Source organism: Croceitalea sp. MTPC6 (assembly GCF_036985525.1).
In the GTDB taxonomy this organism is placed as follows: Bacteria; Bacteroidota; Bacteroidia; order Flavobacteriales; family Flavobacteriaceae; genus Croceitalea.
Window position 1 is genome coordinate 1 of sequence record NZ_BTGR01000014.1, and the last position, 57,262, is coordinate 57,262.

Annotated in this window: 62 protein-coding genes (1 of these 62 cut by a window edge); 10 read left to right on the forward strand and 52 right to left on the reverse strand. The window is 39.9% G+C overall.

The genetic code is table 11. The annotated features are described in order from the left end of the window. The first annotated feature begins 303 nt into the window (after positions 1-303). The gene (locus tag AACP56_RS17165; protein WP_286940979.1) at positions 304-882 is read left to right on the forward strand and encodes a recombinase family protein; all 579 of its coding nucleotides are present in this window, start codon (positions 304-306) and stop codon (positions 880-882) included. On the opposite strand, the gene AACP56_RS17170 is transcribed toward AACP56_RS17165, so the two are convergent. From AACP56_RS17170 to AACP56_RS17180, 3 genes are read right to left on the reverse strand one after another with little or no spacing between them, the layout of a single operon-like run. Further along, complete coding sequence (locus tag AACP56_RS17170) at positions 866-1,513, reverse strand: SEC-C metal-binding domain-containing protein (RefSeq protein ID WP_286940981.1); 648 nt, start codon at positions 1,511-1,513, stop codon at positions 866-868. The genes AACP56_RS17165 and AACP56_RS17170 overlap by 17 nt on opposite strands. A 53-nt stretch (positions 1,514-1,566) precedes the next feature. Further along, positions 1,567-2,580: an adenylate/guanylate cyclase domain-containing protein gene (locus AACP56_RS17175; RefSeq protein ID WP_339338899.1), complete on the reverse strand. Its 1,014-nt coding sequence runs from the start codon at positions 2,578-2,580 to the stop codon at positions 1,567-1,569. Between the two features lie 3 nt (positions 2,581-2,583). After that, a complete protein-coding gene (locus AACP56_RS17180; protein WP_286940984.1) occupies positions 2,584-3,096 on the reverse strand; it encodes a Pycsar system effector family protein in 513 nt (170 codons plus the stop codon). A 198-nt stretch (positions 3,097-3,294) separates the two neighbouring features. On the opposite strand from AACP56_RS17180, the gene AACP56_RS17185 reads away from it, so the two are divergent. From AACP56_RS17185 to AACP56_RS17200, 4 genes are read left to right on the forward strand one after another with little or no spacing between them, the layout of a single operon-like run. Continuing rightward, positions 3,295-3,633, forward strand: coding sequence for a helix-turn-helix domain-containing protein (locus AACP56_RS17185; protein WP_286940985.1), 339 nt, complete (start codon positions 3,295-3,297; stop codon positions 3,631-3,633). Further along, the gene (locus AACP56_RS17190) at positions 3,633-4,163 is read left to right on the forward strand and encodes an ImmA/IrrE family metallo-endopeptidase (protein WP_286940986.1); all 531 of its coding nucleotides are present in this window, start codon (positions 3,633-3,635) and stop codon (positions 4,161-4,163) included. Before AACP56_RS17185 ends, AACP56_RS17190 begins: the two co-directional genes overlap by 1 nt. Before the next feature lie 54 nt (positions 4,164-4,217). Next, entirely contained in the window at positions 4,218-5,009 is a 792-nt protein-coding gene (locus AACP56_RS17195; protein WP_286940988.1) for an AAA family ATPase, read from the forward strand. Between the two features lie 7 nt (positions 5,010-5,016). Then, positions 5,017-5,346 carry a phosphotyrosine protein phosphatase gene (locus AACP56_RS17200; protein ID WP_286940989.1) on the forward strand — a complete coding sequence of 110 codons (330 nt, stop codon included), beginning with the start codon at positions 5,017-5,019 and terminating at the stop codon, positions 5,344-5,346. A gap of 192 nt (positions 5,347-5,538) precedes the next feature. On the opposite strand, the gene AACP56_RS17205 is transcribed toward AACP56_RS17200, so the two are convergent. The 21 genes from AACP56_RS17205 to AACP56_RS17305 all read right to left on the reverse strand — a co-directional run bounded on the left by AACP56_RS17205 (position 5,539) and on the right by AACP56_RS17305 (position 14,090). Further along, entirely contained in the window at positions 5,539-5,736 is a 198-nt protein-coding gene (locus AACP56_RS17205) for a hypothetical protein (RefSeq protein WP_286940991.1), read from the reverse strand. A gap of 359 nt (positions 5,737-6,095) precedes the next feature. Then, positions 6,096-6,410 (reverse strand): hypothetical protein, encoded by a 315-nt coding sequence (locus AACP56_RS17210; protein ID WP_339338897.1) that lies wholly within the window; start codon positions 6,408-6,410, stop codon positions 6,096-6,098. Between the two features lie 30 nt (positions 6,411-6,440). Next, positions 6,441-6,680 (reverse strand): hypothetical protein, encoded by a 240-nt coding sequence (locus AACP56_RS17215; protein ID WP_339338895.1) that lies wholly within the window; start codon positions 6,678-6,680, stop codon positions 6,441-6,443. A 271-nt stretch (positions 6,681-6,951) separates the two neighbouring features. Further along, positions 6,952-7,473 (reverse strand): hypothetical protein, encoded by a 522-nt coding sequence (locus tag AACP56_RS17220; protein ID WP_339338893.1) that lies wholly within the window; start codon positions 7,471-7,473, stop codon positions 6,952-6,954. Next, entirely contained in the window at positions 7,470-7,850 is a 381-nt protein-coding gene (locus AACP56_RS17225) for a hypothetical protein (protein ID WP_339338891.1), read from the reverse strand. Before AACP56_RS17225 ends, AACP56_RS17220 begins: the two co-directional genes overlap by 4 nt. A 3-nt stretch (positions 7,851-7,853) precedes the next feature. Continuing rightward, positions 7,854-8,138 carry a hypothetical protein gene (locus AACP56_RS17230; protein WP_339338888.1) on the reverse strand — a complete coding sequence of 95 codons (285 nt, stop codon included), beginning with the start codon at positions 8,136-8,138 and terminating at the stop codon, positions 7,854-7,856. Beyond that, positions 8,138-8,335: a hypothetical protein gene (locus AACP56_RS17235; protein ID WP_339338886.1), complete on the reverse strand. Its 198-nt coding sequence runs from the start codon at positions 8,333-8,335 to the stop codon at positions 8,138-8,140. The genes AACP56_RS17230 and AACP56_RS17235 overlap by 1 nt, the downstream gene beginning before the upstream one ends. A 72-nt stretch (positions 8,336-8,407) precedes the next feature. Beyond that, positions 8,408-8,617 carry a hypothetical protein gene (locus AACP56_RS17240; protein ID WP_339338884.1) on the reverse strand — a complete coding sequence of 70 codons (210 nt, stop codon included), beginning with the start codon at positions 8,615-8,617 and terminating at the stop codon, positions 8,408-8,410. Next, positions 8,601-9,086 (reverse strand): hypothetical protein, encoded by a 486-nt coding sequence (locus AACP56_RS17245; RefSeq protein ID WP_339338882.1) that lies wholly within the window; start codon positions 9,084-9,086, stop codon positions 8,601-8,603. Before AACP56_RS17245 ends, AACP56_RS17240 begins: the two co-directional genes overlap by 17 nt. Further along, entirely contained in the window at positions 9,083-9,331 is a 249-nt protein-coding gene (locus AACP56_RS17250) for a hypothetical protein (protein WP_339338880.1), read from the reverse strand. Before AACP56_RS17250 ends, AACP56_RS17245 begins: the two co-directional genes overlap by 4 nt. 9 nt (positions 9,332-9,340) lie before the next feature. Beyond that, complete coding sequence (locus AACP56_RS17255; protein WP_339338878.1) at positions 9,341-9,643, reverse strand: hypothetical protein; 303 nt, start codon at positions 9,641-9,643, stop codon at positions 9,341-9,343. Next, a complete protein-coding gene (locus AACP56_RS17260; protein ID WP_339338876.1) occupies positions 9,640-9,852 on the reverse strand; it encodes an addiction module protein in 213 nt (70 codons plus the stop codon). Before AACP56_RS17260 ends, AACP56_RS17255 begins: the two co-directional genes overlap by 4 nt. A 10-nt stretch (positions 9,853-9,862) precedes the next feature. Continuing rightward, positions 9,863-10,108: a hypothetical protein gene (locus AACP56_RS17265; RefSeq protein ID WP_339338874.1), complete on the reverse strand. Its 246-nt coding sequence runs from the start codon at positions 10,106-10,108 to the stop codon at positions 9,863-9,865. Next, positions 10,105-10,863, reverse strand: a complete 759-nt coding sequence (locus AACP56_RS17270) for a ParA family protein (protein ID WP_339338872.1) — start codon at positions 10,861-10,863, stop codon at positions 10,105-10,107. Before AACP56_RS17270 ends, AACP56_RS17265 begins: the two co-directional genes overlap by 4 nt. 65 nt (positions 10,864-10,928) lie before the next feature. Continuing rightward, positions 10,929-11,621, reverse strand: a complete 693-nt coding sequence (locus AACP56_RS17275; RefSeq protein WP_339338870.1) for a SprT-like domain-containing protein — start codon at positions 11,619-11,621, stop codon at positions 10,929-10,931. A gap of 46 nt (positions 11,622-11,667) precedes the next feature. Beyond that, on the reverse strand, positions 11,668-11,901 hold the full coding sequence (locus AACP56_RS17280; protein ID WP_339338868.1) for a hypothetical protein: 234 nt from the start codon (positions 11,899-11,901) through the stop codon (positions 11,668-11,670). Between the two features lie 644 nt (positions 11,902-12,545). Further along, complete coding sequence (locus AACP56_RS17285) at positions 12,546-12,782, reverse strand: hypothetical protein (protein ID WP_339340011.1); 237 nt, start codon at positions 12,780-12,782, stop codon at positions 12,546-12,548. After that, positions 12,779-13,198 (reverse strand): hypothetical protein, encoded by a 420-nt coding sequence (locus AACP56_RS17290; protein ID WP_339338864.1) that lies wholly within the window; start codon positions 13,196-13,198, stop codon positions 12,779-12,781. Before AACP56_RS17290 ends, AACP56_RS17285 begins: the two co-directional genes overlap by 4 nt. After that, complete coding sequence (locus AACP56_RS17295) at positions 13,189-13,470, reverse strand: hypothetical protein (protein ID WP_339338862.1); 282 nt, start codon at positions 13,468-13,470, stop codon at positions 13,189-13,191. Before AACP56_RS17295 ends, AACP56_RS17290 begins: the two co-directional genes overlap by 10 nt. A 69-nt stretch (positions 13,471-13,539) precedes the next feature. After that, positions 13,540-13,875 (reverse strand): single-stranded DNA-binding protein, encoded by a 336-nt coding sequence (locus tag AACP56_RS17300; protein ID WP_339338860.1) that lies wholly within the window; start codon positions 13,873-13,875, stop codon positions 13,540-13,542. 29 nt (positions 13,876-13,904) lie between these two features. Continuing rightward, positions 13,905-14,090 carry a hypothetical protein gene (locus AACP56_RS17305; protein WP_339338858.1) on the reverse strand — a complete coding sequence of 62 codons (186 nt, stop codon included), beginning with the start codon at positions 14,088-14,090 and terminating at the stop codon, positions 13,905-13,907. Positions 14,091-14,950: 860 nt separating this feature from the next. Between AACP56_RS17305 and AACP56_RS17310 the strand changes: the two genes are divergently transcribed. Continuing rightward, entirely contained in the window at positions 14,951-15,190 is a 240-nt protein-coding gene (locus tag AACP56_RS17310; protein WP_339338856.1) for a hypothetical protein, read from the forward strand. Here the strand turns inward: AACP56_RS17310 and AACP56_RS17315 are convergent. Both AACP56_RS17315 and AACP56_RS17320 read right to left on the reverse strand, forming a co-directional pair. Continuing rightward, positions 15,187-15,453 (reverse strand): hypothetical protein, encoded by a 267-nt coding sequence (locus tag AACP56_RS17315; RefSeq protein ID WP_339338854.1) that lies wholly within the window; start codon positions 15,451-15,453, stop codon positions 15,187-15,189. The two genes, AACP56_RS17310 and AACP56_RS17315, sit on opposite strands and share 4 nt — an antisense overlap. Beyond that, entirely contained in the window at positions 15,454-16,224 is a 771-nt protein-coding gene (locus AACP56_RS17320) for an SOS response-associated peptidase (protein WP_339338852.1), read from the reverse strand. It lies immediately after the preceding gene. A 224-nt stretch (positions 16,225-16,448) separates the two neighbouring features. Between AACP56_RS17320 and AACP56_RS17325 the strand changes: the two genes are divergently transcribed. Beyond that, positions 16,449-18,383 carry a zinc-dependent metalloprotease family protein gene (locus AACP56_RS17325; RefSeq protein WP_339338850.1) on the forward strand — a complete coding sequence of 645 codons (1,935 nt, stop codon included), beginning with the start codon at positions 16,449-16,451 and terminating at the stop codon, positions 18,381-18,383. Positions 18,384-18,470: 87 nt separating this feature from the next. After that, positions 18,471-19,016, forward strand: coding sequence for a hypothetical protein (locus tag AACP56_RS17330; RefSeq protein WP_339338848.1), 546 nt, complete (start codon positions 18,471-18,473; stop codon positions 19,014-19,016). Between the two features lie 21 nt (positions 19,017-19,037). Here the strand turns inward: AACP56_RS17330 and AACP56_RS17335 are convergent, their stop codons facing one another. The 17 genes from AACP56_RS17335 to AACP56_RS17415 form a co-directional block, all read right to left on the reverse strand. Continuing rightward, entirely contained in the window at positions 19,038-19,487 is a 450-nt protein-coding gene (locus AACP56_RS17335; protein ID WP_339338846.1) for a LexA family protein, read from the reverse strand. Next, positions 19,478-20,743 carry a Y-family DNA polymerase gene (locus tag AACP56_RS17340; RefSeq protein WP_339338844.1) on the reverse strand — a complete coding sequence of 422 codons (1,266 nt, stop codon included), beginning with the start codon at positions 20,741-20,743 and terminating at the stop codon, positions 19,478-19,480. The genes AACP56_RS17335 and AACP56_RS17340 overlap by 10 nt, the downstream gene beginning before the upstream one ends. A gap of 209 nt (positions 20,744-20,952) precedes the next feature. Beyond that, positions 20,953-21,615 carry a M23 family metallopeptidase gene (locus AACP56_RS17345; protein WP_339338842.1) on the reverse strand — a complete coding sequence of 221 codons (663 nt, stop codon included), beginning with the start codon at positions 21,613-21,615 and terminating at the stop codon, positions 20,953-20,955. Between the two features lie 15 nt (positions 21,616-21,630). Next, positions 21,631-22,266: a hypothetical protein gene (locus AACP56_RS17350; protein WP_339338840.1), complete on the reverse strand. Its 636-nt coding sequence runs from the start codon at positions 22,264-22,266 to the stop codon at positions 21,631-21,633. A 74-nt stretch (positions 22,267-22,340) separates the two neighbouring features. Beyond that, the gene (locus AACP56_RS17355; RefSeq protein ID WP_339338838.1) at positions 22,341-26,024 is read right to left on the reverse strand and encodes a TraQ conjugal transfer family protein; all 3,684 of its coding nucleotides are present in this window, start codon (positions 26,022-26,024) and stop codon (positions 22,341-22,343) included. Between the two features lie 21 nt (positions 26,025-26,045). Beyond that, on the reverse strand, positions 26,046-26,585 hold the full coding sequence (locus AACP56_RS17360) for a conjugal transfer protein TraO (RefSeq protein WP_339338836.1): 540 nt from the start codon (positions 26,583-26,585) through the stop codon (positions 26,046-26,048). Between the two features lies 1 nt (position 26,586). Next, positions 26,587-27,531, reverse strand: a complete 945-nt coding sequence (locus AACP56_RS17365; protein ID WP_339338834.1) for a DUF4138 domain-containing protein — start codon at positions 27,529-27,531, stop codon at positions 26,587-26,589. A gap of 3 nt (positions 27,532-27,534) precedes the next feature. Next, on the reverse strand, positions 27,535-28,569 hold the full coding sequence (gene traM, locus AACP56_RS17370; RefSeq protein ID WP_339338831.1) for a conjugative transposon protein TraM: 1,035 nt from the start codon (positions 28,567-28,569) through the stop codon (positions 27,535-27,537). A 5-nt stretch (positions 28,570-28,574) separates the two neighbouring features. After that, complete coding sequence (locus AACP56_RS17375; RefSeq protein WP_339338829.1) at positions 28,575-29,177, reverse strand: hypothetical protein; 603 nt, start codon at positions 29,175-29,177, stop codon at positions 28,575-28,577. Continuing rightward, complete coding sequence (locus AACP56_RS17380) at positions 29,178-29,993, reverse strand: type IV secretion system protein (RefSeq protein ID WP_339338827.1); 816 nt, start codon at positions 29,991-29,993, stop codon at positions 29,178-29,180. Further along, positions 29,993-30,541 (reverse strand): type IV secretion system protein, encoded by a 549-nt coding sequence (locus tag AACP56_RS17385; protein ID WP_339338825.1) that lies wholly within the window; start codon positions 30,539-30,541, stop codon positions 29,993-29,995. Before AACP56_RS17385 ends, AACP56_RS17380 begins: the two co-directional genes overlap by 1 nt. 1 nt (position 30,542) lies before the next feature. Then, positions 30,543-32,960, reverse strand: coding sequence for a TraG/VirB4 family ATPase (locus AACP56_RS17390; protein WP_339338823.1), 2,418 nt, complete (start codon positions 32,958-32,960; stop codon positions 30,543-30,545). Continuing rightward, entirely contained in the window at positions 32,914-33,234 is a 321-nt protein-coding gene (locus tag AACP56_RS17395; protein WP_339338821.1) for a hypothetical protein, read from the reverse strand. Before AACP56_RS17395 ends, AACP56_RS17390 begins: the two co-directional genes overlap by 47 nt. A gap of 10 nt (positions 33,235-33,244) precedes the next feature. Then, positions 33,245-33,535, reverse strand: coding sequence for a hypothetical protein (locus AACP56_RS17400; protein WP_339338819.1), 291 nt, complete (start codon positions 33,533-33,535; stop codon positions 33,245-33,247). Positions 33,536-33,600: 65 nt separating this feature from the next. Continuing rightward, positions 33,601-35,217 carry a type IV secretory system conjugative DNA transfer family protein gene (locus AACP56_RS17405; RefSeq protein ID WP_339338817.1) on the reverse strand — a complete coding sequence of 539 codons (1,617 nt, stop codon included), beginning with the start codon at positions 35,215-35,217 and terminating at the stop codon, positions 33,601-33,603. Then, positions 35,217-36,311, reverse strand: a complete 1,095-nt coding sequence (gene mobB / locus AACP56_RS17410; RefSeq protein ID WP_339338815.1) for a MobB family relaxase — start codon at positions 36,309-36,311, stop codon at positions 35,217-35,219. The genes AACP56_RS17405 and mobB overlap by 1 nt, the downstream gene beginning before the upstream one ends. Beyond that, positions 36,301-36,918 carry a BfmA/BtgA family mobilization protein gene (locus AACP56_RS17415; RefSeq protein WP_339338813.1) on the reverse strand — a complete coding sequence of 206 codons (618 nt, stop codon included), beginning with the start codon at positions 36,916-36,918 and terminating at the stop codon, positions 36,301-36,303. Before AACP56_RS17415 ends, mobB begins: the two co-directional genes overlap by 11 nt. A 319-nt stretch (positions 36,919-37,237) precedes the next feature. Between AACP56_RS17415 and AACP56_RS17420 the strand changes: the two genes are divergently transcribed. Together AACP56_RS17420 and AACP56_RS17425 are read left to right on the forward strand one after the other, a co-directional pair. After that, positions 37,238-37,462 (forward strand): helix-turn-helix domain-containing protein, encoded by a 225-nt coding sequence (locus tag AACP56_RS17420; RefSeq protein ID WP_339338811.1) that lies wholly within the window; start codon positions 37,238-37,240, stop codon positions 37,460-37,462. 627 nt (positions 37,463-38,089) lie between these two features. Next, a complete protein-coding gene (locus AACP56_RS17425; protein ID WP_339338809.1) occupies positions 38,090-39,127 on the forward strand; it encodes a replication initiation protein in 1,038 nt (345 codons plus the stop codon). A gap of 1,156 nt (positions 39,128-40,283) precedes the next feature. Here the strand turns inward: AACP56_RS17425 and AACP56_RS17430 are convergent. The 9 genes from AACP56_RS17430 to AACP56_RS17470 all read right to left on the reverse strand — a co-directional run. Further along, positions 40,284-40,553, reverse strand: a complete 270-nt coding sequence (locus AACP56_RS17430; protein ID WP_339338807.1) for a hypothetical protein — start codon at positions 40,551-40,553, stop codon at positions 40,284-40,286. Between the two features lie 288 nt (positions 40,554-40,841). After that, on the reverse strand, positions 40,842-41,189 hold the full coding sequence (locus AACP56_RS17435; RefSeq protein ID WP_339338805.1) for a hypothetical protein: 348 nt from the start codon (positions 41,187-41,189) through the stop codon (positions 40,842-40,844). Positions 41,190-41,219: 30 nt separating this feature from the next. Next, on the reverse strand, positions 41,220-41,555 hold the full coding sequence (locus tag AACP56_RS17440; protein ID WP_339338803.1) for a hypothetical protein: 336 nt from the start codon (positions 41,553-41,555) through the stop codon (positions 41,220-41,222). A gap of 312 nt (positions 41,556-41,867) precedes the next feature. Further along, positions 41,868-42,146 carry a hypothetical protein gene (locus AACP56_RS17445; RefSeq protein ID WP_339338801.1) on the reverse strand — a complete coding sequence of 93 codons (279 nt, stop codon included), beginning with the start codon at positions 42,144-42,146 and terminating at the stop codon, positions 41,868-41,870. A gap of 2 nt (positions 42,147-42,148) precedes the next feature. Continuing rightward, positions 42,149-42,358: a hypothetical protein gene (locus AACP56_RS17450; RefSeq protein WP_339338799.1), complete on the reverse strand. Its 210-nt coding sequence runs from the start codon at positions 42,356-42,358 to the stop codon at positions 42,149-42,151. Between the two features lie 94 nt (positions 42,359-42,452). Then, positions 42,453-45,566 (reverse strand): Tn3 family transposase, encoded by a 3,114-nt coding sequence (locus AACP56_RS17455; RefSeq protein WP_286941903.1) that lies wholly within the window; start codon positions 45,564-45,566, stop codon positions 42,453-42,455. A 496-nt stretch (positions 45,567-46,062) separates the two neighbouring features. Next, positions 46,063-48,003 (reverse strand): OmpA family protein, encoded by a 1,941-nt coding sequence (locus AACP56_RS17460; RefSeq protein ID WP_292969408.1) that lies wholly within the window; start codon positions 48,001-48,003, stop codon positions 46,063-46,065. Between the two features lie 10 nt (positions 48,004-48,013). Further along, positions 48,014-48,949: a PorP/SprF family type IX secretion system membrane protein gene (locus AACP56_RS17465; RefSeq protein ID WP_245911890.1), complete on the reverse strand. Its 936-nt coding sequence runs from the start codon at positions 48,947-48,949 to the stop codon at positions 48,014-48,016. Between the two features lie 16 nt (positions 48,950-48,965). Then, on the reverse strand, positions 48,966-57,262 hold the 3' portion of the coding sequence (locus AACP56_RS17470) for a PKD domain-containing protein (RefSeq protein WP_339338797.1). It continues 2,560 nt past the right edge of the window; only the last 8,297 of its 10,857 coding nucleotides appear in the window; the start codon falls outside the window, past its right edge; it ends in the stop codon at positions 48,966-48,968.

Here is a 57,262-nt window from a genome sequence, read left to right on the forward strand (position 1 = left end):
AATTAGAAAATCCTCTAACAACTGTTGAGAAGCATATTTTTCTTTTAATAAATCAACAAGTTAAAAAATGATATGTGGGTCGGTTTAGAACAGAGAGTAGATTCTTTAATAACATTCTTTTTGTAATAAATTCCCAAACTATAAACAAAAAAAATTGTTTAAGTATAAGTATTTCAATTTGCCGGTCCTTTAAAACGTAGGTTTTATGGGACTGTTTGAAAAGAGTGAGAAACTACTTTCACAATGTCCCATATTTGGTCTTTTTTAGTAGTTTCGTAAATTAACCTTTTAAGGGACGGAAATATGACTGTTGGGTACGCTAGGGTATCGACCAAAGACCAAAAATTGAAATCACAAATAGATTTGCTCAAAAAAGCGGGCTGTGAAAAAATATATTCCGATGTCGGTAGTGGGGTTCGCCAGGATAGGGATGGCCTAAAGGAAATGATAGGATACCTCAGAAAAGGGGATACTGTCATTACCTACAAGAACGATCGGATTTTTAGATCCTTAAAAAATATGATCGAGCTTATAGATTCCTTTAATGAAGAAGGAATACATTTCAAGAGTTTGAGCGAACCGGAGTTTGATACCACAACACCAAATGGAAAATTCCTGCTTCAGATTTTTGCCTCTGTTGCCGAATTTGAAAGAAACCTCATTCGAGAACGAACCAAAGTAGGCTTGGAGAATGCACGGAAGAGAAATAAACTATTGGGGAGGCCCAAAGGAGCTTCGATAGATACCCTCAAAAAGTATCAATATGCAAAGCACCTTTACGAAAATATGGATATTCCAATAAGAAGAGCCTGTGAACAAGCTAGCATTAGTAAAAGTAGCTTTTATAGAGTGGAAAAAAGCATGGTCAATCGTGACACTTAGTAGCTGTTTTTATGTTAGGGCTTAAAATTTCTTCAAAACCCGACAAATCCTTTTCAAGCCTTTCAGTAGACAGGCTCTTTAGAAACTCTACTTCCTTTAAGTGACATTTTTTGTATTTCGTCTCTCTTGCGCAGATACATTGTTCATTTCTTCCCGGTGTCTTATTTTCTAAGATTGCCCTTAGGATTTTCACAATCAAAAAATTATCATTTAAAAGAAGTTTTTCCCTGTAAAACTGAACGACTCCTTTGAAGAAATGACCATATTCACCATTTGCATATTTTCCAAAGCTCATCTTATATAATGTATTTGCAAAAAATGGATAGATGCAATCTTGATAAAAAGGAATCAATTGAATACCTTTTTTTGCTTTATACTCTAGTTCATGTTCAATGTCGAGGCATACATAACCGTCTTTATCAATATGCCAATTCTCATGGCGTTGAATTTTGGTCGAACGTTCTTTCACCAATGGTGTGGAATAGGGGTATCTTTCCTTATCTAACCAGATTTCAATATTAAAGGAATCCAGATAACTACCAGTTGTATCGCATATATCTATGTCACCGGTTAGCTTAGAGTATTTTTTACCGTCTCTATTGCGGTAAAAAAAGGTAGGATAGGTTTCCATAAAAGACTTTATGTCTTTTTCTAGAGATCGATTTGTTACAGACGAGATTGTTTTCACAGCTTTCCACCAAAATAGGGCGTGCTTTTAACTGCAATTGGCCTGAGATTAGAATCTGATACCGGACGAGCAAGATCTTTAATTTTAAACACTGGTTTACCATATTGATTTAAAGCAATAAAATCGAGTGTTTTTAAAAATTTTGCCCAAAGGAAGTCGTATTGAGTGTAATAGAATTTTTTATCACTATCAATGTAAATATAGCGGTCTTTTTCTCCCTTTCTAGCTGCAACCGGAGTGAAATAATCTTCTCCATCTTCGATTTCGTTCTTTATATGAGCTCCAACAACAATACCGTTTTTATCAGCTGATGATTGCATTTTACTTGCTAGGCTTGTGTGAAGGCTGCATGTTGTAACCTCGCTTATTTCCCCTATTCCGGAATTCCCCCAAATCACATGCTCCTGATAACCCAAATCAATACCTGTTCTAATTCCAATATATTCAATACCAACAGATTCAAGATATTCTTTCAAATCAGTTTTTACGAAATGTGTAAAGACACTGACTGCCGAAAGAGCCATTTTAACTGCTTCTTTCTCACGCATATTTTTGTCACCAAAATAGACGAATATGCCATCTCCTTGTAAACGGTGAACATACCCGCCAAAAACCAACATGGTATGAATACCAGCTTTCAAAATAGTGTTGGTGATTAGAAATACAGTTTGTTTATCAAATCTTTTGAAAAGATTGGTGCTGCCTTTTATGTCAATAAATGCAGATACTATATAATGTTCTTCAATCCCTTCGGTTCCTTTTAGATGCTTAAAATCTGGATGCAATCCAAGTTGTTGTTCGTAATCAATCTTTCTTCTAACACTTTCAGATAAGTTCACCATGCTGGGGGCAACTTCATTCTTCTTGATTCGAGAGTACAAAGCCTTAAACTGCTCATCAGTTCTCACTATAGCACTGGCTGGAGCGCCCAGACCTTTTGTAACATAACTTGATGCATCGGAATCCACAGCATCTTTTATGAGTCTCATGTAATCCTGATATATATTCATTTTCTAAAATTTATTAATTACCAAAATTGATATTATTAGGGCAAGAATTACGAATTGGGAAAAAATCAACCATCCAGAAGTTTTCAGCCGAGTAAATTTGGTATTTAGCCCCTGGGATAGTAGATGTACTTGATTTCGCAGGTCATCTATCTCTTCTTTTTTACTTAAATTCTTTGAGCGATCAAAGAATTCTTGCTTGGTCATTGACCCAATACCGCCGAAATAATAAAGAGAGTCCGAATCCTTGGAAAAATATGGAATGCTTGCTATAGTTAAAACAAGTAATCCGGTAATGCCCAATATCATTTCAATGGTCAACAGGATATTGAAAAAAGCACGGAACTGGGAGACATGTTCTTGTACCGAGATATAGCCCGTAATTATACCTCCCAATAAAAAAGTGTTCATTGCCAAATAAACAGCAGTTTTATTGTTTACGCTTTCAAAATAATGGTCAAAACGGCTGATAGAGTATAGCAGCCTCTCCCTCTCATTTATTTGCTTTTTATCCCCCATACCTTTTATTCATGCTTTTTTTCCATTTCTTCTATTTTTTGTAAGGTCAATAGCACACCATGTTTATCACTTAAAACCACATAAAATTAAATGTTATTTAAATAAACATAATGTTTGTAATTCCTTAAATTTGATTATTTTATCAACATAAGTTGTTAAAAACCTTTGAATAGCTTTGAGGAGTAAACAAAATGTGTTTTGGAAGAACTATATCTAATAATAGGTGAGCATTTAAGAAACAGAAGAATTGAACTTCGTCTTAACCAAAAAGATTTATCAGATTCTGTTGGCATAAATAGGACTTCTATTTCCAATATTGAAAATGGAAGGCACCAAGCGCCCTTACATTTACTTTATAAAATCTGTAATAGTCTAGAGTTAGATTTATTATCAATCTTACCTTCCTATGATGAGCTGGAAGGACATAAAAGTAATGCAGACGGTGATATGTCCTATTTTAATGTACTTTCCAAAAAACTTGAGCTATCGGATACTACCAAATTAAAGATTGAAGAAATCTTGAATAAACTTGATTGATGGAACTTAAAGAAATTGAGCGGAAAGCAGAGCAAATTTTAAAGGATAACGATATATCTTCACTCCCAATTGATGTCTTGGATCTTTCTATAAAAATGGGAGTTAGAGTTGAAGCTATTGACTTTGAGAATGATGATGTTTCAGGTATTTTTATCTTAAAAAATGATAAACCATATATTGGATACAATAAAGATCAAGGAAAAAATCGAGTAAGATTTACAATAGCCCACGAACTTGGACACTATATTTTGCATTCTGAAAATCAGCAATTATTTATTGATAAATCAAAGAAAGTCATGTATAGAGATGCCAATTCGAGCACAGGGGAGCTACTTTTAGAGAGAGAAGCAAATAGTTTCGCAGCTAGCCTTTTAATGCCTGAATTTATGATTGAAAAAGAGCTTATAAATACACCACAAAATAATTCTGACAAAGACACTATCGAACAGCTAGCAGAAAAATTCAGTGTCAGTACTCAAGCTCTGTCATTTAGACTTTCTAATTTGGGGTATGACTTTGGACTGTTTTGAATTAGCGGCTTGTACCACAGAATTATATTTTAGGAAAGTTAATTGAGATAAGGCATGTCTTTTCTGTCCTCATTAAGTATTTCAACTGAAAGGAGCCATCCTTTTCCTTATGATATCAATGCAATTAAATTTGCCAAGCATATTGATATTTCTGCTCCTGTAACGTTTATAATTGGTGACAATGGTACAGGTAAATCTACTTTACTTGAAACTTTAGCGGTTAGATTACAGCTCCCTCATATGGATGGTGTGGGTTATTATAAAAATAGTTTTAGCGCAGCCAGAACATTGACCCCGTACCTAGAACTTGAATGGAAAATTGAAAGGTCAAGAGGGTTCTTTTTTAGAGCTGAAGATTTTGGAGACCTAGTTAATAGTATTGACCGAGAGGACACTCGACTACACAATTCATTTAAAGATATTGAGGGAGAAATTCCAGACCATATCCTCCAACAAATGAAGGATAGTGCCAATTATCAGATATATCGTGTTAGAAGAGATTATGGACAAGATCTTCAGGGATTTTCTCATGGGGAGGCATACCTAAAGATTATGAACGATACTATAACCGGAGATGGGATTTTTCTTTTGGACGAACCTGAGGCAGCTCTCTCACCATCCAAACAACTATCCTTGCTTTATTTCATTCAGGAACATTTGAAATCACACATGTCGCAATTTATAATTGCCACCCATTCTCCAATGTTAATGGCATTTCCCAGTGCTACCATTTATGAAGTAACAGATTACGGCATGAACAAAGTTTCTTTAGAGGAAACGGAACATTATACCGTCACCAAATCCTTTCTGAATAATCCAGAAGGTTATCTAAGATTTCTAAAATAGAGGAAGCATGAAAAAGGTATTGTTCGTATGTTCTGCAAATAAACAACGTTCAAAAACAGCCGAAGACTATTTCTCGGAAAAATACCCCTACATGGAATTCAAATCAGCGGGGACCAATCATAAAATATGTGCTAAAGAAGGTACAGTACCATTAAAGGAGGATTTGATGGAATGGGCCGATAAGGTCTTTTTAATGGAAGAAAAACACTTGAGAATTATCAGAGACTATCTTGGAAACAAGTTCTTCAATAAAATGGAAGTATTGAATATTCCGGATAAGTACAAGTATTATCAAAAAGAGTTATTGGAAGAATTGAACAAAAAATGTTTTATTTAGTTCTCTCTTTTACAGATACTTATCAGTTCTATGGTGCAAATCCGCAATATCTACCATGAAGGCCTAATAAATTTTTCAACAAGATGGAAGTATTGAATATTCCCGATATATTCAAGTATTACCAGAGTGAATTACTGGAGCTACTCAGCAAAAAGGTAAATCTTTTAGAATAATGATTCTGTGCGAGAATTATCATGAAAAAATTCCATGGGCCATTCTATGCAGAAACACTGTAACCTTGCGAACATCTTCTTTACTCTCCATAGCTTCCCGAGCTGTTCTACCATCCAAAATTTGTAGTTTTTGATCAAACCATTTCTCAAAATGTTCCCCCATTAAATCTACTCCTTCATTTATCATATCCCTTATTTCTTCCGGTGTCGGCTTCATTTCTAATATGCTTTGAGTCAAATCTAAGGAATATATCGAACTGCCGAAGTATAGTTATCTAATTATATATCTCTGAATTTCAGACGATTAGGAATTAACGCTCTGCCAAACTGTAGTGTTGGAAGCTATTTGGTTGGTTCTGAGGAACATTACACAAATGTGGATTATAATCCATAAAAAATTAACTCTTTGAATTAAAATGATTTATAATTCCTAATGAACATTACACCCGTATGGACAATGAAGGCCTGTTAACATTTATGCAATTTTCGATAAAGTCTGATTTATGTAAGTCAAAATCTAATTTAGAATAGTTTCCCTCATATCTGATTTTGCCCTTCTTCATTAACTTTACTATTTCATTCTTCCTCATCGATTTTGTAAAGGGCTGTTTCGAGTTCCGCAAGCTTTTCGGAAATGGATTCGGCATTGTCCCTGATTTCATCGATTACCGTTTTCACATCGTCCAATAGCTCCTCGATTTCCTCCCTGCTCACTTTGTCCTTATAGTTCAAAGCGTCGAACACAAGCCCGTGGAGCCTGTGCAGGTCTTGCCTTACCTGTGGTGGTTTTATAAGGTCTATTTCGGCTAGGGAATAACGTATTGCATCGAGTTTATCCAATTCATAAAGCAAATCATGGCTGTCAAAATTATCGTGCGTAAGATTATCCATATACTTATTTTTAAAACTCCCCCTCTAGGGCTATTCTACATTTAATTTAGCGTTATTGGAAATAAACCCACTTATAGTTTTCTTTTCAAAATCTACGCTATCGACTTCGATAGTTTCGTGTAGTATTTGAAACCAAACATCACGACTAGATTTGAACTTAATGTAATGCCTGTTCAAACTCGCTGGCTTAAGCTCTACGATTTCGCCAATAAACCTATCGGTGAAAAATCGATGTACTTTTTTTTCAAAATCAACTTGCTTTGTTTCCATAATATTGTTTCGTATCTTAAAGGGGCTTCGCCCTGTCCCATTTTACATAATACCTGTTATCGTTCATCCCCTTTTTTGTAAAATTTCCCTTCGCATCCCCCGCGCCCTCTCATTTTTGCCCCCTTCCGTGGCCACCTTTCAAGATCTTGGCGACAAAAGGCCGTTAACATGGCTTTAACTTTTGTGTAGGGCTACTTTCAATTTTAAACCCGATATCCCTGTTTCGCATATAAAACTGTAAGCGGAAATCTTCCGGTGTTCTTACTGTTTTTCAGGATTCCAGATTCTTGATTTTATCCCATTTTTCGTTAATTATTCTTTGGCTCTTTTGAAGGATTCTGTCCTTCAATTCTATAAAATTTTGGTTGCTCATGTTGCCTTCAACAAAACTTTCCATTTCGCTAATATCAAATATGATGTGTTCTTCGTTCCAGATAGGGCCTTCCTCAACCAAACCCATCAAATCGATTTTGTTCATGAGGGTAAGGTATCTTTCCAAAAGTTTTAGTTGTTCTTTGTCGTGAGGAGGGGCGGCCATATAGGCTACCGATATAAGTTCCGAAATCGTATTCCGGAATTCTGTTATCCATTCCATCCGCTTGTCCGCAATATGGATCTTGCGGTTTCTGCGTGCTGTATAGCCGGTAGTAATGGCAACGACTATGCCCAGTATAAATGTGCCTGCTCCTATGGCTATTTCGCCATAATCGAAAATCGAAGGTTCTTGCTGTGCCATTCCTTGAACTCCATTAAGTGAAATTGATTTCGATAATAAGCTCTCCAAAATTTTCATTGATCCTTGTTGTTAATTTTACTGTGTTCTTCAATGGTTTCCATATAAGCCTTATAATCGGGTTCACTTAAATTCTGCTTCATCCACTCCCCCATCCCAATATCGTTTTTCTCCATTACATAACGCCTAAAGGATAGAACCCCCTTGCATAACTCGAAACCCTGTATTTCCATATCCTCTCGGATATTTTCGGGCAATCCCTCAAGCCACTCGTTAAAATCTTCCTCGGTCGGCTCAAGTTCCTCGGACTGCCGATGGTAGATGTAGGCAGCGTTTCCAAAACGCAACAATCGGGCGTGTTCCTCACGCTGTTCTTCCGGTAGCTGTTCCAACAGTTTGGCTTGATTTTCCCGTTGCTCTTTATTGGGGTGCTCCATAAATCAAATTCTTTTTGCGATTCGGTTTGCCACTTCAACAATTTGCTCAAAAGTATAATCCTCGCCCCCGATGATTTCAAAAGGAATGGTAAACCTCAAAATCTTGTTAGGTATGTCATGGTCAATACCCATGCGCATTTTTTTCCATGAGCCGATGTATTTGTCCGTGGCCTCTTTCCAAAGTTTCAAATCAACATCCTTGGTACGGAACTCAAGTTTGATTTCATCCTCTCCGACAACGGGATTTGTTCCGATTTCTCTAAGCTTCTCAATAAATTCCTCAATCATTACGTGCTACTTTTAGGTTCGTTATCGATATATCCGATTATCATTTCAATGCGTTCTTCAAAGTAATCGGGTTTGTATTCAATTTCTTCCAAGGTCTGATCGGCCGAAAGCTGGCCTTCGTTCTTGACAAGGATGGAAACAATATCGGTGCTTCCCTTGACATATTCAGATGCTAGCTTAATGGTATAGTTCCTCAAAACATCGTTTTCAGCAATCCTAATATTGGTTCAAAAAGGATTTAAGATGTTTTGCATACATTCCGTATTCAATCATCGTCCCAATTCTTTTAACTGCTCTGCATAATATTTCCCATCATCGTGATCGTCCTCATCGTCAAGGCAAACATCCCCGCTCCTATCGATAAGAACGGAATAACCTTTTGCCCTCCATTCATCATATTTTTTGTCCAGTTGTGAAACCGATACGGTTCCCAAATGTTTTTGCCTGTTAATGTCGAATACGTCAACTTGCGTTCTCATGCTTTCTATATTTGACCTCTGAAATTTTAAGGTTCATTACGGTACTATAAAGATTCTCTTTTGTCAATTTTTTGGGGAATAGTTTTAAGGTGCTATCCTCAAAAAGTTCCTCAAGGTTCTTTCTGGCCGATCTATGGCCGTTCTTTTCAAAGTCCCTTTTAATCGCTTCGGCAAACATCCTTTTGGAGAAATTGAAACTTCGTTCATTCTCGGTCAGATCCCCGGATTCAATTTTGTCCCGGAACACGTCTTTTAAATCCGAAAAGGAAGAAATCTCATATACATTGTCGGTCGATACATTAAAGTCCAAATCCAATCCGAAGGATGCATTGAGCAAATCCTGAAACTGGCCGTAAAGCTGTTTGTTCAATTTTGAATCTCCGGTATAAATGGTTTTAGCCAAAATTTCCATGCAGTCCCGGACTGCAATCTTTTCGGGTAAATTCAAATTGTGGGGTATGCGTTTCATTTTTCCCTCTGCTTAAACTTTTTTTCCAATAGGGTCAATTGCCCATCACTTAACATCCGTATCCCTTCAATTTTGTTCATCAAAAACCGATGCATGCACACGTTAAAAGGATAGTAATATTTCGTATAGTTCTCGCCTTCCTTAGATTTGGAAAAAGGCTCAAGGATTTCATCTATCGAAATACTGTATTCCTTTTTGCGCTTTCCAATTTTGTACTTTATCGTTTCCTTTCTATGGCTCGGCATTTTCGCAAATCAATTCTTTATTCTCTCAAACCACCGTCTAGGGCTTCTGTATGTGTGAAAAACGGAAATGATGTAAATGTCCGTCTTATCGACAAAGTAATGTATACCGTACGGAAAACGCCTGATGAACTTTATCCTCATGTTGGCATATTTGACTTCGTAACCTAAAGGGGCATTCAAAATATCCAAATAGCCTTCCTCCAAACAAAGTTCAAAATCAATGGAAAGCCCTTCCCGTTGTTCCTCATAGTATTCGACCCCCTCGGCAATATCCATAAAGGCCGAATCCTGTATGTGCAAAGAATATTTCATTTGCGGAGCTTCGCCAGTTTTTCCCGGACTTCCTCCAAACTGAAGTATGTCGCCTCCCCACTTTCATGCCTCGCAAGTCTGTGGTCCAATTCAGCTTTAACTTCGTCCGATAATTCCAGATCCTCTTTATGCTCCAAGGAATCCCAAATTTCCTGTACCAATAAGATGCGTTTTGCCCTTGGTATTTTTTTAATGTCCTGAATATCCATACTCCAAAATTTAAACGGTTATTCCTTTTTGTTTTGCCAATAATTTAAGCCCATCATGAACGGCATCCCCCAATGTATATTTATCGTTGATCGCCTTCTCCATGAAAGTAACCTTGTTCAAAAGGTCAATGGCATCGGTAGTCAAATACAGATTTTTGTATTTCTTTTCTTCTACCGGTTGCGCTTCCGCTTTTGGACTGCTCTTTTTCTTGGCGGTCTTATTGCCTGCCATTAAATTTTTCATTGCATCGTTCATACTTTTTCCAGTTTATTGATTTTGCTTAATATTTCTTTGCCCAGGGCAACATAATCTTTTGCACCCGTGGAGTTCTTACTGTAATCGAAAATTGGTTTTCTGAAAGCTTGGCTTTCCTTAACGGTAACGTTCTTTCTGATTTTGGTCTTGAAAAGTATTTCTTCCCAACCCCGTTCCTCGATTTCGCCCAATAGAATATCGGTTACTTTGGTACGTTCCTCGAACTGGTTGATTAGAATGCCCAATATGCTCAAATCCTCGTTTGCTTCCTCCTTGATCATGGTAATATACTTTACCATGTGGTCTATGCCCTCAATACTCAAAATATCGAGCAGAATGGGAAGGACAACATAATCGGCAAATGCAAGGGCATTAATGGTAACGATGGACGTATTGGAAGGACAATCGATAAAGATATAATCGTAATCGTCCTTAATCTTCTTGAGCGCCTTACTCAATTTCTTTTCCCTTCCCACTAATCCAGTAAGGTACATTTCAATATCGACCAAATTGCCATCCGCAGGGAGTACATCCAAATTTTTACGAACGTTTACAACCTCAAAAGGCTTTCCCAAAAGGGCTTCCTTGATGGAAGTTTTCGGGTTGGTTATGCCAAATTGTTTCGATAGGCTTCCTTGCTCGTCCGCATCAATCAAAAGTACACGGCTTCTTAAAGCCGCCTGAACCGCTAGGTTTATGGTGGCCGTGGTCTTGCCTACCCCTCCTTTCTGATTCATAAATGCTGTTATCGACATGTATAGTATGTTTTATATGTGCAATATATATAATATGTTATATTTATGCAATATGTTATAGTTATTTAACTCCCTTCAATCATATCCTGATTACAAGCATTGCAATGGATTTCCAAATCGGGCTTTCCCCATACGTTGGAACAATCACAGCTATATTTCACTTTGGTTTTGCGCCCCTTTATTTTGGGCTTGTCCGCTAACGTCAAATCTTTGATTTGGTCGAATAGCGGTTCTTCGTCATTGACCTGATCAAATACCAAAGGGTTCACTTCATAATAAAGCCCTGCAAAAACTTGGCTGTTCATTAGTTCCTCGCTGACTTGGAGAAATTTACCATCTTCCATAGCATAATCAGCCATAGCAAAGCCCGTAATCTTACCCCCATTTTTGCCCGTGTCCGTGGGCATTAGACCTATTTCTATCATTTTGTTCGCCCACTCCTTATTGTGATAGCCCGGACGGGATGGCTTGCCGAAATGGTGTTGCCAAGCGTGGCACATTTCATGCACCATTGTTTGGCATATTTCAAGCAATGGGAATTTCAGGAACATTTCAGGGTTCAATGCCAATTCGTCCGTTTCCTGATCTTCAACGTGAAACCAACGCTTATGGGCATAATGACCAAATACATTATGTTTCCTAGTAACTACAATGATACAGTCCTTTAGTTTTCCGTTGTACAGATGGTCGTTGTAGTGGTCGAAGATGTATTGGAATAGACCGTAAAATTTTTTGGTGGGCTTGTCAATTGTTTCCATGATATGAAGATAATTAGTATAATTGATTCGTACGAATCAATTTTGTTTAAAATAATTCCATTTGCTCCCCGTGTTTTAGGGCTTCTCTTAATTCTCTATTGTGATAAATGATATGGTTTCTTAAGAGCGGTACACGGTTTAGGTAGAAATCGGCATCGTACCCATACGATAGGTCATACTCCGAAATGGCTTGATCGCCTCTTTTCATCACATCCAAAAATCGTTCCTTGGCTTTCTCCAAATCGTTTTTGATTTCCTGAACTGTACGCTTTTTTTCCATGTCTTATATAATATATTGAAGATACAAAACATATTATACATGTGCAATATGTTATACATATATAACAATATGAATTAATTATGCTAAACCCTTGTTGAATAGATATTTAGTATGATCAAAGTCCGCAGCAAAGCAAGGATTTTTATTAGACCCCTTTAACGATGTTGCCCTTTCCGTACACGAAGTTAGCCCCTCCGTCGATGCTGAAACCATTGGCCGATCTCAGGACGGACAAAACCTTTTGGGAGTTTACGACCGTATTAAAAAATCGTCGCTTCGCCCAGGGGGAGAAGTGCTATTTTTTGAAAAAGGATTCTGTCCGTCCTGATGGCATCGGGCTACATTTGCCGTCGATGGAAGGTACACGAGTGTACGGATAAAAAGGGCTACAAAATAATGTGGAGTACGTCCCTGTGAAGTTCTTTCGCTGTCCCGAAAGAATCGCCCCTTGGCGTGTGTTGTTGGTACAAGAACCATGACAAGGGCGACCCCGTTAGGGCAATCAGATAGGAGGTACGACTTCCGATTTTTTTAAACGGGTCTGGCGTGTGTTTTTGCTTTATTCAGCAAAAACCATGACAGAACCGGAGCGCACAAAAAAAGCCTCCCAAAAGGAAGGCTTTATCGTATGTCTAAGGGAACTTTTAACCTTTGAGGGCTATAATGGTCAACAATACGGAAACAATGGCAAAGGCAACGCCTACGACCCAAATAAAGGTCTTTATGTTACTTTCCAATCGTTCTTCGATGCGGTCGAACCTGCTCAATACTTTTTCCATTTCGTTTTCAACTTTAATGTCGATTAAGGCTAAGATAGCTTTTTTCTTCTCCAATTTAAAATCAGCCTTATCCAACTGTTCGTTAATATCGCTCAACTTCATGGTCTTGGAATTATGGGGTTCAACTTCATTTTCTCAAACCAATCGGGGTTCCATTCATGGGGTAACAACAATGCGCCCCCTCTGTACATCAAAACATATTGATTCAAAAGAAAGGTTTCACGATGATAGAAATCTTCCCCAATGTCCTCGTTCCTTGAATTTTGGTAATTCACACGAGTACCGCCAGTTTCGTTTTTTGAAAGAATGACGTATAGAAATCCATCGTTGTCCGTGGCCAGCATTTCAATAATGGGCTTTACGTACATTATGGTGTTCCAAACCGTACAGGTATGCGCCAAATACTCCACGCCTTCCGAGTAGTACAAAACCCTTTTAGGGGTTTGGCACACATTGGTAATCGGCCCGAATTTACGTAGCTTGTTCAAAGCCCTTTTTTGTTTTTTCGTTAACTCCATTTCCAAAAGCTTTTAGGTTTAACGATATGCTCTGAAATATAGAATGTGGGCTTTGTTGGGGCTTCAACAATTTCGGGGTCTATCACATGTAGGGGAGAAGCCTTTTGGGTCAAGACTTTATAATCGATTTTAGGGCTTATTACGTTGATTCGTTCAACGCCCTCTACAATGGTACTTTCTGTAAGTACCCCTGTGTCAAGTTTCTTTTTAACGACCTTCTTGGCAGGTATGAACAGGGCATACCACGGCCTTTTTTGACTAACTTTGCTCATGTTATAAATTTTACGGTTTATAATTAGAAAGGGCGTATGTGGTCAGAAGCTACGCCCTTTCGTCTATTGTTATTTATCCCCCAAAAGAAGGATTTCGTTTACCTTGATTTCAGCGGAGTACCTTTTTTCGCCCTCCTTGGTTTCATAGGTGTTGTACTGCAATTTTCCTTCAATAGCAATCTGCTTGCCCTTTGAAGTAAAGTTTTCTACTATTTCGGCTACCTTTCCCCAAGCTACCAAATTGTGCCATTGGGTTTCCTCTACCTTTTCGCCCTTTGCGTTTTTATAGCTGTCATTGGTGGCAAGGCTGAATTTTGCCAATTTAGTACCGTTTTCCAATACCTTGATTTCGGGGTCGCTACCTAGATTTCCGATTAACTGTACTTTGTTTTTCAATGCATTCATCTGTAATTGATTTTAAGGATTAATAATTGTTATGATAAATCTTCGTATTCTTCTAATATCATGGTAACACCATCCAATTGATAAGCCAGTTCCGACCTATCCTTGATGGGGGTGGTGCTTAACAATGCGCTCAATCTTTCCCATTCATTTTTATAGTGCTTGTAATGTTCAATGCTTCCCGATGGTGCTTGCGTGTGATTGATTTCTATGCTCATGACTAACCGTTTAATTATAGAATAAATATACAAAATATATTTAATATATGCAACATGTTATACATGTTATACATATATAATTTATCTATTAAAACCCTTATGTTTATTGATATTTTAGATGCTTTTCAATTTGAAGCAAAGCGAAAAATTCTATTAGATTCCCCTTTTAGATGTTGCCCTTCCCCGATACGAAGTTAGCCCCCCCGTCGATGCTGTTTACATTGGCTTTGGTTTCCTCGCAAAAGGATATTGGGAGTTTACGACCGCATTTAAAAATTTGTTGGATCCATGTAATGGTCCAGAACAAAATTTTAAAAATATCATTGTAGCTTGGAAATGACCAAAGACTAAATTTGCCGTCGATGGAGAGATAACGAGCTGTCGGGAAAAGAAGGGCTACAAATTATCTTGAGGGTAGCCCCGTGTAGTTCTTGCCCTGTCCGGCAAGAATTGATCCTTGGCAGGGCTTTTGCTTTTTTTGCAAAAGGCATGACCAGGACAACACTTTGTGCGAACGGATAAGGCTTCCCGACTTCCGTATAAAAAGGGCAAAGGCAAGGCAAGTGCATAACTTTCGTAGTTCCCCCGTGAGGATCCACGACCCGGATGGATGGAGTAGGGTGGGAGTGGTCCCACGGAAGGGAATGGAGAAACGTTTTGCTCTTGCGCGCGGTTTCGAGGATGTTGGAAATTCAGGAGACGGCAAGACTTCCGAAGTGTCCCGGCCTTGCGGGAAACTCGGAGTGTCCGGGAGGCGGATTAATTTGCAACTTCCGCAGGAACATGGCTAGATGCATCAGGGATAGCGTGTAAATCCATTGAAGGGGGTTGATATGATGCTCCAAAAAGTGAATCATATAATGCACGATATAGACGAATCAAAACCATATGATTTGGATTTTTCGGTGGTTGATAGTGAATACCTAAAATTGGGTGTCGGGGATATCGATGAGTTCTCCAACAATCACGCTTTTAGTCTATCGATGATTCAGGGTTTCACACAGGATAAAGTTGCACAACACGCCTGTTATGAGGAAATCCGAAACTATCTTTGGGAAAAAAGAGGAACGGGGAAATCCGATAGGATTTTATCGATTTAATTATTTTGGCTTAAAACCTCGTTGATATAATCTATATCGCTTTGCCTGTACTTGTCCAATCTTGGTCCATCTGTAAATGCGTGTAAATGAGGGTCTAAATGACCGCTCGAATCAGAGGTAAGTTCAACGTAAAATTTATGTAGGGCATATAAATGGTGCTTAATTCCATAGGCATCTATATGATGCTCTAGGAATTTGCAATGTTCCCAAAATTCTTCAAATTGGTCATAGGTCTGCAAGCCTAAGAAATTTCTCAACTCCATTTAATATTCGATTTGTACTTGTGGATATTCTACATGTTCGATAATATCGGGTCGGTCGGAATTTATTTTTGTCGAAAATAAATCCTTACTGACGGAATAGGCATTGATCTGGTCATGGGGCAAATCATTGTTTATGATTTCGAAAACATCATCTTCCTTTAAGTCGTTTGACAACCAAGCTTCGATTTGGTCTTTTGCCAATGGCACGACCTGACGGTTTTCCCCATCACGGTTTTTCTTGTTGTGTATAGTGGCATATTTGGATTCTTCCGGCGCTTCCTTGGTCAAGATGGAAAAGGAAACATATTTGTCGGGCGTTATGGAATAGATGCCTGCCAAGGCGATAAGGGGGGAATCCTTTTGCTCGAAGTAATAGGGAACTTTAAAGTTCTTGGGTTTCTCGCATGTATGCGGTTCGTAAAAACCACTTAGAGGAACGATACACCTACGGGTCAAGGCGCTCGCCTTGTACAGATAAAAATCGAAAAGCTTTTCAGCTTGGGCATTTAGACCCGCACCGTAGCGAATGGATTCCTTGTAATATTTTTCGTGGTCTGAACCATTTTTATTGAAGGGGAGCAAACCCCACATCATCGGGGTCATATGGTCGCTACGCTCTTGGGGTATGACCCAAAAGGAATCATGGGAATACCCGTTCGCATGATGGTAGATAAATTCGTTACCGGCTTCTTTTTCCTTGGCCGAACGTGTAACTCCGAAATGAAATTCAAGTTGTTTGGCGGTACTGACGATTCTCGTATGAAAACACATATAGTGGATTTTAAAACTGATTTAAGATAAACGCAACAATTTATTAATTTTTTTAGGTTTATAAAAAAGTAGGTATAAACAAGATTTAACATAGGTTTTTTCTTACTTATAGATTAAGTTAATATATTGTAGAGGCCAAATCCATTATTTAAACTACTTAAACAATGTAGTTAAAGCTGATTAAAAAGTTCCCTAAATAAGTATTAACCTTAAAATCTTTAATTATGGAAAAAAAATTACTATTATTTTCTTTATTGCTCATTTTGCCTTTCATGGCAATAGCACAGAGCGAAAATCCTATACCGCAGCTTTTTGAAGTGGTAGGCCAAGATGTATCTAATTCGGGTAAATCCGTACAGGCGCTTTCGGGCAAGATGTCCGAACGGGCTAGCAACCCTATGTTCATTGAAATCAGAAAGGTCAAGTTTCCAAACTTGAAGAAGCTTGCGGATGAAAAAAGAATGAACGAGAAAAGTCCGGCATACTTCCAGTTTTCCATACCAAAAGGAAAAAAGGCAGGTACAGGAATGATACTGGCCGTACCTAAGCATATCGAAGTAGATGACGATGGTAACTATACCTACAATGCAGAGCTTTTGTACAAAAAAGATCTACAGGGAGATTTGACCCTTATCCATCAGGACGGTAAAAATTTTGGTAGTATGACCATTGGTGAACGTTCCTTTAAAATTGAACATGTTGATGGCGAAGGCGAGTTTTTGATTGAATTTGACACGAAAAAGTTGATCGCGAAAGGCTCTTGTGCTGCTGAAATGGGAACAGGTAAATCATTGGAGAGCCTGAACAAAACGGCCAATAAAATATTATCGGCCAGAAGTAATAATAACGGAGCCTGTGTTGTCAGGGTGTTGACGTTATTTACAGATGCCGCCAACAATGTTTCAAATCCAAATCAATTTGCTGCCACGGCTATATCAGAACTGAATCAAGCACTACGTAACTCGACGATAAACAGTAATCAATTGAGTTTTGTAAATGCGGGGGTACAGCGATTGGCCACTCTTGGAAATACCGGCAACGTATTGACTGATAATACCAATGCGCAGACCAATAACCAAATTATCACTTTAAGAGAACAGGCAGGAGCTGATTTGGTTGTGGTTCTGATCAATAGAAATTATACCATAGTTTCAGGTGGTCAGATTATTGGGATAAATGGTATTGCTCCATTGGATGAATATGCGGACGAGGATTTAGGCTATGTTGCAATGGTAGAGGCAGATGTTAGCACAAAGGTATTCGGCCATGAAACCGGGCACATGTTCGGGGGGCGACATGAAACAGATACAAGGACAGGAACCAACTTGCCGAATAATTTGTCAGAGACGGCGAAAGGGCATCAATGGTACAAGCGAAACTGTTTTTTCTGTCAAAAACTATATCGCAAAAGTGTGGTTGCCGACGGTGGTACCGATGGGCTTCCAAGGCTCTATTTCTCTAATCCGAACGTTACCGAGGAAAGCCAATCAAGAGGGCCAACAGGAACGACCGCAAGGAATAATTTTCAGCAGATGCTCAATGCCCGTGGTGTAGTTTCGGACTATAATGACTTTGAGCCCTTGATAGTAGGTATCGGGGGGCCTTTTACGGTACAGGTAGGAAGCCAATATACCATGACATCCTCAGTACAGAACTGCGGGGGAACCCCAACATATCGATGGGAACGTAGTGAGGATGGATTCAACTATTATCAGGTAGGAACAGCAAGTACCTATTCCACATTTGCGCTACCATTGAACGGGAATTTGGTATATTTCAGATTAAGGGTGACCTGTGACGGGCAGACCGTCACTAGAACAAGAACGGTGTTCATAGAGGGCGGTCCAGGTGGCCCCTTCTTTGCTAAAGCGGAACTTCCAGAATCGGATAACGAAATTTCGAATTCTGCCGTGTATCCAGTTCCGGCATCTTCAGAGCTTAATGTATTGCTTACATCTGATACTGACCAAGAGGTTACTGTCAAATTGTTCGGAATAGCACCATTTTCTTACGAAAAAAGATTGTTTAAAGGAAAAATCAGAGAAGGAGAAAACTCCTTGTTGTTTGACGTTACCAGTATACCACAGGGGATTTACCAATTAATGGTTCATTCTAATAGCGGTGTGATGTTTGAAAAGCGAGTGCTTATTTCTAGATAAGTTCACAGATTAAAACGGGCAAACCCCATTTGCCCGTTTTTATAATTCTAGTTGGTTATAAAAATTTTTAATCAGTATCTTGTAATAATGAATAAAACCCGATTCTTTCCTTTTTTATTGGCATTGGTTACAACTATCCTTATTTCTTGCAGTAAGGATGAAGAACCGCCGTGCAAGGACATAGAGCCTTTGGGGCTACTTGAGACACAGATTAGCGACAATACCATATATGACGGAAAATCGACATCCTATCTAAAATTAGAAGAAGGCCCGATAGGCATCAACAGTTATGTTCTGGATGATTTATGTTTAATTAGGGCCTCCATCGGTATGTTGGTAAACAGCACATTGGAAAGGCAAACATTCGTTAAAGTGGTACCAAACCAGTTAAACACCCCCACCTTCTCTTTCTTCCAAGTCGAGGAGGATGCTATTTTGGGCAAATGGGACATAATCGAAAACGAGGATAATTGGATAGAGCTTGAAGAAATTACGGATGAAATTATAAAAGGTAGGTTCCAAGCCACTATTTTAGTGGCTGAGAACCAAAATCAATTTTATACGCTCAACGATACTTTGAGGTTCGATAACGTATATTTTGAAGCTCCTTTTGATGAATTTAATATGCCGTAGGAAAACAAAATGATTTAGCGGTTACTTCTTTTGATGGTTCTTGATACTGTACGTTACCACGCCCCAAATTACCAAGATGGTTTCCCCTTCGATAACGATGGGTTTGTAATTGGGATTCTCCGGCAATAGGGTAACTTTTTCCTTTTCCTTTTTGATGCGCTTTACGGTAAACTCTCCCTCTACAAAACAGACCGCAATACAGCCATCGTACGGCTCGATACTCCTATCGATTACAAGTAAATCCCCATCGTAAAGCCCTGCGCCCTCCATAGAATTACCGTTGACCCTTGCGTAAAATGTTGCCTCGGTATCGCCCACCAATTCGTTATCAAGTGAAATCCTATTTTCGAGAAAATCATCCGCTGGGGATGGAAACCCTGCGGAAATACCACCGTCGAAATAGGGAAGCCCTTCGGGGTTCCCGTGTTTTGGTATAAAAAATTCTATTTTTTCCTTTTGTGTCAATCGCATTTTACGGTTATTATCTGGTCGATTTTACTGGTGTATTTCGGGGAAAGTCGGTTACGGTTCATCTTCCATTTCCTCCGCAAGTCCATTCCTCCGAATTTAACACAATCGTACCCATTTAGCAAGTTGATCCTATCTATGGCCTTCATTATCGGTAAATGTCTCGGGTCGCTGTTTTCAAAAAGGCTGAATTGCTTTTCAAGGGTGGGGGATAAGCCCATGACCATGATGCCCGCTTTCTTGTAATGGTAGCCCTCCTTATAAATCGATTTAAGCCCCTTTAAGGCGTGTTGGGTAATCTCGATAGTGGAATTGGTCGGGTAGGGGAGTTTAACGCATACGGAACGTCCGTACTGCTTCAAATCGGTTCTAAACGGGTTGCTCCGAAGGAAAACCATTATTATAGTACAGTCCGATCCCTGCCGTCGAAGTTTACGGGCGCAAACTCCCGAAAACGTACGGATGCGCTCGGCAATATCATCGTAGCGTGTGTACATCTTCGGAAAGGAACGGGTACAGGCAATTCCTTTTTTGTTCTGTACCTGTTCCATCTGTATCGATGGTTTTCCCATCAAATCGTGTTTTAGCCGTAACCCTACGATGGTCATTTTGTCCCGGACAAAATCATCGGGAAGCTGTGCGAACTCCAAGGCGGTATGAACGCTGTGCATTTGTAGCATTTTCGCATACCTTGAACCGATTCCCCAAACGTCGGGTACCTTTATCCAGTTAAGTACCTTCTTCCGTTTTTCCTCGGTATCGATGATATAGACCCCTTGGGTTCTTTCGGGAAACTTCTTGGCGACCCTGTTGGCGGTCTTGGCCAAAGCCTTGCTTTTGGCAATGCCAATACTGACGGGGATTCCCGTTGCTCGGAAAACATATTTTTTTATCTCCCGTGCATAGGATTCAAGGTCAAAAAAACAATCGAAGCCCTCAAATAACAAAAAAGCTTCATCGATACTGTAGATTTCGATATCGGGTGTATACCGTGATAGGATATTCATGACCCTTTGGGACATATCCCCATAGAGGGAATAATTTGAGCTAAAGACTTTCACGCCCTTTTCGGCAAATAGCTTCTTGTATTCAAAATAGGGTGCGCCCATTGGAATCCCCAAGGCTTTCGCCTCGTTGCTTCGAGCAATGGCGCAACCATCATTGTTCGACAAAACGACAATGGGCAAACCATTTAGTGAGGGGTTAAAAACCCGCTCGCAAGAAGCATAAAAATTATTGCAATCGATAAGGGCGTACATCAAAAAAATATAGGAATGTAAAGTTACACCTTAAGAAGGTAAATATAAAAGCGATTTGGATGGCGCAAGGTTTCGACGATTGAAATAAAAACATCTACAATTTAACTTCCGGATTTCAAGGAAATATTTCTGCAGAAAGCAGAAATGTAGACGATTTTAACCTTGAGTGGTGGATCCAGCTCGGCCGGCCACATCAAAAATGTAGATGTTTATATGGGAATGCCCAAAAAATATTCAGGATTAACGGCTTTGCCGTGCTTCCTTACTTCGTAGTGAATATGGGGGCCAGTACTCTTTCCTGTACTGCCTACAAAACCAATTATATCGCCTTTCTTGACCTTCATTCCCTTTTTAACGATGAAGGTATACATATGCGTGTAACGGGTTGAAAACCCATTGGAATGAGTAATACGTACTTCGTTACCGTAGCCATCCTTTGATTTGTTAGCAAGAGTAACGGTTCCGTCCGCTGCTGCATGAATAGCGGTTCCTGTTTCTGCCGTTATGTCTATTCCAAGGTGGGGCTTGTTTTTCTTTTCTATTGGATGGAATCGGTCGCCGAACCCATCGGAAACCCTTTTTTCGTTTTTAGGGTTCAGTGGGTGTATTGTTGGAATGCTGTCGAACAAAACCATAAAATAAGCCTTGTCAGGTTTTACCATTTCAAACAAGAGGGCAAGTTCATTGCCGTCCGCCGCTTCTTTTAAATAGAGCTTTACGTGCTTTACCAAATCAGCACTAGGCTCTTTTTTTTCATTTGTTTGAGCTTGGATGAAACATACTGAAAAAAGAAAAAAAAGTGTAGACCCTAGAAATAGGCTATATGAGTTGCTATAAATCATCATGCCGTTTTTCTGGTTTTCTGCGTTCAAAACGAAAGGAGGTTTTTAAAGTCTTTCCCTTGTGGTTTTAACAATGTCCGTTCCCCCACCGCTTGTAATATATCTAAATTCCCCTGCTCCGTTAGGCAATGAGGTTAAGGGGTTTTCTCTTATGCCGCTTTCTAGTTCTATAAGAACGTTAATATTGGCATTCGTATAGTAGTCAAACCTAAATATTGCATCAAAGAGATTAAGTTCTGATTTTCCGGACCTCATTACATTAAGATAATCAACCTCGTTGGCCCCTGCATCATAATAGAACTGAAAAGAGTAGAAAAACACATTGAATCCGTTATCTACCTTAATTGTTAAGTAGTTCATTCCATCGTTGAAGTTGTCAATCGTCAAGTCAAAACTGTTGTCTCCTGTAACGGTTGAGCTCAAAACATCGGTTTGCCCTATTGTAGCGGAAACATTGTTTTCTAAAATAAAAGTGCCTTGACAACAACTTATGTTGGGGGCGAATGATGAAATGGTATAAGACGGAAAATCCGTATCAATGATGCTGAAGGAAAATTCCAATGCGCTACTGGTTCTCGACACCAAGTTATATTCAATATCGAAGCTTTCTATCGGTTGCGCATCTTTGTCGTCGCAACTATACAGTCCAATAATTAAAAGAATAAACAAATATTTTTTCATTGCGTTTTGGGTTTTTAGATTAATATTTAAAAACAATAATTATGCCAAATATGCATATTTGGCATAATTATAAATCAATCTCTATAAAGTATATCCTTTGTTATACTTGTTGAAGAATTGCGAACAGTAAATCGGACCAATAGTTCCGCTCCGGTATAGTCGTAGGTTCTATCATCATATTGCAAATCGATATAGAGGGTAAATTCAGAATTATTCGGTATGGGTTCCCATATGTTTATGATGTCCTGTCCCGTTGCTCCGCCATTAAGTTTTAATTCCTTAACCACAATTGCCCTATTGTCGGCCCCTACGGTTGAGCTAACGACTTCCGCACGGATTTCTAAAGGGTCGTATTCGGCCGCTGTCCTAAATATATTTCCGTTATAGGTAATTGTGTTCCTAAAATTGGTGATATTGTCTACAACATCAGAAGGTTGCCAAAAAACTTCAACTATTTCAGGATTTTCCCTAAAGACTATCCTTGCGTCGTCCGATACAACCTGTGAGGAAGAAGAAGTTACTTGAAAATCAAGGGTTTTACTCCCTCCGTCGATGCCAGTAAAACTACCGGAACTCGCCCCTGAGCTTATTGTAAATGTATTACCTGGCTGAATAGTGGTACCGTTGAACTGGAAGGTTCCTAATCCCTGTGTAAGTGTGTAAAGAGCTGTATAGGTATCAACTCCGGAAACACTTTCTGCTATATTAAAGTTGATTGGAACGGTAGTATTGTAATCAGCTGTGTTAACTTGTGGACTCGCCGTAAATGTGAAAATATTAGAGGTAAAATTAAAATCAGCTGAATCGGTTTCTGAATCCCCCGAACTGCTTGTAACCGTAAAATCCAATGATTGAGAGCCTGTTTCTAGGGATGAATAGGTGGCTGATGAAGTGCCTGGGGTTATAGTGAATGTTTGTCCCGGACTAATCGCAACACCATTGAAAATAAAGGTTCCATTATTATCGTTAGTATAACTTGCCGTATAAGTGTCAACTCCTGAGATTGTTTCCGTAAGATTAAAGGATATACCAGAGGTTTGGCCTACGGTAAGATTAGGTATTTGCGATGTAGCTGTAAACCCAAAAGTATTTCCGATATAATTTATCTCGGCTCCGTCGCTTTTGTTGGTTCCGCTAGAACTTGTAACACTAAAGTCAACATCATGTCTTCCCGATGTGGTTCCTGTATAGGATGCCGAACTATTCCCGGCAACTATTGTAAAGCTAACGCCTGGCTGAATAGTGTTCCCGTTATATCTAAGAGTTCCATTATTATTCGTAGTATATACTGCCGTATAGGTGTCGATTCCCGAAACCGATTCTTGAATATTAAGATTAATCCCTACAGATTCCCCAATGTTTGCATCGGCTTGGGCTTCTGTTGCCGTAAAAGTGAAGTCCGTAGAAACAACATTCACTACAACAACCTTTTCCTTGGTCACGCCCGAATTATCCCTAACCTGGACGATTATAGCGTGTGCACCTTCGGCTGATGGGTTATATGTCCAAGAAGTGGATCCTGCGCTAATGGGCGTGAAAATTCCGGCCTGAACATTTCCACCCGGACCAGAAAACGTTCCCGTTCCACCTGTAACGGAATATGAAAGCTCATATGATGCTGAAGGGTTGGAAACAACCTGGTTGATGTCTATATTGATGCTTGAAGTTTGAGAAGCAAAAATCTCGCTTGGTGTCGCCGCTGCACTAAGAACGAAATCGGAATTGATTACATTGAAAGTTGACGAATCGGTCCTTACAACTCCGTTGGAATCTACAACCGTAAAATCCAGTTGATAATTTCCCGTTCTTGTGGGATTGTATATAGCAACAAACGAACCCTCCTGAACGGTAATAGTTTGACCGGGACTATAGGAAACGCCCCCTATTGATAAAGTACCGTTACTGGAACTGTCATAAGTCATGGTATAACTTGTACCATTATTTGTTGTTCCTGGCACAATATTGATGTTTATATTATTGTTTTGACCAAGGCCGATTTCCCCATTGGCTTCCGTTGCCGAAAATTGGAAATTGGTGTTTGTTACAACAAACGAAGTCGGTGCTTGTAATGTTTGGCCGTTGGAATCCCTAAGGGTAAACGTAAGGGTATAATTGCCTGGTAGGTCGGGCAAGAAACTAAAAGTTCTGCTGCCCGGGGTTGTGGTTATAAATGTTGATGAAGAAATTGTGTTCCCTCCCTCCGTCAATGTTCCCGTTCCCCCAGTAACAAAATAACTCATTTCGTAGGTAAGATTACTGGCGTTTCCTTGCTCGCCAAGGTTAACGCTAATAGTGTTGGTTCCCCCAACTATCATTTCTGAATTTGTCGCGGCGGCTGTAAAGTTCAATTGGGCGTTTGTTGCCATAAGTGAAACCTCACTACTTACAGACTGACCGTAGGTGTCTGTGGCTTGAAACAACAAACGATGTTCGCCCAAGGTAAAGGGTGTATAGGACAATTTGAAAACCCCTGGGGTTACATCATAGGCGGTATTGGGTGGTATTATAATATCATCCAGGTCTTTCAACTCGCCGTTCCCGCCCTCTTGCGCAAAACTAATGTTGTATTCAACATTACTGTCTTCGGTTGCGTTTGTAGATAGGGATAGGGACAATTCAATTGGCTGGTTAATTCCCGTGGAAGTTCCTACCGCTTGCCCTGAAAAAGAAAAAGGGATGCTCGTGACTTCAACTAAAATACTGTCTCTTTTAACTTGGTTGTTTGAATCGGAAACATCAAAATAAAGTTTCTTTATCCCCAAAACGTTAGAGTTGAATTTATAGCTATAGTTCCCAGGCTCCAAAGGTCTGGACTGCCCTGCTGTTTGAGCTTCCCCATTTTCATTTACGAGTGTTCCTATTCCTTCGGAGTCGGGCGCATAAAAGAACGAAAGCCTATAGTCTATTTCTTCGCTATCATCGGAAGATTGAAGGCTTAGGGAAACGTCTATATCCTCTCCAATGGAAACTTTGTCCGATGGTATGGAGGCCAATAAAAAGAATTGCACGTTTTCGACGGGAACAATAATTTGTTGTTCCCTGACCGCCCCATCGGGCGCAATTGCAATAAGTGTGATTATGTGCTCTCCTAAAGTTGAAGGAATGTATTCAAACTCCAAGGTTCCTTCTTCGATGGTCGCTTTTTGCCCTGGCTCATAATCCTCTCCATTGATTACGAAAACACCCGTTCCCCCTTCTACGGTAAAAGACAGGGTGTAGCTTGCGTCAATATCGTTTACCGAAAGAGTTTCGTACAATTCTGTGTTGCTTTCCGAAACAACTGTAAGGTTTAGGTCGTTCGTTTGGTTTACGATAAAAGTATTTGCTCCTTGATTGAAAAGTACTGTAAAGGGTGCAAAATCTATTTCGTAAGTGATAGTTTCCTCCTTTTCGTTTCCCTTCTGGTCTTTGGCTTTCAGCTTTAGAACGTGGGTTCCCGTTGTCGTTGGAATATAATTAAGTTTCCAAAGAAGCTCGGGTAATTCCAATTCGGTCTGTTCGGGCAGTACTTCGCCATTTTCCATTTGAAAAAAGCCCTCTCCTTCATCTATCGAATAGCTAAAATTAAAGCGTGTGGTGGTAATCGTCCTTTCGGGAACTACCCTGAAATCAGCTTCGGAACCTTCAAAGATAAATCCCGAATCGCTTGTAATAACCGTAAAATTAAAATCGAAGCTATCTATTAATGCATCCTCGAAGTCTTTGCTGCATGCCAAGAGGACCAAAAAGGCCATTAGCCAATAGTATTTCTTTTTCATAATGTGGGGTGTTCATAATTATTAAAATAAATAGTATCTCAAACCCGCCCCTACAAATGGGTAGAACTGACCAATATCGCTATTGACCTGATACTGTTCTACCGCTTTGAGTGTGAGGGAAAAATTTTCTTTGATTCCGTATTCTACCTCTAAGCCTGCAAAAGCCCCGTAAATCAATTGGGATTTTGCGTCTAGGATAGCACCGGACGGCAATTCGTTGCTTCCATTATTAATTACTTCGTAACCAACAATAGCGCCGCCCCCTATGTTCAATGTAATGGGCTTTCTGCTATTTGACGATATCAGTTTTCTAAAATAGCCAGGATTAAAAGTGAATATATTATAGGGGATTTCCTCTGCGGTTGATTTATCGTTGCTGATTCCAACAAATACACCGAATTGTAAATGCGAGCGCCTATCAAGATGGTGGTTATAATTGATATAGCCCCCGAAACCGTCCTCGACATACCCACCAGATAGCTCGACCGATGATGCATATGCCTGAGCGTTTGCAAAATGGCATCCAAAAATTAATAATCCTATTGTAAAAATGTTCTTCATATCAAAAGCGTTTTGGCCTATTGACCATTTGATTGTCCGACATTAGGGTAATGTTTCTGTTTCCGTTTAATTCGTCCAAATCTATTTTAAAGACTTTGTTCCTGTCCAAAGTGAATTTATCGAACACAACAAAAAAGTGATTTTTTGAAAAACCCTTGACCTTCTTGGGAACCTTATACCTGAAAATTGGCGGTATCTCAGTGCTCTGGTTGCTACTGGCTTTTTTGTAGTTGGTGGCTATTGAGAATTTTATAAAGTTTACATCATAATCAATAGGTTCTTGATTATCGATGATTACCTGAAAATAAAGCTCGTTTTTATTGTAATAAATACCCCCCACGCGAAGGAATACGTTCCCCGCCTTTTCAAAATGCCTTAACAAAAAAGACTTGTTGAATTGATTGTAATAGCACATGCTCTTGAAATATTCGGTTCTGTTGTTCTCGTAAAGTTCTTCCGTTGCTATGGTGGGTTCTTCCTCTTCTGGTTCAATCTTTACATTACTTAAATCTATCTCGGCTTCACTAGAATATTTATGCATTTCATTTTCAACAACAATGGGCCCTTTGTCATTGGTGCTTTCTGTTCTAAGGCTAAATGATCTATTATTGTTTTGAATGTTGTATGTCAGTTTTGATGGTTTGTCCGACTTGGATAGAATAAACTCATAAAAAGATCCACTTTCTGTAATGGCCACAAGGTTCGTATAGGCGTTCTTTTCTTTGCCCATCTTATTATAGGAAACCTTCAAAATTCTTTTACCGTAATCGGTTTCCCTACTGTGCTGCTCCAATACAAAACTGAGGTCGTTGCCCAAAATGGTTTCCGTAACTGGTTCGGGAAAAATCATAATGGTTTTGTACATTTTTGCAACCTGAATAGTGTCTTGTCCGAAGAAACAAGCGGGCACAATAAAAATGAATATGTTGAAAATCTTTTTTGCCATATTTTAATTTGTTATTGGGGAAACAAGTACTTGGTGGTCATTGACCAATAAAATTTTATCCCTCTCCTTATATCTTCTTTTTCTGAAAAAATTACCAAATGCACGTATTGCGGTTCCCACTATTGGCACGGTTACTTCCTGTGAAATTTCTTGACCGATATCCTGAACCCCGTCCTCCTGAACCTCGGACTGAAACTCCCTCCATAATTCTCCGGCTCTTTTGTTGTAAAGCCCAACCCCACCATCGTCAATATCCCTAATTTCCAGACTTAAAGGAACGTGGTTGATATTATCAACATTGAGCAGCACCCTAGATTTATTAATGTTGGCTGTTGCGTAAACCGTTGTGTTCCTTTTGAATAATTTTCCATTAAGTTCTACATCCTCGTTTAGCAACAATTTAACTCGGTCACCCGGTAAAATAAATTGATCCCTATAAATAGAAGCCCTAAAAGGTTCAAGCGCACCGTTGCTAGTTATTTCTGCCCTTGTGTTACCAGATGTCATTTCCTCTTTTGATTGCTTTAACAACTCATAGTAATCAAGTTCAGCTTGCAGGGCTTCCATTTCAAGCTGTTCCTTGGTTTTTTGTTTTGGCTCCCTAGCTGTTTTTGATTGTGTATTTGCGCTCTGATTTCCGTTTCCAGAATTAGAATCGTTAGATTGGAAATTTCTGCGTTTTTCCTCCATGAGTGCAATTTGCCTTTGAAGCTCCTTAACTCTTTCGTCCTCCTCTTGGGCGTACACATCAGAATCAGAATTGTCCTTATCGTCTTTAAACAGGCTATTGTCAAATTTTAATTCGAGACTGCTCTCTTTTTCTTCCTTAAGCTCATATGCCTCTAATTTGGAATTATAATTTTCGGTTGATTTATTGGCATCGGGGAACTCTAAAATTTCCGTTGATTTTCCCTTTGCTTCTTCTTCTGAAGGTTTGAAAACCCCATATCCGATAAAGACAGCGCAACCTAACATCATCAAAGAGACAATGATTTGCGGGGCTTCAAGCTGTTTGATTTTTTCGATAAAGTTCTCCATCTATATCAGTTTAATTCTTTTTTGGTCACTTCTCTATATCCGGTAATCATATAGCCCCAAGGGTTCTTGGGATAATTGGCTTTTACTGTAATCAATTTACCCTGAGCTACCAGTTCGTACCTTTTGGGGTCTTCTTGATTAGGTCTTTGAATGGAAACAATGGCTTTCATCTGAAACGCATTGTTTTTTCCGAAAACAATATCAATATCCTCAATATATTGGACGGACGATGTTCTTATCATCCTATTATAATGCCCTATCTGCTGATATTCTTTATAAAGGTTTTTTCCACTATCGTCGATTAACCATAAAGAGTTTTCAATTTGTTTTTTATAGTTGTATTGGTCTACATTATAGAAATAGCTGGCCCATAGTTGTATAGAGCCTTTTCGGTAAATCTCAACTAGATTTTCCTTCTCTATTAATTCCAAGGGCATCAACTCCTTGGTTTCTGAAATTCCATATACATACCTATCATGTTTCATGTGCATGAAATACACCAAAAAGACAGATATCAGGGAAACAATTCCCGAAACCACGACCGCAACAAGGGTTGTGTTCCTGTTCTTCTTCAAAGCCGTATATATATCTACCTTTTCATTTTTCATTTATGCAAATACTTTATATATAAGTTCGGTTGATTTTTTGAACAAACGAAGCTTCAACCAAAGCGATATGCCGACCGCAACCATTGCGCCCACAAGAAATAAGCCAGAAAGCTGAACGGGTGCTGCGCTAATAAAGCCTTGGGATAGGCTGTCGTAAATTTCATTTGTTATATAAATGACTAAAAAATAGGGAATGATTAACAAATAAAAAGCCGCATATAGCTTTAACCACTTGAACATTAAGTCCCTTAATTTTTCAAAAACGGCAAGGGCAAAAACGAACGGACCGACTAGCCTCAAAACAGTAAGCGCAAAAAATCTTTCAACCAAGAAAATACCATACACCACATTATCAACTATCCATAGAACAAAGTACAGTGCTTTAGCTATAAGGAAATATGGATATTTGAGCACGAGCGAAACATCTGTAAAAGTCTCTATTAGTTTGGCTGTCCAACTTTGTTCTTCCTCGACCGCTTGGTCGGGCTCTAATTCGATTAGAGAGGCAACCAAAGGATTGTAGTCGTCAATCATATTATTAAGGGGAACGAATAAATTTTCAAAAAGAATCAATAATTGGTCAAAGCCGGCAATTACAATGATTATCATAAATGCCGTTACTGTTTTGGAGAAATTAAAAGGCAAGTCCATCACTCCCCAATCCTTGGCGATGTTGTCCAAAAAGCTCCCGTAAAGGTTAAGGAGGAAGAACGCTATCGCCAAAAACTTGACGCTGTAATTTACCCATCGAAATGATGATGATGTGCCTATTCCGTCAAAAACGGATTTAATCAATTCATATCCAAAGTCAATCATTATTTTTTAAATAGTTTGTTTAGACTTCTAGTTTCTGCAAACATCCAGTATTTCTTTGCTAGTGCATTATTTGCAGCTATTCTAACCTTCATGTCGTTTTTCAAATTTTTGATGAACTCTAGGCGTTCTGAATCTTTCATCTTAAAAAGATTATTGGTAAGAATCTTGTCCACTCCTTCTAAAGATTTGATCGCGCCATCAAAAAGATTGTTGTACGAGTTATACATTTTTGTTGTTTCTTTCGGTTTCAGCATTCCTGTTTTGACAACCTTATTTATGTTGTTCGTGGAACTCTCGATTAGATATTTCTGCATTTCATAAATCTCCTGAATATCATTAATATCCCTGACTGCATTATTTACGGTTGTAAGTACCTTTTTTGCATCTTTTAATAGCTTTACGGTTTCAAGACCTTGCTTTACTTGTTTAGCTCCTTGGGCAATGGTCTGAACCAAACTAGAGTTGGCTGCCGCATCGGTAACGGGTATTTGCGCATGGCAAAAACCTATGGCCAAAAATGAAATCAATAGAAGTGTTTTTCGTATCATATCAATAGTGTTTCATGTGTTCTTTAATCGTTTTTTCCATATCTCCGTACTTTTCGTACAACTGCATGATTTCCTCATATTCCGCACCGTCGGTTTGATACAGTTTTAAAACTTCTGGCGGTAGCTCTAACCTTAACGGCCATATTTCCGAACCTATAATTAGTGCAAACTCAGTATAGTTTTTATCCCCGTCCCTAATACTTGTCAGCGACTTTAGAATATTATGCTGATGCTCACTTAGATTGAAGCGCTCAACCAAAGGCGCATATCCTTTCTCATTGAAAAGGACGTAGACAACCTGTGTATTGTCTATCATTGCGTTTGTATCGTCCCCGATTGGTAATTGTGCAGGGCTTTGAAGTGAAGAACCTACGGCTGCGTTTTGCTTTCGTATGGCTTGATAAAAGAAAACAACGGTATCTCGAATTGACTTGTATTTTATGAATTTAGCAAGCTCGTCATAAAATATTACGCCTGGTACCGATTTGTTTTCCCAAACAAGTTTCTTGACCGCCTGAGAACCCATTAACATAAGAATAGAGAGGGCTACGGGGTCGTCCTGCGCTTTATCAAACTCGAATACTATATAATCTTTTTCGTCTATTAAGTGGCTCGAATCATCTTCACCTCCAAACAAGTAAGAATACTGCCCTTCTCCTACGTATTTTGAACATAGAAAAAGAAAGTTATCCATATCGAAAAAACGGGATTCAATCTTAAGAAAGTCTATAAGTTTTTCTTTGTTTTGCTTGACAAACAAATAAAATGATGGGTAACTATGACCGGAAATTACCTCCTTGAAATATGTTTCGATAAGTCTCGATAAAGATGTTTGGATATTATCGGACATATCTTCCTCCGGAAGCCACAATTTAAAAACAAAACTGGATAGGTCTTTTAGTTGTTGGGCATCTAAAGAACCGCTTATTTTAAATGGATTTAGAGGAAGTGGCTTGCCTGGCTCAAAAGAAAAGAAAAGGGATTTTTCTTTTGGCAACAATAATGCAAGTTTTTTAAAACTACCGCCTATATCGAATATCACGTTTCTATAGCCGGATTCATTGAACTGCCTTATGATGTGTTGTGCGAGAACGGACTTACCCTCTCCGGTTGGTCCATACATTGTAAAGTTCCACGCCTTTATCCTTTTTTTTTCATAGTCCCTTACGTCTCTAATGGTTGGAATATTATAAAGACGGTCTGAAAATGCAACACCTTCGTTATCGTTCTTGTAGGTTGTTACATTTAGAAATAGGGCAAGATTGATTTCAAGCTCGCTATCGTACATTCTGTGCCTGCTCAAACTACCGGATAAAGCAGGGAAAGAATTCATGTAGATTTCCTTTAACCGTTTTCTGGATGGGTAAATGGGTTTAAAATCATGTGTTTTGAATATGGTTTCAATCTGTCTGGCGCATTTTGTAAACTCGATATCAGAATCGGCATAAAAAATTATGTTTGTGTGCCCTTGGGTCAAAATTCTCATTTCATCTTGCCCAAGCTCGGTAACATAATCACTAAGGATTTTCCCTTTTTCCTCGTTTTCAATATCAAAGCCCCTTGAACCTTTCAGTTTTCGACTAGTCTCTTTAAGCTTCTCTTTTTTTAGTGTATGGTCTTCCAAATAAATGATTTGGTTGTAGATATGATCATGGGGCAATCTAAAACCGAAATCATCTGCCAGACCTTTATGGAACTTATATTTTTTGCTGCTATAAGCAGGGTCTATTTTGCTTATATCAACATAGTCAGGAAACTGTTTGATGTTGTCAAGGGAATAAGAGCCTACTAGTTTTCCCCCAACGTCAATAGCGGATTTCTTGTTGCTTTTGGCCTTCATGTCGGTACTCAAATAAACATCGGGCTGAAATGCATTGAAGTAATTTTCCTGTAACGCATAAATCTCGTCTGCGGACATTGGAACAGCCTTGATGTGCTTTGATGTATTTATAAAATCGATAGCTTTACTTGCATCCTCTAAAAAATGGTTGTCCCGTTCAAATTCAAGCAAAAGCTTGTCTATGTTTGGAAGTTTCTTAAATGGGTTGTGAATACTCGAATTTTTAAGGAACGTACCGCCCCTATTGCCTATAAAAAGAAATGGATAATGCGTGAAGTGTTCACGTCCATTAAAATAATCTCTAGTCGTTCGTTGGATGAATGTATCGTTGGGCAATAATTGTCCGTCGTATCTTTCTTTAAGAAAAATATCCATTTTATGGACAAAGGAATATTTTGGTAGGAATCTTAAAGTCCTGAACCAATGTTCGTGCATTTGGTTATAGTCCTCTTTAGAAAGCGTAAAGACCTCTGGCAACTGTAGGCTATACCCACATACCACATCGCCGTTACTGCTTAGAAAGCTGTTCCCATCAACTCTTAGTGTCGGTGGGTTCTTGGACAAAAATGCATTCTCCATCTTTTAATTTGTACAGGTCGTTTTCAAATTCATTAGGTATTTTCCCAAAACTCAATGATTCAATAGTACCGGAGTTGTCCAGGTATCTAATAACCATATAGGAAATTGTTAAAGCAACTATGAAAAGAAAAAAACTGCGACCACTAAAACTACCGACCAGTAATAGCGATAATATGATAGCAGTTAAAATAAAGGCAAGGAAATAATTAAAGCTGAGTTTGAACAATACAGCTTTAGAATTTACATTTTTCTCTACCCTTAAACGTTCCTTCATAAATCCATTGTTAGAAGCTTAACGAAAGGATAAATGTTACGATTGCCGATATTATACCTATTACGGCTGCCCACAATAATAGCCCTCTAAAGAAGCCCATATAATCCCTGTTCTCCCCAAAAAGTTTACCCATATTGGCAAGGGCAGAAATAAGGAAGATGGCAGCAATAATAAAGGGTGCGGCTTCCGATACATCGTCCCAAAAGGTTTCAGCTGTTTCAGAAATATTAAGGTCTTGTGCGCTAGCGGTTGCGATAAATCCAAAAAGGAAAATAAACGTACTTAAAACTTTTCTTTTCATAATGTGTTCTTGTTGTATTTAGTAAAGTTTCGACTCAAATATATGCAAATATTGCATATTTAAAGTTATAATTTCTTAGCAATCGACAAAATGCGATCATAATTTGAATTTATCTCCAAAACGCTGATTGCTCTGGTCTTTTTAAATGGTTCAATTTCAATTTTTGGCTTCTTAATTGCAACATCATGACTGTTTCCTTTATCGTCTATGATAAAAAACTGTCCTGTTCCCCTTTTGAACATTTCATAGCTTTTATGTTTCTTCTCGTCTCGTTCGGAAACACTTACCCTTCTGTCTTGGCTTTCCATAAACAAGCCCTCTTTTGTACTGAACGAGCGTTGTTTCACTTTTACCTGTTCAAAATAGGCTTCAAAAAATTTTGCCGTTTCTGGGTCGTTGGTCTTTCCAAAAAACAAGGTGGATAAGTTCGCAAGTACCTCCTTCATTTTATTAACGCCCAATTGGTTGGCTGCTTGAATCTTGTCTTGAAGCATATAAATAGTAGCGATATTAAAACTTCTCATTGTAGATGGTATTCTGGGCATCCTACTAAGTTTTAGTGTTGGCGCTTCATCAAACATTAAATAGGCAAATTCCCTGTTCCTTTTTGACATTTTCAATATAATGGCCTGAGCCGTAACCGCTAATAAAGGTTGGTAAACTTCATCATAATTCGGTGAATTGACCAGAACCACTAAACCAGGTGTTTTTTTGTTGTTGATTTCTAGCTCAAAATCATTCTTCATTGTTGTATAAAAAACGTTTGGCAAATCAAAAGCCCTAAAGGCATTTGAAAGATTTCCTTTTACACCCGCCATCTGGTCCCTAGCGCCTGCGCTATCCAAAAATGTTCCTGCCTGTCTTTTAGAATTAGGATTGCCCTCTAGAAATTCAATTAATTCGTCTATGCTCTTTTCAAGAAATATTGCTGTTAAATAAGGGAAAGAGCAATATTCTGGAAAATCTTCTTTTAGTCTAATCAATACACCCGCAATTGCCCCTTCTGCTGCGTTTTTGAAAAAAGGGCTTTTGCTATCATCATCAATAAGATTGTCTGTTAATGTCTTAGCCATTATCATAAAATCTTCGCGTTTGTTTAAAATTGCAGGGTCAAAACAATTGATGTTGCAGGAACGTGATGGATCCGAAGGATGAAACACGTGAACGGGCAAATCAGCATTTCTATAAAACCACATCACAATCTCAGTCAACTCTAAATTTTTGTAATCATAAACCAAACCTGGTACAGATTTTTTACCAAAACTGTCCAATATCCATCCGGCTCCTGATATGGTTTTACCTGAACCTGGTGCTCCCTGAATAGAAACGCCTTTAATGGTATTTACTATTGTTACGCCTTTTGTATGTGGTATTTTAACCTGAGAAATCGAGAGACTTTTTTTAAAGGTTGAACCCAATAGCTTAAACAGGGAAAAGAGAATAATGAAAGTAAGAGCTGCTGGTAAAATGTAGATTGTGAGAAATGTTACAACGTCGATACCACTAAAAAACATAATAACCATATAGTTGGCAGCAACAACAAAAACAGAAACGATAAATGCTGAAATCAAAAAGTCCTTTTTAAGTGCTACCAACCAAAAAATCAAGTACAGAACATTTGTTGTTGCAATGATAATCTGAGTAATCAAAGGGGCGTTTAGAAATTGTTCGGTATATCCCATTAGATTCCGACTGATTTTGAAATAGCCCTAGCGGCTATCGTTATTGTTTTTCTAGCAACATTAATCCCGAAAGAAACAGGGTTAGTGTAAGAGGTTTTGTCCAATGAGTTCATCACGGCTTTTATGGCCTCTTTTTCAATTCTACGTATTGCCTGTTTTGGGATATGCTTCGGATTGGTTGTTGCCATATTTAAGTTTGTCTGGAGAGTTTTATCTTTTATGCTTTCCATTAAAGCTCTCTTTACCATAATTTTTACCAATGATTTTGGGTTAGTAACTGCCGTAACTGCAAGGTTTGCACTTTTGTAATATTTGTAACTTTCATCAAAAGCCCTTTTGTAGTTGAACTTCCTATCGAACAATCTTTCCCCGGATGCAACAAATTCATCCCGATTAAATCCTTTGCTATGTTCCTGGCCGTTCAATTTGCCTTTACCAGATTTTTGGTTAGCCATTGGGCTTAATTTGAACTTTTGTTGTTTATCATAACGAGAAACAACAATATGAACATGAACATTATTTCCGGCTTTTGGATTGCCCTCTAAAATAGGGGTGTTGTTTTTGTCCCTTATATATGTTTTTTCAAGTGCTTTCACTTTTTCGGGATTGTCCATATTCTTTATGATTTCGGACCTTATTCTATTGTTTTTAATAATGGTTTCACGAAATCTTTTATCATCATATTTATACGTTCTCTCATGTTCTATTTTAGCAAAATAGACCAAATCACTTCCTTTCAAGGGTTCGCCATCTGGATACTCCCGATTAAAGTTTTTAGCATAAACATCCATCAAATCACGAACGTAACTTTTTAAGGCTGTTTCATTTGTTGAAATATGTTTCAGCTCTCGTTCCGATGGATTGACCGTCAACATATAAAACTTTGTTTCATCTTTTGATAAACGCCCCTTGTTTCCATCAATAACCCTTTCCGCAATATCGGGGGTTATATTTTCGGATTCGTGGTTAAAAAATCCTTCCTGATCCAAAATGTCAACGTTTCTATTTTCCTTATCCAAATACTGAATAAGGTTACTGGAACTACCAGTATTTTTTCCTCCATCAACTCCGATGCTATGAACCTTAATTATCATTTAGAATCCTATTTATTCTATCACAATCACGTTGTGTAATATTTGCAAAGAATTTACCAGAATTCAAGCCTGAACCTTTATTTATTTTCGACATTAAAAATTGCAATTGTTCCTCTAATAATTCAGCCCTTTTTTTGGTCGTTTCTAACTCAATTAAATCAACATTTTTTTCTTGATATTCAAACTTTTCTTCTACTGAAGAATCAGAAATATCATTATTATTTTTAAGTGAGTTTTCAGCTTCGGGAACCGTAAAATTTGGTTTAGGTGAATCCTTTGGCTGATCAGTTGCCAAACTGATAATATCCAAAGTTTCTAATCCATTAATTAAATCAACATTGCTTTTGGTTAGAGCTGTCATTTTTGAACTCATAGGAACAAAAAAATCTTGCTCCCTTTTTTTCATAAAACCAATAATTCGATTTTCTAATGCTTTCATACTATCCCCGACATTTACAGATTTTTTATTATAAATATCAAGACCGGTTTCATAAATATAATCAATAGCGGTACTTAAATAATCCTGTTGTGATTTATTCGATTCTTTAGATAAAATCGTAAGAAATGCCTTAGATGATGCATTAATTTTTACAGAAGCGGAACCCATTTTTAAATTGATTTTATTACAATAAATTAATAAAAAGTAGAATATTTAAGCATCTATTTAATTGATTAATAGCACTTTAAATAAATATTTCTACTTTTATACTACAATTTGAACACCTAAATATAGGTAAAGTAGAAAGTAAAATACTAGTGTTTATTATACTTTTCGACGAAAAAGTAGAAAATCGTATCGGGGCTTCCCCGATTCCATCTCGCTTTCCTTTTTCGTGCAAAGCACTCAAAGAAAACTATTGCATTCGCAATAACCATCTCTTTCAACTGAATCATAATTAAATTAAATTAGCGTAAAATGAAGTAGAATGTCGGGTAAAAATAAAGGTACAGTTGGATTAAGCCAGGCTAGGGAAAAGCTTAACCTTACCCAAGGTCAAATCGCCAAAGGATTGAATACTGATCAGGGCACTATTAGTAAAATTGAAGCAGGAAAAGTACTCGGTCCAATTTTTCTAAAATACCTAAAATTCTTAGCGGAAAAAAAAGTTAATCTCAATAAAGTCATTGAACTTCATGAGTTTAAACCCTAATGATTTTAGAATTAGATATTTTAAACTTTTCCAAAATCCAAGAAACAAAAAACGCTCCTGTTTTAATTTTTTTTAACGCTTATCTATCGGAACGCTAAAAAATGTAAAACAGGATCCGGCTAGTAGGTTATTTCATATTCAAGATCGTTCCGATCTCGGGTAAGAATTTGGGGAATAAGGAATTTTGTTTTTTATTGATTCGTACGAATCAAATCCCGAATAATTAAAAATCTCAAACTATAGATTTTATCTATGATATTTAATTTTTTGCGGTTGCTTTTTTGACCTTTTTCAAGACCTTAAATCATTTTGCAGGGCAAAAGTAGTATTATGAAAAAATGGCGTAATTTTTTTAAAATTATGACCTTTTTGAAACCTTATTAACAATTCAACAAGCTATATCAAAATTGCTTCTTTCTATATTAAATAACTAAATAAAAAAAACTGAATATAAGTACTAAATTACAGGTTACTTCAAAGTACTATGTTTACTATATCTCACAACGTTTTACTCTAACTAGATGCGGATGGAACTCTAACCGATTGCGGATATATTCTAACTAAATGCGGATGGAACTCTAACTTTTTTTCGCATATTTGTTTCATTAACTCTAACCAATTGCGGATATGGCTATATTAGTTGACAAGGATACTAACAAGAAAATTCAGCTTCCAGACGTTGTAAGACAACCTTACCAGTTAACCGCAAACTTTATCAAGTTTAATTTTACCGCAGGGGAAAATAGGGTTTTGGTCAGGATTCTACAAAGAATTAAGGTTCATCAGGAAGTTGACTTTAGCCCACAAATTGATTTATCCGGGAACGTGTCCCTGCAATTTCACTATCGCGATTTGCTCCTTGAGAACGATAACGCTAAAGAGCGCCTTCATGATACGCTGACAAACTTGAGAGAAAAGACCCTGCCAATTACGAGTAAAATGGAAGTGGATGGCAAAAAACAGGAATCCGTTAAGTTAGTAGGGGTAATTGAAAAACCGGAATGGACAACTACAAAAAGTCATGTCAACATTAACCTTGATGCTGGATTTTATGGCTTTTTGACCGACTTATCTAAAGGGTTTACCGAATACATCGCTGAAAGTAGCTTTAATCTAACAGGCACCTACAACATAAAATTTTATTACTATATCCGTCAATGGCGTGATAGTGGTGGTAGAAGTAGAACCCTAGACCAATTTAGGAAGGATTTGGAGATTCCAAAAGACGCTTATACCAAAAATACCGCTAGTGCATTTATTCAGAAAGTTATAGAGCCTGCTAAAAAAATGCTCGATGAAATTGCTGATATGAGCTTTAATTATTCCAAAATCAAAGAAGGAAGGAAGATAGTTGGTTTTACCTTCAAATTTTACAAGACCAACAACAAACAACCGATGCGACACAATGTGGAAAAGGTAGAAGAACTTTTTGAGTTGCTAGATGCCAATTTCAAGCTATCCAAGGAAGATAAGAGTCGATTGGTAGGCATTATGAACAAATACCAGTTTTCGTTTCTTAAATCGCTTATAAATGCGCATTATTTTGATATTAGCAACAACTACGACAAGATGAAAGATTTGCCGAATGCCATCAACAAAGTGATCCTTGACAACTACGAACATTTATTCAAAAAAGATAAGGAAAAGCAAATGGCCGTTGCTTAAACTAACGGATTGCGGATAATCTAGTTTCTAAATCTATTCTAACCAATTGCGTATATCTTCGAAAGGGTTAATTTTAAGTAAATCCCATTAAAAATAGGGTGTTCCGCATATTTTATACCTCCGGGATTATTCCATGAAAAAACATAACTAACCAATTGCGTACAAGGCCTTGATACAACGAATTTGTTCAACCTAACCGATTGCGTATATGTCAATCCCAATAAATATAGGGCTTTACGCAACTCTAACGGATTGCGGACAGCTAAATAATATAAACGAAAACTTACGGATTGCGGACAATGCGGAATATATTTGCCGATTATATTTACTAGCCAAATACAAGTAAAGCTCCGTAGAATATGATGTTTTCAGTTACTCTAACGGATTGCGGAAATATAAAATACACCGAACCAATCTGATAAACTAACCGATTGCGGATAAAACATCAACTCTTATAAATCGAATATATAGGGTCTATTCCAAAAATAGGACAAAATTTCCGGTATAATTTATATTCAACGTCCCGTGTCCTGTAAGGCCTTATTCCAAAAATAGGACAAAATGTTCCGTTGAGTTGAATCGACTTCAACCAAAAATGGGACAAAATCCAGATTAAGAACTGTAAGTAATTGAAAACCAAAATATTTTATCAGAACTCTAACCGATTGCGGATGAAAAAAGGTCAAAAAAGCAAGAAGTTTGAAAGCAATGTAATACATTTGAGGTGAAAACAAGCAAACGTAAGTTTGTATTTAAAACGGGATGACCAATAAGGTTGTTCCGTTTTTTTATGGTAGGTGCTTGGTGGTTGGCTCATTCTTTCCTTTTTGGAAACTAGCCAGTAATCTTCCGTTCTCCCCTTTGACATATTCATACACATTGAAAAACACCCATGTTGGAAATTGCTTATGCAGAAATGAAGTGAATGTAAGTAGGTTGTTAACGTTGTTATACTTGAGCCATTTACAATTTGTGCAATTGGTATCAAAACGCCTTTTCGTATTGCGTAAAGATTCGCACTCGTTGCAAAGGGTTTTGATATTGGCTCTATATCGAACGTAAGGCATTATATGAATAGGATTTTAATTTGTGCGAACATAAACAGCCTCCGGATGGATCCTGCAGAAGCGGGTCCGGGAAATTGATGCGAACATAATCATAACTTGAAATCTATTAATGCACTCTGGGCATTCTGAAAATTTCTAATGACACGCTCCATTTTTTCAATCTTGTTTTTCTGCTGATCAAGTTCCCTTTCATAGCGGTCGATTTTCTTTTCCTTGGCCTCAAAATTATTGATCAAGCGCTTTACCAATTCGTTGTTTGAGTTGGTGGAAAATCTCTTTTTCAATTGGCAGATTTTTTCCGATGTTGATTCGTCAATATCCCTAACATAAATTGTTGTCGGCTTGTCCTGTATTTTCATAATGCGCCTATTTAAATTTTTCTCTTGTATTCGTATTCCGATTTTTTGAAAACCCGATCTGAGGAATGCAACCTAAATTCATCTTCGGTATTAAAAACAATTTCCCCTATTTCTTCCGGTGTTAAAGGTTCGTTTGGCTTCTTGGGCTTAGCCCCTATCCTGAATACTTCCACCATTATTTAAAGCCATTGTATTTATTCTTGATTACATAATTATGGAACAGCAAGGCCAACACCCATACTATGATGAAAATCGGTACATGCCACCACTCGAAAACATAATCCTCCATTACTCAATCTTTGTAAAGACCCACGGGTTCCAATACAGCTTCCCATCGTTTTCCGAATAGGAAATAACATCCAAGGGAGTAACTTGCATTATACCGTCCCTGATCGGGACTACATAGGTATTATCATACTTGTTATCCGTCTTGGCACCATCTTTATCGACCGTGTACTTATCTACTTTGTAGAGTTTCCCATCCGCTTCGATTTCCAAAACAATACTATTCCCACTTTCAAATTTTTCGGATTGCCACTTGCCCAAAAACTCGCTACCTTCTTTTTTTGAATCACAAGAACCGATTAGAAAAACCATCAGTATTCCCATGATGGATATTAATTTTCTGCTTTTCATAATTAAATTATCGTTTAGTTTGTCCATACCCTAAAAATCCTCGTTGGCATCGTCCAGCATTTCCCGAACAATATCCCCATCAGTTTCCAAAATGGATTCCTCAAGATAGTTGTTGCACAAAACTTTCATCGCGTCCGTACTGTCCTTGTGAACCCTAAAATATTGAATCTTGCCATCTTCGTAGGCAAAGACACATTTCGGGGTACCAAGTTCCAAAATCCTACCCATACGCTCGTCCGTTACCTTTGCCCCGCCCTTCCTGAAATGTTGGGCATGGGAAACTACGATACATTCTTTTTCAAAGTCGGTCAGATCCTCCCAGAGCTTCGTTACCTCCAAATCCTTATTTGCCTTAATTTCTCCCATTATCATTGATGTTTGAATTTTCCAAATTCATTAAAAATTTTGCTGTCATGAATAATCACATGTAGAATAATTTAAGAGTTTTTTCAGTCTAACGACTATCGGTTAATTTTGGAACCTCTTGCCCTCGGTCAACCGACCAAAGAAACAACCAGTAAACTTTAACCAATACAATTATTCAAAATGAACACACATGAAATTATCGTTACCGTCTTAACATCTATTTTTATCATTACCAAAATCATCATCAATTTCAGGACTATCCTTTGTTACTTTTTCAGGAAGCACCCGGCTTGCGGTTGCTGATTTTTATGTTTATCTTAAATGACCGTGTAACGTCTCTTTTCGCATATTAACTGGTCTAGTTCTAAAAAATAATTCCCTTATTTTATTATTACCATATAAGTCAAACCTATTTTTAATGAGACTGGCCGCTGCAATAGGTTTAGTTACATCATTGGTTTGACCACACTTTTCGCATATGCCTACATCCTGATAAAATGCATCAATCGGTTGTTTTGATTCTTGAACAAGGCAATTGTTACAAATAAAAGGTTCGCTACTCATTATTGCTTCAAATACAAAATCCTCCATAGTTACTTAGATTTAAAAATCTTTTTAGATACTTCAATAAATGATTTTCCTTGTGCCGCTATCTTCATGGCCGCATAAATTTTCCACGCTCCTTTGTGTACTTTTTTTTCATTCAGTTCCTTTATTTCGTCCTGATTAAGGATTTCAAATATGTCCTCATTCTTGATTAAATCCTGAAATTCCAGAAGTTCTTTGAGTTTAAATTCTTGCATCCTTATATTCTAAATTTAATTGAAATAGTCGCTATTTTTCATAGCATTATTCTTTTCTGTTAGGCCTTCATGGTCCATACGGGTGTAATGTTCATTAGGCTACATCAAAGCTTATTTCTAAATCTTTTATTTTATCGAATTCAAAACTATTCATTTCGCCGTTGTGAAAGAGTTTTTGAAAATTGTATTCCCCGTGAATATTGATATGTTGCCACGTCATAATTGAACTATTTTTCAATGCGGACAGTATCTCGGTAAATTCCAATTTATTCGAACACTTTGAGAGCTTATCACCTATCTTAAGATAGTTCCAAAGAACTATCGCATTTTGTATGAGATGACGAGTGGCAATTATTACTTCCTGTTCCTCCTTCGTTCCCGCTCTCAATTCTTGATTGTTTCCAAAAAAAATAGCTTTGGCGAACTGATGTGATTTTTCAATTCTGTTAAGTGATTTTTCGGTGGATTTTCTTAAATCCACTTCATCCATGTACTTCAAGAGAAAGTATGTTTTGAAAATCCTCCCCACCTGCTTCAAGGCCCTATACAAGGGATGTTGCTTTGAATAAGAACTTAATCTTTTTAATATTCTGGATGCCGTTACCTCCCTTAACTTTATGGTTGTCAATAATCGTAAAACATTGTCCCATTGATCTGCAATAATATTGGTGTCAATATAGTTTTTGGCCGTCGGGACCACCTTAAATCCCATTTTTTCGTATTTGCGCCTAGAGTCTTGCCTAAATGTATATTTCAACTGGCTTTTAAAGTTCTTTATTCTCGGTGAGAAGAAAACTCCGAGACCATTACAAATGGCAAATATGATTTCGCTATAGCCATGGGTGTCGGTGGAATGTATGTCGCTGTCCACTTCTTCGTTGTGCATCAGACCATCTATCACATAGGCCGCTTCCCTTTCCGAAGAGCTTATTACGGTACTGTAGAACAATCTGTTGGTCTCATCTATAAAGCTGTATGCCGTAACCCCTTTTCCAGTACCGAAGTATTTGTAAGAGTGGTCTGCGTTTATTGATGGAACGGCAACACCAAACTTTTGACCGTCACTGGAAGTGTGATTTTGAACTTTATCCGACTTATAGACCTTGGGCAAGGACATTGCTTCAACTATGGAGTTAATTTTTCCATTAGCTGCATCGAGATTCTCCTTATTGAAATACCATTTTACCAGATGATTAAGATTATCCACAGAAATACCTTTAGAAATCTTTGCCATTCTTCCAATACCAATATTACATCCGTAAGCAATTATAGCTGCATAGAACGCTTTGTTTGAAGGTCTTCTCTTCTGGCCTTTTTGTGCAAAATGCGAGAATGAATCTAGAAAGCCTGAAGTTGAATTTACTTCTGATAGAACAACAGGTAAAGGGATGATTCCACCACTTTTGTCTTCCAGGAATTTCAAGAGGCCCATGTCCTCCTCTTTTACATCTTCTTTTGGAGTACTTATTCTTGGCGCCCCAGATGAAGTGAAGCTGAGAAACTCATTATTTGCAATGTTCTTGTTTGTTTTTAAGTATTGACTACGTAGAACTTTTGACATCCTGTCCAGAAATGGTTCTGCCTCAATTTCAAATGGCAATCCAGCACGTCTTAGTAAATCATCTTTTTGGGAATCCCACCTTTGCTGAGATAAAAGATATTCCTCAATAGCACGGTATCTTTCAGAATTGTTCAGGTTCAATGATCCAGCTTTTATGTGCTCTTTTACTTGAATAAACAAAAGAACTTTCCACAGTTTCCATTCAGAACCAACATATGTCTTTAATGCACTCCTACCTTTTTGGTCTAGAAAGGCTAAAGGCAATCTTTTTATATTGGAGACCTGATCATGGGATTTAAAGAAATCTATGGCTTCACAGATGTCAGGGTTTGAAGTAAGAAAATTGAAGTCAAGAGCCCTTACTATTCCTGCAACCCTATTCTGGATACGACGGTAAGCGGACAAGTACTTTTCATATGTCATTTGGTCTTTAAGTCCTGAGGACATGGAAGTCTGAAGTTTTTCAAGTTCCTCTTCAATTTTTTTCCTTTGCGCCTGTCTACTACCCTTGGAACCATCAATTTCTGAAAAAACACCCTGTATCTGGATTACCTTCTCCCTGTCGGTTCGGGACTGTGAAAAGGCAACACCTCTCATGTGTTCAACATAATCGGACAAAGACCTGACCATATTGATTACCTTTTGTGCCTGTTTGATTTTTACAGGTTTTTGTTTGATAAAATCGTCTTTTATTGACTTTTCTACCTCATTTTCAAATTTCTGGACCAGTTTCAATAACATATCTACAAATAAGTCTTGTCTTATTCTGTATTGGTAGACTATGAATGCCAAAAAATACAGGTGCTTCTTTGATGGTTCCTTGAGCGCCAGAAACTTTACATGTCTTGACTTAATAAGCCAAACGGCGTAATAGTTCAATAGTTGGTCGGATAGTTCAATCTTTTCAAGTGTCACTTTGAATTGCTTAAACAGGTCAGAAACAAGTTGAAAGTCATCTAAGCTTTCCCTGATTTTTCTAGGTGCAATTTCTTGTTCTGGGGTTTTGATAGTTGTGACGAGGTAAGGGTTTGATGGCGATATGGACATGTCCGGGTTTTTTGGCATTTCCAAAATGGCATCAATGGTATCCTTTTGGAAATTATTCAGGTTTTCATCAACACTCTTGAGCAGGTCACTTTCCAATTCTCTTATCGAAACCGATATTGCTTGTGCAAATACATGGTACCTTGGGATTTCAATTTTTCTTTCTCGGCAGATTCGGACCAGTGCCTTTACAATTTGTTTTGGCTTTAGGGCCGTCCTGACCAAATCATCCACTTCCTTTTGAAATTGATTCTTCCAATCTGTAAATAATTTCACACCAAGACTTATTGCAATTATTCGCTTTTGCCCGAAATAAGTATTTCGGCGATAGTCAGAGAGGTTAGGAACTTGATCAAGTGCCAGTCGGTCAGATACATATTGTATATCCATGGGATTAAAGTCTCCTACCTGATAAAATCTCCCGCTGAATTGGAAATATCCCTTCAACAATACAAAAACCAAAAGTGTTGAAGGCTTTCTGAAGTGTTCTCTGTATTCCCCAAGGGATTTAGTATCAAAAAAAGTTTCCCTATGAGCTTCATCGAAGCTAGGTACCCCATCAAAATCCCTAATGTCTGAGTCATTGTAAATGTTGAGGATCATATTAAACTATTTTAAGGTAGGTCCAAAAACCATCAGAAGATAACCTAAATTACTACCCGTAAGGTACTAAAATCAAAGAGGTTACTTTGGAAGAGTAAAAGAAAAAAATGAAAACCTTTGCCGAATGGGCATCGAACAAAAAGGGATACATTGTGCTGTGTCCTGCGATATTATTTATCGTGAAGTACAGAATCCAGGTTAACTCTCAATGCACATTTATATAGCTAGATTGCGAGCTTATCACGTCTATAGCTAAATATGTAAGCTAAAAACGAGCAAATATGAATGCAACTGAGACTAGGTTTTCGATAGAAATTAGGCTTGTGAAGGGAGTACCCCAACGTTTAAGGTTGTCCAAGTTTTATTCAGATAGGAGTTTGATTTAACCTATAGCATCTCTTATTCTATTAGACTGCACATGTTCAAGTGGAAATTAAATTTGGTCACGACCATTCCTAAGTTCATGTAAGTTATTCCCTGAAAATGGTCTTCACCATCAATCCAAAGTGACAATGATAAACTCCGATCTCCGGTTAATATCATGTTCTGAATTGGAACACCGCACCCCATTGGAACAATGGTTCAACAATCTCTTTTCACCGTATCCTATGGCACTTTCTATTCGATTGCCCTCTATCCCTTGGGATACGATATAATTTCCCGTGGATTTGGCACGACGGTCCGATAGTTTTTCATTGTACCTATCACTGCCCCTAGAATCCGTGTGGGATTCGATCTTGATGACCATTTTGGGATATTCCTTCATGACCTCCACGATTTTGTCAAGCTCCTGCGCTGCATCAGCCCTGATATCCGCTTTGTTGAGATCAAAGTAAATGTCGTCAATCTTGATTTTCAACACCCCATTTTCCATGACTATCAATTTGTTCAATTCCTTGGTCATGATCAAGGGGACATTGTTGGTCTCTCCCAAAACTTTACCTGTACTGAACTCCACGGATACCCCATCATATCCCTCCTTGGAGACCTCAATGGAATAGCTCTCTTCACAATCCAATATGTTTTCAAAAGTAAATGCACCATAGGCATCCGTATTGCCAGCGGCAATCAATGATCCATCTTTCTTCTTTAATTCAACGGTGGCATTGACTACAGCTTGGTCATTGGCTTTTCTGAGTACTGTTCCCTTAACAAACTGTTCGCATTTGGGTTCCAACCGTCGAAAGGAATAAATATCATCATCACCTGTTCCCCCTTCGCGATTGGATGAAAAATAGCCTCGGTTGGAAGCTTCATCCACGATATATGCAAAGTCATCTTTGGGGCTATTAATCAGCGGCCCCAAGTTCGAAGGAAGTGAAAAACTATTTCCCAATTCACTCTCGAAGATATCCAGTGCCCCAAGACCTAAATGTCCATCCGAGGCAAAATATATTTTTTCATTGGTCACAAAGGGGAACATTTCCCTTCCACTGGTATTGATAGTGGGCCCTAGGTTGACAGGCTCCGAATAATTTCCGGTACGGTCAATGGATACATAATAAATATCAGTTCCTCCAATACCTCCGGGCATATCGGATACAAAAAACAGTTTTTTACCATCAGGACTTAATGCTGGCTGTCCGGTGGAGTAATCCCTACTGTTAAAAGGTACTTCCTCCGGAAAGGTCCAATACCCCCCTTCCAACTGTGTGCGATAGATTTTAAGGTGATTGGTGCCAGTACTGTCCCGTTCGAGGTTTTTGGCTGTATAATTATTCCGGGTAAAATACATAATAGTACCTTCCGGGTTGAAGGTTGCTCCGGCCTCGTGGTATTTCGTATTGATGTTATTACCAAATATCCTGATATCCACTAAATCACTGCCCAGTTGTACGGTATCTGCCTCATAAAGGTTGAGATAGGGCTGCTTGTTCCATTCGTACACCCGCGTATGGAGTTTCATGGTATCCCTGCTAGAGGCGAAGACAATTTTGTCCTGATAATACATTGGTCCAAAATCGGCCAAGGTTGAATTCAGTGACAAATGGGTAACCACAAATTGGGGTTGGCGATTTCGAAGTTCATCCAGGGCGAGGTCATTATCACTGAACTGGGAAACCTCGAAATCATCCCCATTGAACTTTTCAGCATAGATTTTCATCAGTGCTTTGGCAAGAGGATAGTTCCCAACTCCTTTCAACGTATGGATATACCTGAAAATGTATTTTGCGGCCAGTGTTTCCTCATATTTGGAGAAGAGTTGACCATACCACTTTACAGCGTTGGTCATATCGGAGTTATAATAATAGATATCCCCCAAGCGTTGCAGGGTTTCCTGGGAATCGTCCCCTTTTTTTGCCAAGCGCTCATATTCAGCGGCAGCTTGGATGTAATGATAATTGTGATATTTTTTTTCCGCTTTTGAACCTTTGTCTTGGGCAAATCCAAAACTGAAAATCAGTAATACCGTGATTATATGGATAGATGTTTTCATAAATTTTGACTTAGTAGAATCTTGGGGATTTTAAACGCTTTTCCTGTGTCTTTAATTCGAAGCGGAGAAATACCTCATGGGTTCCGCTATTGAAGTTTCTAAGGTCGGTTGTGGTACGGTCGTAAGCATAGCCCACGTTCAATGCCGGCGAAATCTGTAGGCCCAACAGGCCTGAGAAAGAATCATCCCAACGATAGGCGATTCCGGCGGTCACCGTTTCCCGGATCATGAAGTTTGCCGACAGATCTGCTATCACCGGAGCCCCAGGCACCCACTTGACAAAAAATGCGGGCTTGAACTTGATATCCGCCGATATGTCCCTGACCAATCCACCGATCAAAAAATAATGGAGGCGTTCGGTGGCAATCTCCTGGGTCGCCCCGTCATAGTGGTCCTCCGAAAAGAAATTGGGGATGGCAAAGCCAAGATACGAACGTTCTGTATGGTAATAAGCTCCCGCTCCCACCGTCGGGAAGAACCGGTTTTCTATGTTATTTTGGAAAGCAACATCTGGGTTTCGAATTAGACCCTCAGAAAAGTCCACGTTAAAGATACGTCCACCTGCCTTCAGTCCGAAGGAAAGCCTTTTATTGTTTGCCCCGACCTGGATACTGTACGAAACGTTGCCATCCAAAAACAATTCATTGGAAGGACCAAGTTCATCATACGTGGCAACAACCCCTAAACCTACTTTCTCACTTACGGGGCCATCGATTGCCAAAACCTGTGAGGTGGGAGCCCCATTGATGCCAACCCATTGCGAGCGATGCATCCCCAAAATGGACAGGTGCCCTCTTGAGCCCGCATACCCGGGATTTACCGTTATGGTGTTGTACATATACTGTGTAAACTGTGGGTCTTGCTGTGCTTCCAACTGAAATGATATCAGCACGAACAGAATCAAAAATGCTTTTTTGAACATTGTTTTTAATGGTATTGTTTTCATAATTGCTGATATCATTTTAACGATTGATGTATAGCCAGTCCGCGATGGGTTCCGAACCATCGCCCAGATCTAAAATGTAGTAGTAAGTGCCTACGGGCAGAAACTCTTCCTTTTGGATGACTGCCCGTCCATTGGATATTCCGGCGAACTCATTGTTATATCCCTGGGCCTGGAATACCAGATTGCCCCATCTATTGTAGATTTTCAAGGTATTGTTGGGGTATCTTGAAATACAATCGATTTCAAAGGTTTCATTTACCCCGTCCCCATTTGGTGAGAACTCATTGTAGAATACCAGACAGGTTGGTTCGATGGATGCCGTATCCGAATCGTTGGCGGTATCCATATCAAACTGGTCCACAAAGGCCAGTTGGGCCACATTGAGGTAATCCTCAATATCCAATACTTCCACCGTTAAGGTCAACGTAGCCGTCTCACTTCCATTTAGGGTGTCAATTTCCCAGAAGCCTTCAGATGCATCGTAAGCGCCTAAGGTGGCGGTAGCGGTGATAAATCGATAGCCGTTGGGCAATTGCTCCTCGATACCGATGTTGGTTGCTGGCAATGATCCGTTATTGGTCGCCGAAATGGTAAAGTTGATTTCATTGCCAATATTTGGCCTTGCGTTGTCAACGGTTTTTACTACAGCAATATCTACCGATTGAGGCATAATTGTGATACTGGCCTCATCATCATCGGGAATTCCATCTGCTAGGTCGTCCGTGTCAAAATCCGATGTAGCATCACTATCTGGGTCAGCTTGATTACTGGCCGTGATGTGAACACGATTTGTATATTCTCCGTCGGTCCCAGTTGGTGCATTTACCCGGGCCAAGATGACCAAGGTCTCAGTAGTACCATTTGGGATGACCCCATTGGTATTCCAAACACCTGTATTTTCATCATAAGTACCGGCTGTGGCCGTGTGGGCCTCGTAAGTAAACCCTACGGGTAATAGCTCACTGACAACAACACCAGAGGCATTACTGTCACCACTATTGGTCAAATTGATAGTGAACTCGATCACATCACCAACATTTGGTTCGATATCATCCACTGTTTTGGTAATTGATAAGTCGGCCAATCCCGTTGGTTCCGGATTTACAGTATCCTGATCATCTTCAGAGTTTAAGTTGTTATCTGGTGAAGAATCAGGGTCGAAAGTGTCCAGAGCAATCAACTCCGCTGTATTGCTGTACTCTCCATTGGACAATACCGTTGCAACAATCACCAAAGTCTCTGAGGTGCCATTTGGAAGAGATGCAATATCCCAAGAGCCAATAATCTCGTCATAGGATCCAATGGAAGTGGTCGCACTTACAAAATCATAACCACTGGCCAAAATATCCTCGATTACCAATCCTGTGGCATCACTTGGGCCGTCATTGGCAATGGTCACGGTAAATGTGATATCGGTGCCCACTGATGGAGCGAGATTATCCGCTGTTTTCACCACAGAAATATCTGTGATAACACGAGGCAGGGTCACTTGCTCATCCTGATCATCCTCATTGGGGTCATTATTATTTGGGGTTGAGTTCGGGTCCAACTCATTGATTGCAATCAATTCTGCTGTATTTGCATAACTTCCTGTGGTATTAATGCCTACTGTGATATCCAAAGAAGTATTGGTATTGGCCGCTAAACTTGCCACATCCCAGATGCCGCTTGTAGGGTTATAGGTGCCCACCCCAGTATGCGATACATAATTATATCCTGTTGGAAGCTGGTCCAACACTTGAATTCCAGTTGCTTCGCTTGGGCCATCATTGCTCAAATTCAGTGTAAAGGTGATTTGATCCGAAACATCAGGAAACTCATTGTCCACCATTTTGGTCAAGGAAACATCGGCCAAAGGAATTGGGATAGTAGCTGCCTCGTCGTAATCATCTTCTGCAATAAAACTATTTCCAGGAACAGAATCCGGATCAAGATTATCAGAATTGGTTATTTCCGCGCTATTTGTATAAACGCCGGTTGGGTTTACAGTTGCCTTTATTTTAAGCGTTTCCGTTGTTCCATCAGATAAGCTTCCATTCAATTGCCAGGCTCCTGTATTTTGATTGTAATTTCCAGCTGTTGCAGTATTTGAGATGTACGTATAGCCATTAGGTAGCAAGTCCTGTACGATTACTCCCGAAGTGTCACTTGGTCCATTGTTGGTAATGTCAATGGTAAACTCCACTTCATCTCCGACCAAAGGTGTGGCGTTGTCCACAGTCTTTACAAGATCAAGGTCCGATACTAAAACAGGGGTTGGCTCAATAGTTGCCTGGTCGTCTTCCGTATCATCATTGTTTGCTGGAAGGGAATCAATATCATCTTCATTTAGATCAGTCAATTCAGCGGTATTGGTATAAATTCCATTGGGTAAGACCGTTGCCTGAATAACGATGGTCTCAAAAGTACCATCAGGAAGGTTTCCTACTGTCCATGAACCATTGAGTGGTTCGTAAGTGCCAACAGATGGAATCGCTGAAACAAATTCATAACCGGATGCCAACAGATCGGTCACTACAACGGTAGTGGCATCACTGGGGCCATCATTGGTCACTGTTACTGTAAAGCTGATGTTACCTCCTATGTTTGGAGTATTTGTATCGGCTGTTTTGGTGACGGAAACATCCACAAGTTGTCGTGGAGTGACCACTACTTCATCTTGGTCATCTTCGGATGGTGTGGTATTGTTTGGCGTAGAATCCTGGTCCAACTGGTCGTGGGCAATAACTTCTGCGACATTAACATAGTCCCCAGTAGTATTGACCGAAGCCGTAATGTTCAGAATTGCGCTGTTACCATTGGCCAAACTTGCAATACTCCATATCCCGGTTCCGGAAACATAAGCTCCTCCACCATCATCGGATACATAGGTAAAGCCCGAAGGCAGTAGGTCCAATACCTGGATACCTGTAGCTTCACTAGGTCCTTCGTTGGCCACCGTTAGGGTAAATATTACATTGTCATTTACATCAGGTGTAGTTGTATCCACTGACTTTGTCAAAGCAAGGTCCGCCACTTGTATTGGTGTTACCACAACATCATCTTGGTCATCCTCGGCCAAAATATTATTGTTGGGAGTGGAATCCACATCGAAAATGTCCGTTGCAATAATTTCGGCCGCGTTGGTGTAGTTTCCTGTGGGATTGACCAAAACATCGATTACCAAAGTTTCAGTATCCCCGGCTGAAACGTCTCCTACCTGCCAAATACCTGTATTTTCATTATAAATTCCTGAAGTTGCGCTGTACAGGACAAAATCGTATCCCGATGGAAGCAAATCTTCCACTATTACATTATCAGCGTCCACGCTTCCCACGTTGAACACTGTAATTTCAAAGCTGATCTCGGTACCCACCAAAGGTGTGGTATCGCTATCAACAACTATTTTGGTCAGCTCCAGGTCTCCAATGTTAGGAAAGACCTCTAATGTGGTTTCATCATCATCGTCCCCATCACCATTTCCATCTTCATCAACTGTATTGTCGGTTGTAGGATCACTGTCCGGGTCAAACTGGTCACTTGCCGTGATTTGGGCACTGTTCACATATTCATTGGGTGCACCTGTTGGTGCATTCACCGTTGCTTCATAGGTTACCGACGTACTTCCGCCATTGGCAAGTACGGTCAACCCAGCCCACGATGCAGTGTTTCCAAACAAGGAACCTCCATTATTGACCGTGGTCAATGCATATCCACTTGGGAGGATGTCTTCCAATGCGACTCCTGTGGCCACATTGGGTCCAAGGTTGGTCATTGTTAAGGTAAAAGTGACGGTGTCCCCGACATCAGGCGTTGTATCGTCAACTGATTTGGCCAAACTCAGGTCCGCTTGTTGTGGAACTACGGATATGTTATCTTCATCATCTTCACTTTGGTCCCCATTGTCGTTATTAGGGTTACTGTCGCTATCAAATTGATTGGCTGCCATTACCTGGACCTGGTGCTCATATTCACCAATGGTGCCAGTAGGTTCCAGTACTTCGGCATTGAATGTCAAGGTCAAGGTATTGCTTCCGACAGGCACCGTTAGACCAGACCAGTCGATATTGGCTCCGCCCAAGGAACCACCATTGCTGATTCCGGTTACGTTTCCAAATCCAGAAGGTAATACATCCTGTATGGAAACCCCTGTGGCCAACACATCACCCAAATTGCTGACATCTATGGTGAACGTAACAACATCACCGACATTGGGACTGGAATCACTTACATTGATGTCCAACTCTAAGTCAATAACCTGTGGAGTGATCACAAAGAAATCCTCGTCATCCTCACTTTGGTCACCATCATCATTGAAGGGCTCACTATCTGGGTCATCCTGGTCACTGGCTGTGATCTCGGCAATGTTCAAATATTCATCTGGGAATCCATTGGGTGCGTTGACCGTTACTTGATATGAAACGGTAGTGCTACCAACCGGAAGGGAGGTAATGGTCCAACTTAAAAAAGTTCCTGCAATGGCTGTACCGCCATTGTTTATTGTGGTCAGATTCAATCCCGAGGGCACCTCGTCCTCTAGGACTACATTGGTCGCTGTATTTGGTCCAGCATTGGTCACTGTCAATTCGAAGGTGACCGTATCCCCAACATTCGGAGTGGCACTGGATAGCCCAGAAATATCTTTAACAAGACTAAGGTCTGCGGACTGAAGCGCAAATGCGGCACTGTCCTCATCATCTTCACTTTGGTCACCATCATCATTATTAGGTGTACTATCGGAATCGGGCAGGTCGGACGCGGTGATTTCTCCTGTTGTCGAATAACTGCCAGTGTCGTTGATGGTCACCTGGTAGTCCAGGTCCAGGGTCGCGCCATTGGCCACATCCAAACCGCTCCAAGTGATGGTACCGCTGCCCGGGTTGTACACACCACCGTTGGTGATGCTTCCGGCAATGATGTCCATTCCGGATGGCACTGCCACTGTGACCTCTATCCCGGTCCCGTCACCGGTCTCTACGGCATCGTTGTTGAATACCGAGACGGTATAGTTTACGGTATCACCCTCATTCCCGTTGGGGCTTGAATTGTTGATACTCAGTTCCAGGTCGACCTGTTCAAGGGATACCTGTGCACTGTCCTCATCATCTTCGCTCTGGTCCCCGTCATCGTTGTCGGTACCACTGTCAGGGTCGTTCTGGTCGCTTGCCGTGACCTGTGCCGTGTTCAAATATTCGTTCGTTGCACCGGTAGGTGCGTTCAGTGTTGCGGTGAAGCTTACGGAAGAAGAGCCACCGTTGGTAACGGATAGCCCGGACCATGTGATGGTGTTTCCAGACTGCACGCCCCCATTGTTTATGGTCGCGATGGTATATCCCGAAGGGACCACATCGACAAGGCTTACCCCTGTTGCATCGTTCGCTCCACCATTGGAGACTTCCAGAGTGAAGGTCACCGTTTCCCCAACACTTGCAGTGGTGGGAAGTACGGTCTTGTCCAGGCTCAGGTCTGCGGACTGTAATGCAAATGCGGCACTGTCCTCATCATCTTCACTTTGGTCACCATCATCATTATTAGGTGTACTATCGGAATCGGGCAGGTCGGACGCGGTGATTTCTCCTGTTGTCGAATAACTGCCAGTGTCGTTGATGGTCACCTGGTAGTCCAGGTCCAGGGTCGCGCCATTGGCCACATCCAAACCGCTCCAAGTGATGGTACCGCTGCCCGGGTTGTACACACCACCGTTGGTGATGCTTCCGGCAATGATGTCCATTCCGGATGGCACTGCCACTGTGACCTCTATCCCGGTCCCGTCACCGGTCTCTACGGCATCGTTGTTGAATACCGAGACGGTATAGTTTACGGTATCACCCTCATTCCCGTTGGGGCTTGAATTGTTGATACTCAGTTCCAGGTCGACCTGTTCAAGGGATACCTGTGCACTGTCCTCATCATCTTCGCTCTGGTCCCCGTCATCGTTGTCGGTACCACTGTCAGGGTCGTTCTGGTCGCTTGCCGTGACCTGTGCCGTGTTCAAATATTCGTTCGTTGCACCGGTAGGTGCGTTCAGTGTTGCGGTGAAGCTTACGGAAGAAGAGCCACCGTTGGTAACGGATAGCCCGGACCATGTGATGGTGTTTCCAGACTGCACGCCCCCATTGTTTATGGTCGCGATGGTATATCCCGAAGGGACCACATCGACAAGGCTTACCCCTGTTGCATCGTTCGTTCCACCATTGGAAACCTCAAGAGTGAAGGTCACCGTTTCCCCAACACTTGCTGTGGTGGGCAGTACGGTCTTGTCCAGGCTCAGGTCTGCGGATTGCAGGGTGATGCTTGCAGTGTCCTGATCATCCTCTGAAGTGATATCGTTATTTGGCGTAGAATCGGGATCAAATTGATCACTGCCCGTAATCTCCGCTGAATTATCATAACTACCACTGGCATTGACCGTGGCATCAAAGGTCAGGTTCAACGTGTTTCCATTAGTAACGGAAAGATTGGACCAATCAATGGTAAAATTACCTGGATTGTAGACACCATCATTACTAACAGTCCCTAAGACCAGGGTGTAGCCATTTGGAATTACATCCCTAACAGCAATCCCTGTAGCATCAGAGCCCGCAGAGACGTCATCATTGAACAAGGAAATGGTAAATGTTACCGTATCCCCGGGATTGGCCGTTGTGGGGCTAACCGTTTTTGTAAGTTCCAGATCGGCCAAGCCGTCAATGGTGATTGTGACCGTATCAATCTCGTCCGTACAGATTCCGTTCGAAACGGTCCATTGAAACTCATAGGTTCCAACATCTGTGCCGATAACATCCGTTGTTGGGTCGGTATTATCAATAAATGATACCGTGGTCGGTCCCGAAAGCTGTGTCCAAATCCCTGAACCCACCGTTGGTGTTGTTGCACCCAAGGTGACCGGTGCAAATTGTTGCAGGTTCTGATCGGGACCGGCTTCGGCCGTGACAGGTTGTGATATGATTTCAACTTCCATGGTATCGGTAAGGGAACAACCTCCATTGGTCGCGGTCCATGTAAATACATATATGCCCGGTTCCAAATCCAAGACCAGTGTCCCTGGATTGTTCTCTGACGTAATGTTTGCCGCGGTCCCAGGATCGGTTACACCCGGGCCCGCGGTTTGGGACCAAGTGCCCGTACCTGTGGCCAAGGCGACCGCATTTAAATTGGTCTGGGTGGCATCACAGAACTGTTGGTCGGGACCGGCATTTGGCTCTGAAGGTGGATCATCGGTAAAAGTGATATCCACAGTATCCGTGGACGGTGCACAGAGCGAGGGTGATGTAAAAGTGGTGCCATTGGTAACGGTCCAGGTGAGCTGGTAAGTTCCCAAAACAGTGATATTCGATAAAGTCGTGGTCGGGGAGTTCGGGCTATCTATAACCGCGGCTCCTCCCGAGGGGTCTGTTGAGAACGTCCAGGTCCCTATACCTACTGTTGGGGCCGTTGCGTTCATCTGCACATCCAATTGACAGGCATCCGGTTGGTCCGCACCAGCGTCGGCTGTCGACGGTGCTTCAAAGACCTCTATACGGACAACATCAGCTGTGTTGGCACAGTTGCCCGATTCAAAGTTCCATTCCAAAATATAGATACCGGGAACCGAAAGACCCGATAAAGTAGAGGTAGGACTATTCGGCGAATCTATGGTGGCGGCACTCCCTGAAGGTTGTTCGGCAAACCGCCATTCCGCATTGGTAACATCCACTGGGGCGGTATTTCCTGCCAACGTGGTCTGATCGGGAACGGCAAGGTCGCCCTGACAGAGTATTTGGTCCGGTCCTGCATCCGGGTCTATCGAAGGGGCCGTACTGGACACGACGGTAACTTCATCGAAAGTGGAGGTACATGAACCTCCATAATCCGTTGTGAACCTGAAGACATAGGTATTTCCAGGGGTGATAGTCACTTCCGCCACATTACTATTGGCAGGGTTTTGGTCAATCGTTGCCGCCGGAGCGCCATTGGCAATCTGCGTCCAGGTCCCGGTAGATCCAAAAGTGGCCTCCAACAAGAAATTTGTTGTCTCACAGAAGTTCAGGTCCGGTCCCGCATCCGCTGGAACGAATACATCGACGTTCAAGTCAGCAAATGTGGTGGGACAGTTGCTGTCCCCGACTATGGTCCATCTAAAGGTATAGGAACCGGCGACCAAATCGGTGACATTGGTATTGGGATCGTTCACATCCGCAATGGTCGGAGTGTTCGGGGCACCGGAAAGCAGTGTCCAAAACCCGGTTTCCACATTGGCGTCAAAAGCGTTTCCAGACAAGACGGTATTGGTAGCGTTGCAGATTGTTTGATCGGCTCCGACCGAGGCCGTTGTGGGCGGGATTCCGACGGACA

Excerpts from the sequence above, each read along its gene's own strand:
- AACP56_RS17165 (WP_286940979.1), top strand. The coding sequence starts at position 304 with ATGACTGTTGGGTACGCTAGGGTATCGACCAAAGACCAAAAATTGAAA.
- AACP56_RS17170 (WP_286940981.1), bottom strand. The coding sequence starts at position 1,513 with ATGGAAACCTATCCTACCTTTTTTTACCGCAATAGAGACGGTAAAAAA.
- AACP56_RS17175 (WP_339338899.1), bottom strand. The coding sequence starts at position 2,580 with ATGAATATATATCAGGATTACATGAGACTCATAAAAGATGCTGTGGAT.
- AACP56_RS17180 (WP_286940984.1), bottom strand. The coding sequence starts at position 3,096 with ATGGGGGATAAAAAGCAAATAAATGAGAGGGAGAGGCTGCTATACTCT.
- AACP56_RS17190 (WP_286940986.1), top strand. The coding sequence starts at position 3,633 with ATGGAACTTAAAGAAATTGAGCGGAAAGCAGAGCAAATTTTAAAGGAT.
- AACP56_RS17195 (WP_286940988.1), top strand. The coding sequence starts at position 4,218 with ATGTCTTTTCTGTCCTCATTAAGTATTTCAACTGAAAGGAGCCATCCT.
- AACP56_RS17200 (WP_286940989.1), top strand. The coding sequence starts at position 5,017 with ATGAAAAAGGTATTGTTCGTATGTTCTGCAAATAAACAACGTTCAAAA.
- AACP56_RS17205 (WP_286940991.1), bottom strand. The coding sequence starts at position 5,736 with ATGAAGCCGACACCGGAAGAAATAAGGGATATGATAAATGAAGGAGTA.
- AACP56_RS17210 (WP_339338897.1), bottom strand. The coding sequence starts at position 6,410 with ATGGATAATCTTACGCACGATAATTTTGACAGCCATGATTTGCTTTAT.
- AACP56_RS17215 (WP_339338895.1), bottom strand. The coding sequence starts at position 6,680 with ATGGAAACAAAGCAAGTTGATTTTGAAAAAAAAGTACATCGATTTTTC.
- AACP56_RS17220 (WP_339338893.1), bottom strand. The coding sequence starts at position 7,473 with ATGAAAATTTTGGAGAGCTTATTATCGAAATCAATTTCACTTAATGGA.
- AACP56_RS17225 (WP_339338891.1), bottom strand. The coding sequence starts at position 7,850 with ATGGAGCACCCCAATAAAGAGCAACGGGAAAATCAAGCCAAACTGTTG.
- AACP56_RS17230 (WP_339338888.1), bottom strand. The coding sequence starts at position 8,138 with ATGATTGAGGAATTTATTGAGAAGCTTAGAGAAATCGGAACAAATCCC.
- AACP56_RS17240 (WP_339338884.1), bottom strand. The coding sequence starts at position 8,617 with ATGAGAACGCAAGTTGACGTATTCGACATTAACAGGCAAAAACATTTG.
- AACP56_RS17245 (WP_339338882.1), bottom strand. The coding sequence starts at position 9,086 with ATGAAACGCATACCCCACAATTTGAATTTACCCGAAAAGATTGCAGTC.
- AACP56_RS17250 (WP_339338880.1), bottom strand. The coding sequence starts at position 9,331 with ATGCCGAGCCATAGAAAGGAAACGATAAAGTACAAAATTGGAAAGCGC.
- AACP56_RS17255 (WP_339338878.1), bottom strand. The coding sequence starts at position 9,643 with ATGAAATATTCTTTGCACATACAGGATTCGGCCTTTATGGATATTGCC.
- AACP56_RS17260 (WP_339338876.1), bottom strand. The coding sequence starts at position 9,852 with ATGGATATTCAGGACATTAAAAAAATACCAAGGGCAAAACGCATCTTA.
- AACP56_RS17265 (WP_339338874.1), bottom strand. The coding sequence starts at position 10,108 with ATGAACGATGCAATGAAAAATTTAATGGCAGGCAATAAGACCGCCAAG.
- AACP56_RS17270 (WP_339338872.1), bottom strand. The coding sequence starts at position 10,863 with ATGTCGATAACAGCATTTATGAATCAGAAAGGAGGGGTAGGCAAGACC.
- AACP56_RS17275 (WP_339338870.1), bottom strand. The coding sequence starts at position 11,621 with ATGGAAACAATTGACAAGCCCACCAAAAAATTTTACGGTCTATTCCAA.
- AACP56_RS17280 (WP_339338868.1), bottom strand. The coding sequence starts at position 11,901 with ATGGAAAAAAAGCGTACAGTTCAGGAAATCAAAAACGATTTGGAGAAA.
- AACP56_RS17285 (WP_339340011.1), bottom strand. The coding sequence starts at position 12,782 with ATGAAGTTGAGCGATATTAACGAACAGTTGGATAAGGCTGATTTTAAA.
- AACP56_RS17290 (WP_339338864.1), bottom strand. The coding sequence starts at position 13,198 with ATGGAGTTAACGAAAAAACAAAAAAGGGCTTTGAACAAGCTACGTAAA.
- AACP56_RS17295 (WP_339338862.1), bottom strand. The coding sequence starts at position 13,470 with ATGAGCAAAGTTAGTCAAAAAAGGCCGTGGTATGCCCTGTTCATACCT.
- AACP56_RS17300 (WP_339338860.1), bottom strand. The coding sequence starts at position 13,875 with ATGAATGCATTGAAAAACAAAGTACAGTTAATCGGAAATCTAGGTAGC.
- AACP56_RS17305 (WP_339338858.1), bottom strand. The coding sequence starts at position 14,090 with ATGAGCATAGAAATCAATCACACGCAAGCACCATCGGGAAGCATTGAA.
- AACP56_RS17310 (WP_339338856.1), top strand. The coding sequence starts at position 14,951 with ATGCACGATATAGACGAATCAAAACCATATGATTTGGATTTTTCGGTG.
- AACP56_RS17315 (WP_339338854.1), bottom strand. The coding sequence starts at position 15,453 with ATGGAGTTGAGAAATTTCTTAGGCTTGCAGACCTATGACCAATTTGAA.
- AACP56_RS17320 (WP_339338852.1), bottom strand. The coding sequence starts at position 16,224 with ATGTGTTTTCATACGAGAATCGTCAGTACCGCCAAACAACTTGAATTT.
- AACP56_RS17325 (WP_339338850.1), top strand. The coding sequence starts at position 16,449 with ATGGAAAAAAAATTACTATTATTTTCTTTATTGCTCATTTTGCCTTTC.
- AACP56_RS17330 (WP_339338848.1), top strand. The coding sequence starts at position 18,471 with ATGAATAAAACCCGATTCTTTCCTTTTTTATTGGCATTGGTTACAACT.
- AACP56_RS17335 (WP_339338846.1), bottom strand. The coding sequence starts at position 19,487 with ATGCGATTGACACAAAAGGAAAAAATAGAATTTTTTATACCAAAACAC.
- AACP56_RS17340 (WP_339338844.1), bottom strand. The coding sequence starts at position 20,743 with ATGTACGCCCTTATCGATTGCAATAATTTTTATGCTTCTTGCGAGCGG.
- AACP56_RS17350 (WP_339338840.1), bottom strand. The coding sequence starts at position 22,266 with ATGAAAAAATATTTGTTTATTCTTTTAATTATTGGACTGTATAGTTGC.
- AACP56_RS17355 (WP_339338838.1), bottom strand. The coding sequence starts at position 26,024 with ATGAAAAAGAAATACTATTGGCTAATGGCCTTTTTGGTCCTCTTGGCA.
- AACP56_RS17360 (WP_339338836.1), bottom strand. The coding sequence starts at position 26,585 with ATGAAGAACATTTTTACAATAGGATTATTAATTTTTGGATGCCATTTT.
- AACP56_RS17365 (WP_339338834.1), bottom strand. The coding sequence starts at position 27,531 with ATGGCAAAAAAGATTTTCAACATATTCATTTTTATTGTGCCCGCTTGT.
- traM (WP_339338831.1), bottom strand. The coding sequence starts at position 28,569 with ATGGAGAACTTTATCGAAAAAATCAAACAGCTTGAAGCCCCGCAAATC.
- AACP56_RS17375 (WP_339338829.1), bottom strand. The coding sequence starts at position 29,177 with ATGAAAAATGAAAAGGTAGATATATATACGGCTTTGAAGAAGAACAGG.
- AACP56_RS17380 (WP_339338827.1), bottom strand. The coding sequence starts at position 29,993 with ATGATTGACTTTGGATATGAATTGATTAAATCCGTTTTTGACGGAATA.
- AACP56_RS17385 (WP_339338825.1), bottom strand. The coding sequence starts at position 30,541 with ATGATACGAAAAACACTTCTATTGATTTCATTTTTGGCCATAGGTTTT.
- AACP56_RS17390 (WP_339338823.1), bottom strand. The coding sequence starts at position 32,960 with ATGGAGAATGCATTTTTGTCCAAGAACCCACCGACACTAAGAGTTGAT.
- AACP56_RS17395 (WP_339338821.1), bottom strand. The coding sequence starts at position 33,234 with ATGAAGGAACGTTTAAGGGTAGAGAAAAATGTAAATTCTAAAGCTGTA.
- AACP56_RS17400 (WP_339338819.1), bottom strand. The coding sequence starts at position 33,535 with ATGAAAAGAAAAGTTTTAAGTACGTTTATTTTCCTTTTTGGATTTATC.
- AACP56_RS17405 (WP_339338817.1), bottom strand. The coding sequence starts at position 35,217 with ATGGGATATACCGAACAATTTCTAAACGCCCCTTTGATTACTCAGATT.
- mobB (WP_339338815.1), bottom strand. The coding sequence starts at position 36,311 with ATGATAATTAAGGTTCATAGCATCGGAGTTGATGGAGGAAAAAATACT.
- AACP56_RS17415 (WP_339338813.1), bottom strand. The coding sequence starts at position 36,918 with ATGGGTTCCGCTTCTGTAAAAATTAATGCATCATCTAAGGCATTTCTT.
- AACP56_RS17420 (WP_339338811.1), top strand. The coding sequence starts at position 37,238 with ATGTCGGGTAAAAATAAAGGTACAGTTGGATTAAGCCAGGCTAGGGAA.
- AACP56_RS17425 (WP_339338809.1), top strand. The coding sequence starts at position 38,090 with ATGGCTATATTAGTTGACAAGGATACTAACAAGAAAATTCAGCTTCCA.
- AACP56_RS17430 (WP_339338807.1), bottom strand. The coding sequence starts at position 40,553 with ATGAAAATACAGGACAAGCCGACAACAATTTATGTTAGGGATATTGAC.
- AACP56_RS17435 (WP_339338805.1), bottom strand. The coding sequence starts at position 41,189 with ATGAAAAGCAGAAAATTAATATCCATCATGGGAATACTGATGGTTTTT.
- AACP56_RS17440 (WP_339338803.1), bottom strand. The coding sequence starts at position 41,555 with ATGGGAGAAATTAAGGCAAATAAGGATTTGGAGGTAACGAAGCTCTGG.
- AACP56_RS17445 (WP_339338801.1), bottom strand. The coding sequence starts at position 42,146 with ATGGAGGATTTTGTATTTGAAGCAATAATGAGTAGCGAACCTTTTATT.
- AACP56_RS17450 (WP_339338799.1), bottom strand. The coding sequence starts at position 42,358 with ATGCAAGAATTTAAACTCAAAGAACTTCTGGAATTTCAGGATTTAATC.
- AACP56_RS17455 (WP_286941903.1), bottom strand. The coding sequence starts at position 45,566 with ATGATCCTCAACATTTACAATGACTCAGACATTAGGGATTTTGATGGG.
- AACP56_RS17460 (WP_292969408.1), bottom strand. The coding sequence starts at position 48,003 with ATGAAAACATCTATCCATATAATCACGGTATTACTGATTTTCAGTTTT.
- AACP56_RS17465 (WP_245911890.1), bottom strand. The coding sequence starts at position 48,949 with ATGAAAACAATACCATTAAAAACAATGTTCAAAAAAGCATTTTTGATT.